Genomic DNA, 57671 nt, shown 5'->3' with positions numbered 1-57671 from the left:
CTGCCGCCGATCGCCTCCTGGGCCTGGAAGGTCAGCTCCGAGGTGCCGAACTCCAGGCCCGCGCCGAAGGCGAGGGACAGCGCGGCGGCCAGGCCCACGCCGAGCCACAGCGGCCCCAGCTTGTCCTTGTTCCCGGTCTTGACCAGGTAGGCGATGAGGATGCAGACGACCAGGCTGGCTTCCAGCCCCTCGCGCAGTCCGATCAGGTAGTTGCTGAACACGTCGGTTCCTCCCCGCGCCTATGCGAACAGCGTCCGGCCCCACCAGTCGTCCTTGTCGCGGACGCCCGGCGGGACGGCGAAGACGGCCGAACCCACGTGCTGGATGTATTCGTTGAGCGCGTCGTTCTTCGACAGGCTGCGCTGCACCGGCACGAACCCCTTGCGGACGTCGCGCTGGTAGGCCAGGAAGAACAGGCCCGCGTCGAGGCGGCCCAGCCCGTCCGTGCCGTCGGTGAAGGAGTAGCCGCGACGCAGGATCGTCGCGCCGTTGTTGCTGTCCGGGTGCGCCAGGCGCACGTGCGCCTCCGGCTTCATCGCCTTCAGGAACGGCTCGTCGCGCTCCTTGGACTTGCCGACCGGCGCGCCCTCGCCCTTGTCGCGGCCGAAGACGTCCTCCTGCTCCTGCAGGGAGGTGCGGTCCCAGGTCTCGATGTGCATGCGGATGCGGCGGGCCACCAGGTACGAGCCCCCGGCCATCCAGGCGCTGCCGTCGGCGGCGGTCGCCCACACGTGCTGGGCGAGCGCCTTCTCGTCGGTGCCCGAGACGTTCCGGGTGCCGTCCTTGAAGCCCATCATGTTGCGCGGGGTCTGCGCGTCGGGCGTGGTGGAGGAGGTCTTGCCGAAGCCGAGCTGCGACCAGCGCACCGCGATCTTGCCGAAGCCGATGCGGGCGAGGTTGCGGATGGCGTGCACCGCGACCTGCGGGTCGTCCGCGCAGGCCTGGACGCACAGGTCGCCGCCGGAGCGGGCCGGGTCCAGGTTGTCGCCGGGGAAGAGCTCCAGGTCCACCAGGGCGTCCGGGCGCTTGCCCTCCAGCCCGAAGCGGTCCTTGGCGAAGAGGCCGGGGCCGAAACCGATGGTCAGGGTCAGCCGGGACGGCTTGAGGCCGACGGCTTCGCCCGTGTCGTCCGGCGGCGCCTGCGCGAGGCCGCCGAAGGCGCCCTCGCCGACGGCCTGACCGGCGGTCATCAGGCGGGCCGCCTCGGTCCAGTCCTTGAGCAGCTTGATCAGCTCGGCGCGGTCCTTCGTCGTCACGTCGAAGGCGGCGAAGTGCAGCCGGTCCTGGACGGCGGTGGCGATGCCCGCCTGGTGCTCGCCGTGGAAGGGCACGGCCGCGCCCGCGGAGGCCGCGGGGACGGCGTCGGAGCCGCTGGTGAGGGCGGCGACCGTACCGCCGGCCGCGGCGGCGCCGAGCGCCAGCCCGGCCCCGCCCCAGCCGAGGACGGAGCGGCGCGAGGGAGCGGCTCCCTTGCCCGTGACGGGTGCGGCGGTGGCGTCGCCAGGAGCGTCGGAGCCGGGTGCCGGGTCGGGTGTCGTGTCGGACATCGGAGCCTCCCGCTTACTTCGTGACGGCGGCGGCGAGCTTGGAGAGCGGCTCGGCCAGCGCGTTGACGCCGTCCGAGAGCTCCTTGCGCTCGGGGGCGCCGACCTTGTCGTACGAGGTGAACTCGTAGCCGTTCTTGTCCGCGCGGTACTTGTCCAGCAGCGTGTTCAGCGCCACGAACTGGGTGTCCAGCTGCTTGGTGAGCGCCGGGTCGTTCTTGGCGGCCGCCGGCTTCAGCAGCTCGTAGGCCTTCTGCGCGCCCTCGACGTTGGCCTTGAAGTCGACCAGGTCGGTGTGGCTGTAGGTCTCTTCCTCGCCCGTCACCTTGCCGGTGGCGACCTCGTCGAGGAGCTCCTTGGCGCCGTTGGCCATCGAGGTCGGGGTGATCTCCGCGGTGCCGACGCGCTTCTGCCAGTCGGTGAGGTCGGTGATCAGCTGGTCGGCGAGCTTCTTCTCCTCGTCACCGATCTTGTTGTCGGCCCACAGGGCCTTCTCCAGACGGTGCCAACCGGTCCACGCCTGCCCGGCCTCCAGGCCGTCCTGGCGGGTGTCGGTCTTCGGGTCGATGTCACCGAAGGACTCCGCGACCGGCTCGGTGCGCTCCCAGCCGATGCGCGAGGGCGCGTACGCCTTCTTCGCGGCCTCGACGTCGCCCGCCTTGACCGCGTCCACGAAGACCTGGGTCTTGGGCAGGGTCTCGTCGGCCTGCGCCTGGACGTACTTGCGGTACTCGGCGACGGCCGCGTCCAGCTCGGGGCTGCGCTTCTCGCCGCCCTCACCGGTGACCTTGAGCTTCTGGCGGATGCCGTCGCCCTTCATGCCGGGCTTGCAGGCGACCTCGTAGTCGCCCGGCTTGATCTCGGCGGTGATGGACGCCTTGGTGCCCGGGCCGATGTTCTCCTTCTCGGTCACGATGCGGCCGTCCGGGAAGTAGACGTACAGCTCGGTGACCTTGGAGCCCTTGTTCTCCACCTCGAACTGGACCTTGCCCGCGGGGGTCTCCTTCTTGGAGACCTCGCAGGCGGTGTCCGAGGCCGCGACCTTGATCGCCCCGTCGCCCGCGTCGCTCTTCTGGGCGCAGCCCGTGACGGCGGTGAGCGCGGCCACGGCGGCGGCCGCGGTGAAGACGGTGAAGCGGGCTGCGGATCGCATGGAGGCTCCTGGCGAGGGCGAAGGCTGGGTGAGGCGGACCTAACTTAACCGAGGCTTACCTCACCGATACCCACTCGTCCAGTGATTCAGCTCTCACCTCCGCGCGGCGGACACGGAGCCGTCACGGCCCCGCCATGGCACCCCCAACGTCGAGTCAAGGGCAGGTCAAGACCGGCCGGAACGCACCGGCACCACCAGCGGCGCCCCGGTGCGCGGATGGGCCAGGACCTCCACCGGCTGCCGGTAGACACGGCTCAGCAGGCCGTCCTCGAAGACCTCGGCCGGAGGTCCGTCGACCGCGATGCGCCCTTCGTGGAGCACCGCCACCCGATCGGCGTAGGCGGCCGCCAGCCCGAGGTCGTGCAGGACGACGACCACCGCGTCGCCCGCGGCCGCCCGCTCCCGGCAGATCCGCAGCACCAGTTCCTGGTGGCGCAGGTCCAGGGCGGCCGTCGGCTCGTCGAGCAGGAGCAACGGCGCCGCCTGGGCCAGGACGCGGGCGAGGGCGACCCGGGCCCGCTCGCCGCCGGACAGGGCGGCGAAGGGCCGCGCGGCGAAGTCGGTGACCTCGGTGGCGGCCATGGCGTCGGCCACCAGCCGGTCGTCGGAGTCGGCGAAGGGGGTGCCGGCCCAGGGCGCGCGGCCCATCCGCACGACGTCCTCCACGGGGAAGGGGAAGGCCAGCGCGGCGGCCTGGGGCAGCACGGAGCGGCGCAGCGCCAGGTCGGGCGCGGGCCAGTCGCCGACCGCGCGGCCGTCGATCCGTACCGAACCGGAAGCGGCGGGCAGATCGGCGGCGAGCGCGGCCAGCAGCGTGGACTTCCCGGCGCCGTTGGGGCCGACCAGGGCCAACACCTCCCCGGCCCGGACGGTCAGGTCGATGCCCCGCAGCACCTCGTGCGCGCCGTGGCGCACCCGGAGCCCCGCGGCCTCGGCGAAGGCGCTGCCGGTGGCGGGCCGCCGCGGCACTTCGCGCCCCCGGCGCCCGAAGAGGCCGCCGAACCTACCGGCGCGGGCGCCGCCCGCCGCCGCGTCGGATGAACCGGCTCGGGCCGTTGCCGTGCTGGTCACGCCCAGCCTCCTTGCTTGCGGCGGGTGCGACGCAGCAGCCAGAAGAAGAACGGGCTGCCGATCAGGGCGGTGAGCACGCCGAGCGGCAGCTCGGCGGGCTGGGCGACGGTCCGGGCGGCCAGGTCGCCCGCGACCAGGACCACGGCGCCGGCGAGCGCGCTGCCGGGCACCAGGAAGCGGTGGCCGGGACCGTTGGCCATGCGCAGCAGGTGCGGGACGAGCAGGCCCACGAAGGTGATCACTCCGGCGACGGCGACGGCCGCGGCGGTGAGCAGCGCGACCACCAGGACCAGCGCGAGGCGCAGGCGTTCGACGTCGACGCCGAGGTGGCGGGCGGGGCGCTCGCCGAGCGAGAGGAGGTCGAGCTTGCGGGCGTAGAAGGGGGCGAGCAGCAGACCGGCCAGGGCGCACGGCAGGACGGCGAGCACCTTGGGCCAGGTGGCCTGGGCGAGGGAGCCGAGCTGCCAGAAGGTGATCTGGTTGACCTGGCCGCTGTCCGCGAAGAAGACGAACAGGCCGATCAGGGCGCCCGCGAAGGCGTTGACCGCGATGCCGGTCAGGATGAGGGTGACGACCTCGGTCTTCCCGCCGTTGCGGGAGAGCAGGTAGACGGCGGAGACGGTGGCCAGGCCCGCGGCGAAGGCGCAGACCGTGATCGTCCAGTTGCCGAGGAAGGTCAGCCCGAGGCCGATCGCGGCGACCGCGCCGACGGCGGCGCCCGCCGAGATCCCGATGACCCCCGGTTCGGCGAGCGGGTTGCCGAAGACGCCCTGCATCAGCGCGCCCGCGCAGCCCAGGCTGGCCCCGACGAGCAGGGCGAGCACGACGCGCGGCAGCCGTACGTTCCACAGCACGCTCTCGCCGACCCGGTCGAGGGGGGCGCCGCCGAGCCCGAGGTGGTGCCGGAGGGAGTCGAGCACGTCGCCGACCGGGATCCGGTAGGCCCCGGTCCCGGCGGAGACGAGCGCGAGCAGGACCAGGGCGACGGCCAGGGCGGTGGTCAGCAGCGCGGCGCGCCCGCGGCGTCCGGCCGGGGGAGGGGAAGGGGGAGTGGGCGGGGGCGCGGCCGCCGGTGCCGGGTCGGGGGACGCGGCGGCGGGGGCCGGGGACGCGGCAGCCGGGGCCGGGGCGTGGTCGGCGGGTTCGTCGTAGGACAGGGTCACGTCAGGCGGCCTTGCCGTAGAGCTGGGCGACGAGGGAGGTCAGGACCTGGTCCGTGCGCGGGCCGTAGTTCAGCAGGACCCCGTCGTCGACCGTGACCACGCGGCGGTCCATGCCCGCCGGGGTCTGGGCCACGCCCGGGATCTTGACCAGGCCGTCGAGGCCGCCGACCGAGTCCAGGCCCTTGGTCATGACGAGGATCGCGTCGGGCGCCGCGGCGGCCAGCGCCTCGCTGGTGATCGGGGTGAAGTCCTTGGTCAGGCCGGACTCCTTGCCCGCGTCCACCGCTCCCGCGGCCTCCAGCAGCGAGCCCGCGCCGGAGTCCGCGCCGCCCAGCAGGTACACGGAGGCGGTGCCGCGCAGGTAGAGGAAGGCGACCCGCGGCTTCTTGCCCGAGCCGCTCGCCGAGGCCGGAATCGCCTTGCGGGCGGCGTCGATCCGCTCGGCGGTGCGCTGGTTCAGCTGTGCGCCCGCGTCCTTGACGCCCAGTGCGGCGGCCACCGCCTCGATCCGCTTCGGTACGTCCGCCAGCGATTTGGCCGGTGCGACGACCAGCAGCGCGATGCCCGCGTCGCGGATCTGCTGGATCGCCTCGGCCGGGCCGGTCGTGGTCTCCGCGATCACCAGCGTCGGCCGCAGCGAGAGCACGCTCTCCGCGGACACGTCGTGGGCCCGCGTCACCACCGGCAGTTTCGCGGCCTGTTCGAAGGTGGCGGTGATGTCCCGGGCGACGACCCGGTCGCCCAGGCCGAGGGTCTGGACGATCTCGTTGAGGCTGCCGGTGAGCGGGATGATCCGGTCCGCCGACGTGACGGTGACGCTGGCGCCGTCGGCCGAGGGCACGGTCACGGGCAGGGCCGGGGACGGCGCGGGCGAGAGCGGCTCCACCCGGTCCGGCGCGGCGGGGGCATGGGCGGGAGCGCCCGCGGTCGTTGCCGTACCTCCGCAGCCCGTCACGGTCAGTCCGAGGGCCAGTACGGCGGCCAGGGCGACGGCGAGGCGGGGGAAGCGGGGTGACGCGGCGGGCGTAGGCACGAAGGCACCGTCCTGTCGTCCGACTGGAGTTCGAGTGGATCTGGCTGACCGGGGGGTTCCGCACCCGGCCGGATGTAGCTTAGGTTAGCCTAACCTGACTTGCCAGACCCTGGAGGGGACATTCATGTCCGCACGACCCGTCCGTACGCCCGCCGTCGCCCTGTTGGCGACGCTGCTGGCGGCCCTGGTGGGGGCGCTGCTCCCGACCACCGCGCAGGCCGCGAGCCGCACGGTTCAGGGAGGGCGGCTCGACTGGGGCATCAAATCGTCTTTCCAGAGTTATGTCACCGGCCCGGTCGCGAAAGGCAGTTTCCGGCTGAAGAACGGCGCGGCCACCGTCGGCGGCAGCCTCTTCCGTTTCCACTCCGCCACCGGTTCCTACGACCCGGACAGCGGTGAGTTCCGCGCGGCCTTCTCCGGCGGCGTCACCTTCCAGGGCCACCAGAAGCCCGACGGCGGCTACGAACTCGACCTGAGCGTCAGCAACCCCACCGTGAAGATCGCGGGCGGCGCCGGCACCCTCTACGTCGACGTGACCAGCAAGGCCAAGGACACCGGCGCGGTCAGCACCCAGTCCCAGGTCCCCTTCGCCACCCTCGGCCTCGGCGGGATCAACATGAAGGGCGGCGGCAGCCCGCTCGCCCTCACCAACGTCCCCGCCACCCTCACCAGCCAGGGCGCGCAGTCCTTCGCCGGCTACTACGCGGCCGGCGCCGCGCTCGACCCGGTCTCGCTCTCCGCCGACGTGCTCGCCGCCGCGGGCGGCGCCGCGCAGAGCCCGGGCGCACAGCCCAGCGCCGCGGCCCCCTCCGCCTCCGCCCCGCAGGGCGCCTTCGCCGACGCCGCCGTGGACTGGGGCGTGCGGCGCACCTTCCGCGAGTACGTCACCGGCTCGATCGGCCAGGGCAAGTGGACCCTCGCCGACGGTGCGCAGGACGGCGGCGCGCTCTTCCGCTTCCCGCAGGGCAAGGGCGCGTACGACGCCGCCAAGGGCACCCTGGACGCGGCCTTCGCGGGCAGCGTCCGCTTCACCGGGGCCCACCTCGACCTGACCCTCGGCAAGATGAGCGTCAAGATCGAGAACGGCAAGGGCGTCCTGAGCGCCGACGTCACCACCGCGGGCAGGACCGAGAATGCCGTCGCCCTCGCCGAGTTCGACGCCAAGGGGCTCAAGGCCGACGAGAAGAACGCCAAGCTCGCCGTCCTCACCGAGGCCCCCGCGACCCTGACCGAGGGCGGGTCCAAGGCCTTCAACTCGATGTACAAGGCGGGCACCGAGATGGACCCCGTCTCGCTCGCCGTCGCCCTCGACGCCACGGCGCAGCTGCCGGCCCTGCCCGACCTGGGCTCGACGGCCACGCCCACCCCGGCGGCCGCCGCCCCGCAGAGCGCCACCCCCGCTCCGGCGGCAGCCGCCGACAACGCCGCGTCCGCCTCCACCACCCTCGGCACGGGGACGTACGTCGCCCTCGGCGCGGCCGTCCTGGTCCTCGCCGGCGGCGCCGCCTTCCTGGTCGTCCGCAAGCGCCGTACGGACGCGGCCACCCCGGCGGACACCCCCGCAGCCGACTGACGCGCGCGCACCCCTTCCCGCGCTCCTTCCCCGCTTCCTTTCCTTTCCTTTCCTTCCCTGGAGTCCTCAGCCATGTCGTCCCCCCGCCGCCCGATCGCCGTCGCGGCCGCCGTCGTCACCGCCGCCGCGCTCGGCACCACCGCCTTCGTCCTGCCCGCGACGGCGGTGGGCTCCGCCCCCGCCGCCGGGCCCGCCGCGGCGAAGGCCGCGCCCATCCCGATCGTCAACGGCACGCTGACCTGGGGCGTGCTGGAGCGCTACCGCGCCTACGTCCTCGGCATGGCCAAGGGCGAGATCACCGTGGCGGACGGGGCCGTGAAGAACGCCGACAACACCTTCACCTTCGGCTCGGCCACCGGGCAGTACGACAAGGACGGGGGCCACGTCACCACCGCGGCCTTCAAGGGCAGCGTCACCTTCAAGTCCACGATCCACGGCTTCGAAGTGACCCTGAGCAACCTGCGCTTCGACACCGGTACGGGCGTCCTGACCGGCGACGTCAAGAAGAACGGCGTGGCGACCGCGGGCGTCCCGCTGGCCGCGGTGGGCTTCACCGGGCCGGTGATGGACAAGCTGACCACCAAGATCACCAAGGAGTTCGCGGACCAGCTCGGCTCGGGGACCTACGCGGACCTCGCGGGCGACCCGCTGACGTCGAAGCTGGAGTTCGCGAACCCGTCCACGTCTCCCTCGCCCTCGACCTCGACCTCCACGTCCCCCTCGCCCTCCACCTCGACGTCCGCCTCCGCTTCGGCCTCCGCCTCCGCTTCCACGTCGGCCGCCCCGTCCTCCTCCACCTCCGCGTCGCCCTCCCCGTCGGCGGACGGCCCGCAGCAGCTCCTGGGCGGCAAGCTCACCTGGGGCCTGAAGGAGTCCTTCCGCGGCTACGTCCTCAAGGGCAAGGGCACGGTCACCCCGGCGGACGGCGCGGTCAAGAACGGCGACACCTTCGACTTCACCGCGGGCAAGGGCACGCTTGATGCCAAGGGCCAGCGGCTCGAAGCCTCCTTCGCGGGCAACCTGCGCTTCCAGTTCACCGACCACCACATCGACATGACCTTCGCCAACCCGCGGATCGTCGCCACCGGCGACAAGGGCGTGCTGGTGCTGGACGTGAAGACGGCCACGCTGGACAAGAAGGCCGTCCCCTTCGCCACCCTCAGCCTCCCGAAGACCGACTACAAGACGGCGAACGGGGTGCTCGCCCTCAACGGCGTCCGCACCGCCCTGACGCAGGAGGGCTCCGATGCCTTCCTCGACGGCACCAAGTCCATGTACGCGAAGGGCGAGCGCTTCGACGACATCAACCTCGCCGTCACCGTCGACAAGGACGCCACCCTGCCCGGCGGTACGGGCGGCACCACCGGCGGCTCCGGCACCACGGGCGGTACGGGCACCACGGGCGGCACCGGCGGTACGGCGGGCGGCGGCGGCAGCGTCGGCGGCTCGGCGGGCGGCAACCTCGCCTCCACCGGCGCCGAAGTCCCCGCGGGCGCCCTGCTCGCCGCCTCCGGCGCGGTGATCGCGGCCGGTGCGGGCGCGGTGTTCGTGGCCCGTCGGCGCCGGACCCTGCGCGGCTGAGCGACCCCCGTGTTTGAATGCCCGCGTGAACGATCTCGACGTGCTCAAGGTGTTCTGCGCGGGCGACGGGCGGTTCGGCAACCTGCTGGGCGTCGTGCGTGACGGCAGGCGATGTCCCGACGACGCGTCCCGGCAGGCGCTGGCGGCCGAACTCGGCTACAGCGAAACGGTGTTCGTCGACGACCCCGAACGCGGGGTCGTCGACATCCGTACCCCCGGCACCCGGATGGCCTTCGCCGGACACCCCCTGGTCGGGGTGGCCTGGCTGCTGGACGTCGAGGAGCTGAGGCCGCCCGCGGGCGCCGTATGGGCCCGCGACGACGGGGAGTTCACCTGGATCACGGCCCGCGCCGAATGGGTCGAGGGCAAGCGGACCGAGCAGTACGCGAGCGCGGCCGAGGTCGAGGCGCTGCCCGCCCCGCCGCCGGGCGAGGGCTGGTTGTACGCGTGGGCCTGGGAGGACGAGCGGGCGGGCCGGATCCGGGCCCGCGGCTTCCCGCGCCGCCCCGACGGGGCGATCGTCGAGGACGAGGCGACGGGCTCGGCGGCGCTGCTGCTGACGGCCCAGCTGAACCGGGCCCTGAACATCACGCAGGGCGCGGGCTCCCAGATCCTCACCGCCCCGGGCCCCGACGGCACGATCGACATCGGCGGCCGGGTCCGCTTCGCGGACTGAGACGCCCTCGGAGGGCCAAGACCCCCGGGGGGATCGAGGCCCCCGGAGGGCCAAGGCCCCCGGAGGGGGCTAGGCGCTGAGCGGGAACTGGTCGCCCAGTTCGCGGAAGACCGCCCCGTTGAAGTCGAAGGCGCGCTTGCACTCGTCGATGATGCGCTGCTTCTCCAGGTCGTCCGCGGCGATCGCGTCCAGCAGCTCGCGGTAACCGCGCTTGAAGGCCGCCGGGTTGGATATGGCCTCGAAGACGTAGAACCGCACGCCGTCGCCCTTGCGCTCGAAGCCCCAGGTGCGCTCGGCCTTGTCGCGGATGATCTGGCCGCCGGAGAGGTCGCCGAGGTAGCGGGTGTAGTGGTGGGCGACGTACCCGCCGGGCCACTCGGCGGCGCAGGCGGCGACCCGGTCGGCGTACGCGCGGGTCGCCGGCAGGGCCACCACGCTCTCGCGCCAGTCCGGGCCGAGCAGGTGGGCGAGGTCGCGCTCGATCTCGGCGACGCGCATCAGCTCGGGCTGGATGAAGGGGCCCGCGACCGGGTCGTCCTTGAGGGACTCGGCCGCGTCCTCCAGCGCCCGGTACACGAACCAGAGCTGCTCGGTGTAGCGGGTGTAGGCGTCGACGCCGAGCCGGCCGCCGAGCAGGTCGCTCATGAACGACGACGTCTCGGCCTCCGTGTGCTGCTCGTGCGACGCGACGCGGATGACCGTAGAGAAGGCGTCCAAGACGGACCTCCAGAGACCGTGAGCGGGGAAGGGGTACGACCGATCTTCCTACTTAGGCTTACCTAAGTCAATCGGTTACCGACGTCCTGTCGGTAAAAAATGTACGCCTTCCCCGCCGCCCTGTCAGGGGTTCGTTCGACGTGGGTCGATTACGGCAGCGTGAGGATCTCCGCCCCGGTGTCCGTCACCACCAGCGTGTGCTCGAACTGGGCCGTGCGCTTGCGGTCCTTCGTGACGACCGTCCAGCCGTCCTTCCACATGTCGTACTCGTGGGTGCCCAGCGTCAGCATCGGTTCGATGGTGAAGGTCATGCCGGGCTCGATGACGGTGGTGGCGTGCGGGCTGTCGTAGTGCGGGACGATCAGGCCGGAGTGGAAGGACGAGTTGATGCCGTGCCCGGTGAAGTCGCGGACCACGCCGTAGCCGAAGCGCTTGGCGTACGACTCGATGACCCGGCCGATGACGTTGATCTGGCGGCCCGGCTTGACCGCCTTGATCGCGCGGTTCAGCGACTCGCGGGTGCGCTCGACCAGCAGGCGCGACTCCTCGTCGACGTCGCCGCACAGGTAGGTGGCGTTGTTGTCGCCGTGCACGCCGCCGATGTAGGCCGTGACGTCGAGGTTCACGATGTCGCCGTCACGCAGCACCGTGGAGTCCGGGATGCCGTGGCAGATGACCTCGTTGACGGAGGCGCAGAGGGACTTGGGGAAACCCCGGTAGCCCAGGGTCGACGGGTAGGCACCGTGGTCGCACATGTACGCGTGCGCGACCCGGTCCAGCGCGTCGGTGGTCACCCCGGGGGCGATGAGCTTGGCGGCCTCCTCCATCGCCTGCGCGGCGATGCGGCCGGCGATGCGCATCGCCTCGATGGTCTCGGCCGTCTGCACCTCCGGTCCGGTGTACGGAGTGGGCGCGGGCTTGCCCACGTACTCGGGCCGGCGGATGTTTCCGGGAACGGAAAGGGCGGGGGAGAGCTCGCCTGGAACGAGCAGCGACTGGCCAGACATGCGAACGAGTGTATCCAGCGGGGATCGGGCAGCATGGCGGCAGAGGAAGGAGCGTCGAATGGCTCTGTTCAAGAAGCGCCAGGTGGGCAAACCGGGCGAGTGGTACTACTGCCTCGTCCACAAGAAGGTCGAGGAGGGGCCGGAATGCCCGGCGAAGGACCGCTTCGGTCCCTACGCCACGCCCGAGGAGGCGAACCACGCGATGGAGACCGCGCAGGAGCGGAATCTGGAGTGGCAGAACGACCCCAAGTGGAACGACAAGACCCGGGAAGAGGGGCAGGGCGACAGCGCACCCTAGGAGCCGGGGCTACCAGCGGTTGGGCGGCGGGGCGGTCAGCTGGTCGGCCAGCCGCGCCAGCCGGTCCCGGAAGCGGTGCGGGGTGCGCTGGGTCGGGACGCCGTTCTCCCCGGCCGCCGCGCTGACCAGGTGCGACGCCGTGTCCAGGTCCAGCTCGGCGCCCTCGGGCACCGACAGGCCGTCGTGCGCCAAGGCGGCCAGCTCCCGGTCGCCGCCGTCGAGGGACAGCACGGTCGCCCCCGAGCGGCGCGCGTCGTGCACCCGCTCCAGCAGCCCCTCGCCGGGCCGCTCCGGCGCCACCACCAGCAGCGTGTGCCCGCGCCGGGCCGCGGCCAGCCGCCCCAGGCCCACCGACAGGTGCGGCGGCTCCCCGGGCAGCACCCGGTGGCGCACCAGCGTCGGCGCCAGCTCCGGCCGCCCCGACCAGGCCGCCTCGTCCACCAGGTGCGCGGCCAGGTGCCAGGGTTCGTAGCTCTCGGTCCCCACCAGCAGCAGGTTCCCGCCCGCCGGGACCACCGCCCGGCGCAGCGATCCCGCGAAGCGGCGGGCGGCCCCGGGCCACTGCGTACCGGCCAGCACCTCGCGCAGCAGGGCGACCCTGACGGCATCCATGGGCGGCATCCTGCACCACGGACGGCGCAAAGCAGGAGCGTTTGGCACCCGCTCACCCATTCGGCCTTGCGCTACCCGGCAGTACCCTCGCCCCCATGACTTCCACAGACAACACCCAGAAGCCCCCGGCGAAGGACCCCCACGACCTCCCCGACGTCTCGGGCCTGATCGTCGGCGTCCTCGGCGGTACCGGGGACCAGGGCCGCGGCCTCGCCTACCGGCTCGCCCGCGCGGGCCAGAAGGTGATCATCGGCTCGCGCGCCGCCGACCGCGCCGAGGCCGCCGCGGCGGAGCTCGGCCTCGGCGTGGAGGGCGCGGACAACGCCGAGTGCGCCCGGCGCAGCGACGTCGTGATCATCGCCGTGCCGTGGGACGGCCACGCCAAGACCCTGGAAGCGCTGCGCGAGGAGCTGACGGGCAAGCTCGTCGTCGACTGCGTCAACCCCCTCGGCTTCGACAAGCAGGGCGCCTACGCCCTCAAGCCCGAGGAGGGCAGCGCCGCCCAGCAGGCCGCGCTGCTGCTCCCCGGCTCGCGCGTCACCGCCGCCTTCCACCACCTGTCGGCCGTCCTGCTCCAGGACGAGTCGGTGGAGGAGATCGACACGGACGTGATGGTCCTCGGCGAGGTGCGCGCCGACACCGACATCGTCCAGGCCCTCGCCGCCCGCATCCCGGGGATGCGCGGGATCTTCGCGGGCCGGCTCCGCAACGCCCACCAGGTCGAGTCGCTGGTCGCCAACCTGATCTCGGTCAACCGCCGCTACAAGGCCCACGCGGGCCTGCGCGTCACCGACGTCTGAGCCGCGCTACGGGCCCCCGCCCCCCGCCGACCGGACGCGGCGGCGGAGGCCCGTACGCATCACCCGCCTCAGCCGCGGCGGCCCGTACGTCCCTCCACGGCGCCCAGGTGCGCCACGACGGCCTGGTGGAAGCGGGCCACGGCGTCGTCGACGCTGCGGATGAAGCCCGACTCCGTATTGCCCCGGGTGCTGCCCATCCCCTTGACCAGCGACAGCCGGAAGCCGGTGACGGCCGCGCCGTCCCGGGGCAGCAGGTCCCCCGGCTCGGGCCGCAGCCGCTCCAGGGTGCCGCGCGGCCCCGGACCCTCACCGTCGGTCAGGGTCTCCACGTGCAGGTCCGCCGGAGCCTCGGCGAGCAGCCTCAGCAGCCGCTTCGCACCCACCAGCGGATAGGCGGCCTCCGGCGCCGGCACCTCGACGGACGTGCGCACCTTGGCCGTGCGCAGGTCGGCGCTGACCGCGATGACCACGCTGGTCCCGTCGATCCGCAGCTCCGCCGACAGCCGTCCCTCCGCCGCGAGCCGCGCGGCCGCGGCGGCGCGCCGGGCCCCCGGATCGCTGCCCTTGCGGGCCCGCTGCACCGGCAGCGCCTTCTGGCCCAGCTCCCCGCCGAGGCGCAGGCAGACCTGGCGGATCAGCCGCTCCCAGCTGCCGACCACCTCGACGGCCCGCGGGTCGTCCGCGCCGAGGGTCTCGTCCTCGATGCCCTTGCGCACGGGCACCCAGGCGGGACCCATGTTCTGGAAGCCGTGGCAGCCGGAGTTGTCGTGCTGGAGGTACTCCAACAGCTCCTGGAGCAGCCAGGCGTGCGCGGCGTTGCCCACGCCCTCGTGCCGGATCAGCATCTGCGCCTGGTGGGCGACCTCGGCCCAGGAGAGGTGCCAGAGGCCGACCTTGTGCTTGCGCCGCCCGTCGATCTTGACGTCCACCATGGCGGCGCCTTCGAGGGCCACGTCGTTGGAGAGCGTGATCACGGCTTCGTAGCCGCGCCGCGCGGCGATGTCCATGTACTGCTGCACCTGCTCGGCCTTGAGCGGGTTGCCGTTGGTCTTGGTCTCCACGAGCGCGGTCCACAGCTTGCCCGCGCGCTCCACCCGGATCACCCCGTCCGGCCGCCGCGGGGTGTCCCCGTGCGGCAGCGACACCTCGGTGAAGGTCTCCATCCGCCCGGCGGGCGCGCCGAATCCGGCGGTCAACCTGCGGCCCAGCTCCGGCACCTGCGCCATGACGGACAGCAGCACCGAGGTGGCGCGCACCTCGCGCTCGCCGTCGCTCTTCAAGGAGGGGACGGGGAACAGCCGGGCCGGGCGCCAGGAGTCGTTCTCGGCGAGCGAGGTCTTGGGCACCCGCGGCAGCGTGATCTTCTTCTTGGTGGTGCGCGGGGCCCGGCCCCGGGTCTGCGCGGGCACGGCGCCGGCCGCCGCCGGGGCGACCGGGGCGTCCGGTGCGACCGGGTCGGTCGCCGGGAGGGCCGCGGCGGGCGCGGCCGTGGGGTCCGGCGCGGCCACGGGCGCGGCGGTCGGCGCCGCGGAGCCCGCCTCCGCGGCCTCCTCCGGGCTCGCGGGCTCGTCCGGTTCCTCGGGGAGCGCGTGCCCGAAGTCGTTGGTCAGCCCGGTCAGCCCGGTCTCGTAGCCCTGACCCACCGCGCGGAACTTCCACTCCTCGCCCCGCCGGTAGAGCTCGCCGAAGATGAAGGCCGTCTCCACGCCCGCGTCGTCGATGGAGAACCCGACCAGCGGCTCGCCCGAGCGGTCCGCGACCGTCATCCGCAGGTCGTCCAGGTCCCCGAAGCACGTCCCGCCGTACTGGCTGGCCGCGATCACGATCCGTGCGACGTCCGCCCGCACCGCCGTCAGGTCGACGCTGATGCGGTCCTCGTCGCCGTTGTCGGTCGGTGTCTTGCCCAGCAGTTGCACGCTGCCGTCCGCGGCGGCGGTGTGGTTGTAGAAGTAGAAGTCGTTCTCGTCGCGGACCTTGCCGTTCTCGTCCACGAGCAGCACCGACACGTCGGCGTCCCCCGCCCCCGAGGCACTGCTCCAGCCGAGGCTCACCACGACCGCCCCGACGTCCTCGCTCAGCGCCGTCAGACTGACGTTGGCGCCCTTGGAAATCTCCTGCATGTCCGTCCCCCCACTGGCCCGGTGTCGTCCGTCACGGGCCGAGCGGCCGGGCTGTCGTTCTGTTCGCGCGCTCCGAGAGGCGCGCTGGGCGCACCGTAAACCCCCCGTCGTGCGAAACGCTCGGGTTCGGACGAAAAAGGGCCGGATATGACTGCCCGGCACGATGGGGGACACTGGAGGGGTCGTCCGCCGTTCAGTGTTCCCGAGGAGTCCGGCCCATGCCCCGCCTTGCCGTGTTCGCCATCGTCGTCTGCGTCCTGTCGGTGGCCGCGGCCGTCGTCGCCTTCGTCGAGGGCAGCTTCCTCGGCATCGTCTGGGTGCTGCTGGCGGGCGTGACCTCGAACATGGCGTGGTTCTACCTGCGCAAGGAGCGGCTCAGCCGCCGAGCGGGCTGAACCCCCGGGACTGGCAGAGCGGACTGCCGTCCTGCCAGAAGGTGTACAGGTCGCGGCCGCAGTAGGTGTCCAGGTCGGACACGCCGAGCTTGGCGAGGACCGCGTTCACGAAGTCGAAGAAGAACGCGTTCACCCCGGGGATCCACAACAGGGCGAAGACCGCGAGCAGTCCGAAGGGCGCCAGCGGTTCGACCTCGCGGCGCACCTTGTACGAGAGCCACGGCTCGATCACCCCGTAGCCGTCCAGGCCCGGCACGGGCAGAAAGTTCAAGATCGCGGCCGAGACCTGGAGCAGCGCCAGGAAGCCGAGGGCGTAGCGGAAGGCCTGCGGCACCCCGTCCAACGCGTCCAGCCAGAACGGCGCCGTGCACACGACGGCGAAGAGCACGTTGGTCAGCGGCCCGGCCGCCGAGATCAGGCTGTGCTTCCAGCGCCCCTGGATCCGCCCGCGCTCGATGTACACGGCCCCGCCGGGCAGGCCCAGCCCGCCCAGGATCACGAAGATCACCGGCAGCACGATGCTCAGCATCGCGTGCGTGTACTTCAACGGGTTCAGCGTCAGGTACCCCTTGGCCCCGACCGACAGGTCCCCGCTGTGCAGGGCGGTACGGGCGTGCGCGTACTCGTGCAGGCACAGCGAGACGATCCACGCGGACGTGACGAAGAGGAACACCGCGAGCCCGGTACTGGTCGCGTAGTCGGTCCACACGGCCCAGCCGGTGACGCCCATGACCGCGGCGACCCCGAGGAAGACCGCACTGACCTGCCGCTCACCGTGACCGCTCTGATGCCCCATGGCCCGAAACCTATCCCAGGGGCCCCGGCCCACCGGCTCCGGGAACGGCCCACCGCGTAATCCCGGTGGGTTCGCGGCCCGCGCCGGTCACAATGGGCCGGTGCGTTACGCGATTCTCGGCAGTGCCCAGGCAGTCCGCGGCGACGGAACCCCCGTCGCCCTCGGCGGAGCCCGCTTGCGCGCGCTCCTGACCGCGCTCGCGCTGCGCCCCGGCCGGGCGGTCCCGGTCGAGGTGCTGGTGGACGAGGTCTGGGGCGACGAACCGCCCCAGGACGCCTCCGGCGCGCTGCAAGCCCTGGTCGGGCGGCTGCGCCGGGCCGCCGGGCACGGGGCCGTCGCCTCCGCCGAGGGCGGCTACCGGCTCACCGCCGAGCGCGACGACATCGACCTCTACCGCTTCGAGCGGCTCGCCCGCACCGCCGCGCAGCGCCTGGAGGCGGGCGATCCGGGCCGGGCCGCCGAGCTCTACGAGGAGGCCCTGGGCCTGTGGCGCGGGCCCGCCCTCGCGGACCTGCCGGACCCGACCGCCGAGGCCGCGCGCTGGGAGACCGTACGACTGGACGCGCGCCGGGGCCGCCTCGGCGCGGCCCTCGCCCTGGGCGAGGCGGAGCGGGTCCTGCCCGAGCTGACCGCCCTGTGCGCCGACCTGCCCCTGGACGAACCCCTCCAGGTGCTGCGGATCCGGGCGCTGCGCGACGCGGGCCGACCGGCCGAGGCCCTGGTCGCCTACGACGGCGTGCGCCGCGAGCTGGCCGACCGGCTCGGCGCGGACCCGGGACCCGCCCTGCGCGCCCTGCACACGGAACTGCTGGCCCCGCGGCCGACCGCCGGGCGGCCCCCCGCGGCGGCGGCCCCCGCCCCCGTGCCGCCCGCCGCCCCCGCCCCGGCGCCCGCGACCGGCCCCGACGGGAACCTGCGCGCCCGGCTCACCACCTTCGTCGGGCGCGAGGACGACATCCGCGTCATCGGCGAGGACCTCGCCCGCGCCCGGCTGGTCACCCTCCTCGGCCCCGGCGGCGCGGGCAAGACCCGGCTCTCCCAGGAGGCCGCCGAGGCGCACCCCGCCGCCGAGTGGCCCGACGGGGTCTGGCTGGTCGAGCTGGCCCCGGTCGACGACCCCGAGGACGTGGCCGAAGCCGCCCTCGCGGCCCTCGGCGCCCGCGAGACCAAGCTGCGCGGCGCCGCCGCCGAGGAGATGCGCGTCCTCACCGGACAGACCGGCGACCACCCCTTGGTCCGGCTGACCGAACACTGCTCCCGGCGGCGCCTGCTGCTCCTCCTGGACAACTGCGAGCACGTCATCGGGGCGGCCGCCGAGCTGGCGGAGCGGCTGCTCACGCACTGCCCCGGCGTGCGGATCCTGGCCACCAGCCGCGAACCCCTCGGCGTGCCGGGGGAGTTGCTGCGCCCGGTGGAACCGCTGCCGGACCCGATGGCGGTGCGCCTCTTCGCGGAGCGCGGCGCCGCCGCCCGGCCGGGGTTCACCGTGACCGACGACCCGGCCGCCGCCGCCGAGATCTGTCGGCGCCTGGACGGGCTGCCGTTGGCGATCGAGTTGGCAGCGGCGCGGCTGCGGTTGTTGACCCCGCGGCAGATCGCGGACCGGTTGGACAACCGGTTCCGGTTGCTGACCAGCGGGAGCCGTACGGTGCTGCCGCGCCAGCAGACGCTGCGGGCGGTGGTCGACTGGTCCTGGGAGCTGCTCGACGCCGACGAACGCACGGTGCTGCGCCGCCTGTCGGTCTTCGCCGGCGGCTGCGACCTGACCGCCGCCGAAGCCGTCTGCGCCCTGCGCGAGCCCGACGCCCAGTCCGGGGGCGATCTCACCGACATCGCGGACGTGGCCGACGTACTCGGCTCGCTCGTCGACAAGTCCCTCGTCGTCGCCGCCCCGGGACCCGAGGGCGACATGCGCTACCGGCTGCTGGAGACCGTCGGCGAGTACGCCGCCGAGCGGCTCGCCGAGGACCCCGCGGACCAGGAGGCCACCTGCCGCCGCCACCTCGTCCACTACCGCGAACTCGCCCGCACCACCGACCCGCTGCTGCGCGACCGCCGCCAGCGGGCGGCCGCGCAGCGCTTCGCCACCGAGTACGAGAACCTGCGCACCGCCCTGCGCCGCGCCGTCGCCGCCCGCGACGCGGACGAGGTGATGTGCCTGGTCCACTCCCTCGTCTGGTACTGGCACATGCGCGACCTGCGCGCCGAGATGCGCCACTGGGCGAACGCCGCCGCGCCCCTGGGCCCGAACCCCTTCCAGGAGCCGGTCGTCCCCGCGCGGCCCGTGTACGAACAGATCGTGGACACGCCCCCGCCCTACACCGGGGAACTGCGCACCGAGGGGTGGCGCGGCATCGGGCTGCTCCAGCTGGCCGCCCGCGACCAGGCCACGGGGAGCTGGACCTCGGAGGCGGTCCGCGCCGAGGTCGCGGGGATGGCGGCCGCCTACCGGCCCGGCCTGCCGCAGACCTGCCGGATGCCCGGATCGATGTACGTCTTCGCCGCCATGATCAGCGGGAATCCGGGGCTGATCCGTCTGATCGCCGACGCGACGGTGGACGCGTGCCGCGCGCTCGGCTACCGCTGGGAGCTGGGCTCCGCCCTCCAACTGCGCGCCAACGTGCTGGCCAACCGCGCGGACTGGGCCGACATCGCCGTCCGTGACGCCGAGGAGAGCCTCGCCATCTTCCAGGAGCTGGGCGACGACTGGGGCTGCGCGGAAGCCCTCTCGGCCCGCGCCGAATCCCACGAGAAGCGCGGCGACTACGCCCTGGCCGGGGAGGACTACGAGGCCGCCATCGCGCACGCGGAGCGCCTCGGCGCCAAGGGCCAGGTCTCGGTGCTGCGGATCCGGGTCGCGGGCGTCCTCATGGAGAGCGGCGGCGCCGAGCGGGCCGAGGAGATCCTCACCGAGGCGCTCGACGCCCCGCGGCCCTTCGACAACGAGGCCCTGCCCGTCGCCCGGATGTTCCTCGCGACCCGCTTCGGCGCGACCGGCCGGATCCCCGAGGCCCGCGCCCAGCTGGACGTGTTGCGCGGGGAGTTCGCCAACGGGGCCTACGCCATCTTCGAGGGCTTCCTGCTCGGCATCGCGTCCTGGCTGGACAACCAGGAGGGGAAGTACGAGGAGGCCCTGGTGGGGCTCAGGGCCGCGCTGACCACGGCCCGCGAACCGCTCGCCGAAATGGTCGCGCCGCAGATGCCCGCCGTGTACCTGATCAGCGCGGCGGAGTCGCACGCCGGGCTCGGCGGCGCGGAGCACGCCCGCACCGCGGTCCGGCTGATGGGCGCCTACCGGGCACTGGTCCCGACGGAGCACGTGCCCGTCACCACCGAACGCGAGAGCGCCGCGCGGGTCACCGAACGGGCCGGGGCGGAGCTGGAGCGGGCCGCTTTCGAGGCGGCGCACGCCGAAGGCGGCGGCCTCTCCCTGGAGGAGGCCACCGCCCTCGTCTGACCCGTGGCGGGCCCGGGACGCGATCCGTTCCCGCCCGGATCGGTCCGTCAGGTCTTGTTGCGGAACTTGCGCACCGCGATCGGCATGGTGACCACGGTGATGCCGATCGACCAGGCCAGCGTGATCCACACCGAGTTGCCGATCGGCGTGCCGTTGATCAGGGCGCGGGCCGCGTCGGCCAGGTTGGACAGCGGGTTGTAGTCCGTGAAGGACTGCAGCCAGCCGGGCATCGTGGTCGGCGGGGCGAAGATCGAGCTGCCGAACTGGAGCGGCATCAGGACCAGCATCGCCATGCCCTGCACGGCCTGGGCGGTCTTCATCGTGAGACCGAGCAGGATGAAGATCCACATCAGCGAGGCGCCGAAGACGGCCGCCAGGCCGATGGACGCCAGCAGCTCCAGGACCGAGGTCTTGATGGACAGGCCCAGCATGAAACCGACGGCCAGCAGGATCGCGATGGCGACCATCATGCGGCCGACCTCGACCACGATCTTCGCGATGAGCACCGAGGAGCGGGCGATGGGCATGGACCGGAAGCGGTCCATCACGCCCTTCTTGAAGTCGTCGTTGACGCCGGTGCCGACGCCCATCGCGATGTTCATGCCCATCATGGCCATCAGGCCCGGGACGACGTAGTTGACGTACTCCTGCTGGTTGCCCTTGCCGGAGATCGCGCCGCCGAAGACGAAGACGAACAGCAGCGTGAAGATGATCGGCATCAGCAGGACGTCGAACATCGACTCGGGGTCCTGCTTGATCTGCAGGACGTTGCGGCGCGCCAGCGCGCCGATGTGGCGCAGGTGGGCGCGCAGGCCCAGGCGGCCCTCGTCGCTCACGGACGTCGGCCCGGAGACCGGGGCGGAGCGGGTGGGGGCGGGCTTCGTGGTGACGGTGCTCATGCCGCTACCTCCTCGGTCTGGTGGGCGTCTGCGGGAGCGGCCTTGTGGCCGGTGATGGAGAGGAAGACCTCGTCCAGGCTGGGCAGGTAGGTGCCCAGGTCGGCGATGGCGTAGCCGCGGGCGGCCAGCAGGCCCACCACCGCGGTCAGCTGCTCGTCGCTCAGGATCGGGACCAGCAGGACGCCCTCGTCCGGCACGGCCTGGCTGCCGGCGACGCCGTCCAGGCCGGTCTCGGCCAGCGAGCGGGCCATCCCCGGCAGGTCGGCCGGGTCCGTGGGGCGGATCCTCAGGGTGCGACCGCCGACACGGGCCTTCAGCTCGTCGACCTTGCCGTTGGCGATGACCTTGCCGTGGTCGATGACCGTCAGCTCGCTGGCGAGCTGCTCGGCCTCCTCCATGTACTGGGTGGTGAGCAGGACCGTCGCGCCCTCGGCGACCATCCGCTGCACCTCGTCCCACACCTCGTTGCGGGTACGGGGGTCCAGACCGGTGGTCGGCTCGTCCAGGTAGAGCACCGCCGGGCTGCCGATCATGGAGGCGGCGAGGTCCAGGCGCCGCCGCATGCCGCCGGAGTAGTGCATGGCGGCCTTCTTGGCCGCCTCGGTCAGCGAGAACCGCTCCAGCAGCTCGTCCGCGCGGCGGCGGGCGTCCTTGCGGGGCAGGTCCAGCAGCCGCCCGATCATGTAGAGGTTCTCCCGGCCGGAGAGCTTCTCGTCGACCGAGGCGTACTGGCCGGTGAGGCCGATGGTGCGGCGCAGCTGCCGGGGCTGGCGGACCACGTCGAAGCCCGCGACGACGGCGGTGCCGGCGTCCGGGGTGATCAGGGTGGAGAGGCAGCGGACCAGGGTGGTCTTCCCGGCGCCGTTCGGGCCGAGGACCCCGAGGACCGTGCCCTCGCGGACGTCCAGGTCCACGCCGTCCAGTGCTTTGGTCTCGCCGTAGTGCTTGACCAGTCCCCGCACCTCTACCGCGTGGGTGCCGTGTGCCCCACGGCCGGGGGTGATGTCGTTTCGCGTCATGTCCTCATGGGACCAGAGGGCACTGACAAAGCGCCGACAGCCGGCCGACAGCACCCGTCGGCCGGCTGTCGGTGGGTCGCCGACGGACGTCGGTCAGTGGACGCTGTGCTCTTCCAGCGGGAACGCCGCGCCGACCACGTCCTCGGCGAAGGCCTTCGCCGCGTCCGTCATCGTCGCCCGCAGGTTCGCGTACTGCTTCACGAACTTCGGCATCTTTCCGCCGGTCAGGCCCATCATGTCGGTCCACACCAGGACCTGCGCGTCGCACTGCGCGCCCGCCCCGATGCCGACGGTCGGGATGTGCAGGGACCGGGTCACCTCGGCCGCCAGCTCGGCCGGCACCAGCTCCAGCACCACCGCGAAGGCACCCGCGTCCTGCGCCGCCTTCGCGTCCCGCAGCAGCTGGTGCGCGGCCTCGTCGCCGCGCCCCTGCACCCGGTACCCCATGGCGTTGACGGACTGCGGGGTCAGCCCCAGGTGGGACATGACCGGGATGCCGGACTGCACGATCAGCTCGGTCTGGGCCAGCGAGCGCTGGCCGCCCTCCAGCTTGACCGCGCCGACACCGGCCTCCTTGACCAGGCGCGTGGCGCTGCGCAGCGCCTGGACCGGGCCTTCCTGGTACGAGCCGAACGGCAGGTCGCCGACGACCAGGGCCCGGCCGGTGCCCCGTACGACGGCCGCCGACAGCAGGGTCATCTCGTCCATGGTCACCGGGACGGTGGTCTCGTAGCCGAGGTGACAGTTGCCCATGGAGTCACCGACGAGGATCACCGGGATCCCGGCCTCGTCGAAGACGGACGCGGTCATCGCGTCGTAAGCGGTGAGCATGGGCCACTTCTCGCCGCGCTCCTTGGCGAGGCCCAGGTCACGGACGGTGATGCGGCGGCTGCCCTTGCCCCCGTACAGGGTCGGGGCGGCGGCTTCGCGGGCAGGCGAAACGGCATGCGTCATTGCAACTGCTCCTTGTGTCATCTCGAGGCGCCCTCACGGCGTCCCCGGACTCACCCACCATGGTGGCACCACCGCGCCCCGGGGCGGTAGTGCTCCGCCGCCCGGTACGTCACACCCTCCCCGGCTCGCGGCGGCGCCCCAGCCACCCGCGAGGCGCGCCCGAGCCAATGTGCGCGTTTCGTGACAAGCGGAACCTTGTCCGCACGACCGTTCGTCCTCCGGGTCGTACGGGCCGGTGAGGACGGCACGGATGGCTCCGCACATCGCCTAGGGTCAAGGGGCGGGGACGGAGCGCGAGCACGGCAGTGAGGGCATGGCATGGCACAGGCGTACGTGACGGATACGGGGAACGGCGGTCCGGAGCCCGAGCCCGCCGGATCCGGCCTCCGTGGCCGACTGGCCGCCCTGCGCAAGGATCCGGGGATCTGGCGGCGCGGCATCGTCACCGCCGTGTTCGCCGTACTGATCGCGCTGGTGATGGTCTTCCACGCCACGCTGCCCAATGACGTGGGCAACCTCGGCAGTCTCATCGAGACCTTCCTGCCGTGGCTGGCGGTGCCCATCGCCCTGCTGCTGGTCATCGGCCTCGCCCGCAAGTCGGCGACGGCCCTGATCGCGCTGCTGCTCCCGTCCGTGATCTGGGTGCACCTCTTCGGCGGCCTGGTCACCGACAAGTCCGGCGCGGGCGGCAACCTGATGGTCGCCACCCACAACGTCGACGCCGACAACCTCGACCCGCGCGGCACCGCCGCCGCGATGGCGAAGTCGGGGGCCGACGTACTGGCGCTGACCGAGCTCAAGGCGGGCGCCGTCCCGCTGTACGAGGAGGCGCTGGCGGGCACGTACAAGTACCACGCGGTCGAGGGCACCGTCGGCGTGTGGAGCAAGTACCCGCTCTCCTCCAGCAAGCCCGTCGACATCAAGCTCGGCTGGACCCGCGCCATGCGCACCACCGTGGACACCCCCTACGGCCAGGTCGCCGCCTACATCGCGCACCTGCCCTCGGTCCGGGTGAAGCTGAACGCGGGCTTCACCGCCAACCAGCGCGACAACAGCGCCGGGGCCCTGGGCGCCGCGCTCGCCGGCGAACCGCTGAAGAAGGTCCTGCTGCTCGGCGACCTCAACGGCACGATGAACGACCGCGCCCTGTCCGAGGTCACCTCGCAGATGCGCTCCACGCAGGGCGCGGCGGGCGACGGCTTCGGCTTCAGCTGGCCGGCCCAGTTCCCGATGGCCAGGATCGACCAGATCATGGTCCGCGGCATCACGCCCGAGGCCTCCTGGACGCTGGGGCGCACCGGCAGCGACCACCTGCCGATCGCCGCGCGGCTCACCGTCCGGCCGTGACGCCGGGCTCCCGGTGCGGGCGCCCGGCGCACCCGCACCGGGGGAGCGGGCTCAGCCCCGCTCGCGCCAGCCGTTGGTGATCGGCAGCCGGCGGTCCTTGCCGAAGCCCTTCGCGGAGATCTTGGTGCCCGGCGGGTACTGGCGGCGCTTGTACTCCGCGGTGTCGACCATGCGCAGGGTCCTGGCGACCAGCGCCCGGTCGTAGCCGGCCGCGACGATCTCCTCCAGGCCCTGGTCCCGGTCGACGTACAGCGCCAGGATCCCGTCGAGCACCGGGTAGTCGGGCAGCGAGTCCGTGTCCACCTGGCCCGGGCGCAGTTCGGCGCTCGGCGGCTTCTCGATCGAGGAGACCGGGATCGGCGGGGTCTCGCCGCGCTCGGCGGCCGCCCGGTTGCGGTACCGGGCGAGCCGGAAGACGTCGCTCTTGTAGACGTCCTTGATCGGGCCGTAGGCGCCGACGGAGTCGCCGTAGAGGGTCGAGTAGCCGACGGCCAGCTCCGACTTGTTGCCCGGGGCCAGCACGAGGTGGCCCTCCTGGTTGGACACCGCCATCAGCGTCGTGCCGCGCAGCCGGGACTGGAGGTTCTCCTCGGCCAGGCCGGTCAGGCCCAGCGCGCCCATGTACGCGTCGAACATCGGCTCGATCGAGACGGTCCGCAGGTGCAGGCCGGTGCGTTCGGCCAGGTCGGCCGCGTCGCCCTTGGAGTGCTCCGAGGAGTACTTCGACGGCATCGAGATGCCGTGGACGTTCTGCGCGCCGATCGCGTCGCAGGCGATCGCGGCGACGAGCGCGGAGTCGATGCCGCCGGAGAGCCCGATCAGGACCGAGCGGAAGCCGTTCTTGCGGACGTAGGCGCGCAGGCCCACGACCAGGGCGTCGTAGACCTCCTCGTCGTCGTCGAGCCGCTCGGCGTACCCGCCGGTGACCACGGCGTCGTACGGCTCCACCGGCTCCTCGGACAGGACGACCCGGTCGATCCGCAGCCCGTCCTCCACCACGCCCTCGACGGGCGTCGGGGAGGCGGCGGGCAGCTCCAGGTCGACCAGTACGCAGCCCTCGGAGAACTGCGGGGCCCGCGCGATCACCTCGCCGTCCGCGTCGACGACGATGGAGTCGCCGTCGAAGACCAGCTCGTCCTGGCCGCCGATCATCGCCAGGTAGGCGAGGGTGCAGCCGGCCTCCCGGGCGCGCTTCTGGACCAGTTCGAGGCGCAGGTCGTCCTTGTTGCGCTCGTAGGGCGAGGCGTTGACGGAGACGAGCAGCCCCGCCCCGGCGGCGCGGGTGGCCGGGACCCGGCCGCCCTCCTGCCAGAGGTCCTCGCAGATGGCCAGGGCCACGTCCACGCCGCGCACCCGGATCACCGGCTGGGTGTCGCCCGGCACGAAGTACCGGAACTCGTCGAAGACCCCGTAGTTGGGCAGGTGGTGCTTGGCGAAGCGGAGGGCGACCTTCCCGCCGTGCAGGACGGCGGCCGCGTTCTCCGGGGAACCGGCGGGCCGGCCGAGCCGCGCCGTGGCCTTCTCGGTCCGGTCGAGGTAGCCGACGATCACCGGCAGGTCGCCGAAGCCCTCGGCCGCGAGCCGCTGCGCGAGGGCGACGAGCGCGGTGCGCGAGGCCTCGACGAAGGAACCGCGCAGCGCGAGGTCCTCGACGGGGTAGCCGGTCAGCGCCATCTCGGGGAACGCCACCAGGTGGGCGCCCTGCTCGGCGGCGTGCCGGGTCCAATGGACGACGGAGTCGGCGTTGGCGACGATGTTGCCGACGTGCGCGTCGATCTGATTCAGAGCGAGACGAAGTTGGGGCACGGCCCCACTCTAATCTCTAATCGTCGTTCTGACGCGATGTCCCTGACGCGGTGTCCCGGAAAGCCCTTCGGGACACCGCGTCGGACCGGATCGGTCCGACGCGGACCGACACGGTCCGGGGGCTCAGCCGAGCGTGCCGCTCCAGATGGCGCCGTCGTACTTGCCGATGCCGGGCGCGATCTCGAACTGGATGCCCTTGGTGCCCTCGGGCAGACCGAAGGCGAAGACGCCGGTGGCCGACTGGCCCGGCAGCAGCGAACCGGAGAACGGCCGCTCCACCTTGAAGTCGTACATCCGCTTCGACTCCAGCCCCTTGTCGTCGCGCGCGGAGGGCAGCGCGGCGCGCAGCTCGACCTTCTCCTTGGAGTTGTTGGTGATGGTGACGGTCACCTTCGCCGCGAACTTCGGGCGGTCCGGGTCGTACTTGTTGGGCTCCGGCGTGTATCCGGCGGCCTCCTTGACCGCGACCTCGACCCCGTCGGGGTAGGTGAAGGCCTGGCCGAAGGGCAGCGCGGAGGTCTTGCCCGGGATGTCGGTCCTGGGGCTCGGGCTCGGGCTCTCGTCCCCGAACTCGTCCTCGTCGTCCCAGGAGTCGCGGTGCGACGGCGGCAGGCCCTCGTTGACCTGCTTGTCGATGCTCTTGACGATCTGGCTGGTGAAGTACGTCCCGGCGCCCGCCGCGACCAGACCGAGCACGCCGAGCACCGTGCCGGCTATGGCCATGGTCTTGCGCGGGGCGCCCTTGGACGCCTGGACCATGCCCGCGATGCCGAGGCCGATGGCGACCAGCGCCAGCAGCGCGCCGCCCCAGAAGAAGAAGGGGATGAAGCCGATCGGCACGCTCAGCACGCCGCAGACCAGGGCCGCCACGGCCATGCCGTTGTTCTGCGGGGCGCCGGAGGCGCCCGGGTAGGGCATGTTGGTGTAGACGCCGCCGTGCGGGCCCCAGGGGTTCGCGGGCGGCTGCGGCTGACCGTACGGCTGTGCGCCGCCGGGCGCGCCCGGCGCGCCGGCGGACGGCGGGCCGAAGGGCGACGGCGACGGCGGCGCGAAGGGGGAGGGCGCGGGCGCGGTCGGCGGGGTGGTCGGCGCGGTGGCCGGAGCCGCCGGGGCGGCGGCCTGCGCGGGCACGGCCGGGGTCCCGATCTCGGTCGCCGCGTGGTGCACCGACGGGGCCGCGGGAGCCGCGGGGGTCGTGGGCGCCGGGGTGCCCTCGGCCACCGTCGGCGGGCCGGACGGCGCGGCCGCGGGCGGCGTGTCGGCGGGCGGCGCGCCGACGGGCGGCGTGTCGGCGGACGGCTTCGAGGGCTTGCTCAGGTCCAACGAAAATCCTCATGTAGGGGTGCGGCGCGGTGATCTTCCACCCTGCCACGCCCCGCACCCCCGACCAACCGGATTGCCGGCTCCCGGATCAGGCCCCGGGAGCCGGCCCCCGGGCCGTCAGCGCCGGTACCCCAGCACCGTCATCATCCCGGCCTCCGCGTGGTAGACGTTGTGGCAATGCAGCATCCACAGCCCCGGGTTGTCGGCGTCGAAGTCGGCGGTGAGGGCGGCCCCCGGCAGGATCACCGCGGTGTCCTTGCGGGCGCCGCCCGGCTGCCCGCCGAGGGCGAAGGTGTGCCCGTGCAGGTGCAGCGGGTGCCACATCGTTGTGGAGTTGTTGAACTCCAGCCGGACCCGTTCGCCCGCCTTCACCGGGTGCCGCTGGTCCGCCGTGTAGGGCTTCCCGTCGAAGGCCCAGTCGTACGCCGCCATCCCGCCCGTCAGCTCGACGCGCAGGGTGCGGTCGGGCGCGCGGGCGGCGAGCGCCACGGCCCCGGCGGCCCGCAACCGGTCCGCGGTCAGGGGCGCGGCGGCCAGCTCGGCGGGCCGGGTCGCGGCGGTGGGCGCCGTCCCGCTCCCGGTGCGCAGCAGCGCGAGCGCCGAGGCGCCGTCCCCCTTGCCCTCGGCCAGCGCGGTCAGCGGGAAGACGCCGTCCCCGGCCGTGACGAGGACGTCGTAGCGCTCGCCCATGCCGAGCAGCAGCGAGCCGGTCCGCGCGTGTTCCACGGGGAAGCCGTCGGTGTGCGTGACCGTCAGTTCGTGGCCGCCGAGGGCGAGCCGGAAGGCGGTGTCCCCGCCCGCGTTGATGATCCGCAGCCGGATCCGCTCGCCGGGGCGGGCCGTGAAGACGGAAGGGTCCCGCGCCGTGCGCCCGTTGACCAGGTAGTGCGGGTAGGCGACGTCGCCGGTGTCCTTGCCGAGCACGGCGCTGCCCCCGCCGCCCATCAGCATGCGCGAGGGCCCGGAGGGCGCGGAGCCGGAGGCGGCGGGGGCGGGGGAGCCGGGCGTCACGGCGCCCATGTCGTGGCCGCCGTGGCCCGCCGCCGGGCCCATGCCCCGGCGGAGTTCGGTGAGCACGGCGTCCGGGGTGGAGCCGTCGATCCCGTCCAGCCAGTCGTCCAGGACCACCACCCACTCCTTGTCGTAGGACAGGGGCTCCTTCGGGTCCTCGACGATCAGCGGGGCGTACAGCCCGCGGTCCTGCTGGACCCCGGAGTGCGGGTGGAACCAGTACGTCCCCGGGTGCGGCACGGCGAAGCGGTACGTGAACGACGCGCCCGGGGCGATGTCCCGCTGGGTGAGCCCCGGCACCCCGTCCATGTCGTTGCGCAGCGCCAGGCCGTGCCAGTGCAGGGAGGTGGCCTGCGGCAGGTGGTTGGCCAGGGTCAGGGCGAGGGTGCCGCCCGCGGTGACCCGCACCTCCTGGCCGGGCAGTCGGTCGCCGTAGGCCCAGGAGCGCGCGGTCAGGCCCGCCCCGAGGTCCAGCGGGCCCGCGGTGGCGGTCAGTTTCACCTCGCTGATCGGGCCGGTGGCCTTGCGGGCCGCCTCCGCGGCCCGGACCTCGGGGCCGGCGGGGTCGACGTAACCGCCGGGGGCGGAAGGGGCGGATCCGCCGCCCATGGAGCCGCCGCCCATGGATCCGTGGTCCATGGATCCGTGGTCCGTGCCCGAGCCGCCGGAGCAGGCGGCGAGCAGGGCGGATCCGGCGACGGCGGCGGAGGCCCCGAGCACGGACCGCCGGGTGGGGAGGGTGGGGCGGGGCGTGCTGCTGGTGGTTGCGGGAGAGCGCATGGAAGTGCACCTCGTGGGTGTGGTGACGCGTGGGTGGATGGGCGACGACCGCCGTCGCTCCCGCGGGCGTGCGGGGGCCACGGCGCGGCCCGTCCTATACGCGCAGCACCACCAGTCGGGCGAGGAGTTCCCGGCCCGTGGGCGGATCGGGCCCGCCGTGCGCCCGCACCCCGCGGGCCTCCGGCCGAGCGGTGGCCGCGGCCCCGGTCCGCGCCAGCGCGAGCACGCTGGCGAGGCTGATCCCGGCGAGCAGCACGGCCAGGCACACCGACATGGGGTCCATCGCCATCCCGCCGTCCGGCCCCTGCACCCGCGTCCCCGCCGCGTCGGCGGGTGCGGGCGCGGCCGGGGCGGGCGCGGCCGGGGCGGGCAGGACACCGTCGGGCGCGGAGTGGTCGGGCACGGCGTGGGCGGCGGGTGCGGGCGCCCCGTGGGCAACGGCGTGGGCGGTCGCTGCGTCCTGTCCGACAGGGGAGTCGTCCGGGTGGCCCAGCGTGTGCATGGTGACGATGCCCAGCAGCAGCGCGGCGAGCAGCAGCACCCGGGACCACCGGGCGGCTCGCGGCGTGCGGCGGGCAGCGGACGTCATGCGCGGCAGCTTACCCCGGGTGGGTATCCGATGATCCGATTGACCCGGCTGACCCGGCCCTGCTTAGGATTGGTCCCACTATGTCCACAAACGGTACGCGGCGCGTCGCCGCCCTCATCGGCCTGGGCGCCGCCGCCTACACCGCCTGGGTGCTCGAAGTCGTGCTGTCCACCGGCCTGAACCCCATCGAGACCTACGTCAGCGAACTCGCCGCCCAGGACCAGCCGCTCGGCGGCCTCTTCCGGGCCACCGACTTCACCGCGGGCCTGCTGGCCTTCGCGGGCGGCCTGTTCGCCCTCCTGCGGCTGCGCACCGACGCCGGATCCCGGCGGCCCTGGGCGGTCATCGGCTGGGCGGGCGTCACCCTCTTCGGCGCCGCCACCGCCGCCGACGCCTGGCTGCCGCTCAGCTGCACCCCGACCGTCGATCCCGAATGCGCCGCCCGGGAGACCGCCGGCCTGGTCCCCGCGACCCACCAGGCCCACGCCATCAGCAGCAGCCTGGCCATGACCGGGGCCCTCGTCGGCATAGTCGCACTGACCGTCGCCGCGCGCCGGTACGGCTGGTGGGCCCCGCTCGCCCGCTACGGCCCGGCGCTCGTGACGCTGGAGCTCCTCGCCACCGCGTGGACCCTGAGCGCGATCGCCCTCTTCACCGCCGGGCGCGGGACCTGGGCCCTGGGCGCGGGCCAGCGGCTCCAGGTGCTGTTCGTCGCGCTCTGGCTCGGCCTGCTCGCGTACTCCGTCCACAAGGAGCGCCGCACGTGACGGGCGCCCGGGGGACCGGCCGCGGGGCGTACGAGGGCTTCGTGCGGTCCGGCGACGGCGTGCCGCTGCACGTGGTGGTCGAGGGCGGCGGACCGGTCTGCGTGCTCGCCGCCGGGCTCGGGCTCGGCTGGTTCGACTGGGACCCGGTGGCCGCGCTGCTGGCCCCGCACCGCACCGTCGTCCGCTTCGACCGCCCCGGCCACGGTCTCAGCGCCCCCGCCGCCGAGCCGCCGACCGCCGCGGGCGAGGCCCGCCGGATCGCGGCGCTGCTCGACGCGCTCGGCCCGGTCGGCAGGGCCCCCGCCACCGTGGTCGGCCACTCCATCGCGGGCTTCCACGCCGAGGCCTTCGCCCGCCTGTACCCGGCCCGGGCCGCCGCACTGGTGCTGCTCGACAGCAGCGTCGAGGAGGAACCCCCGCGGCCGCTGCTCCCGGCCGCCGTGCGCGGCGGCGCCGCGCGGGCGCTCGGGCGGGCCGTCACCGCCGCCGGACTGCCCGCCGCCGTCGGGCCGCTGCTGCGCCGGGCCGGGGTACGGGCCTCGCGGACCGGCGGCGCCGACCCGGCCGCGCGGGAGCTCGTACGCCGCTGCTACCGCACCGGCCGGGTCTGGCGCGGGACCCTGCTGGAGAACTCCCGCTACCCGGACGTGGCCGCCGAGGTGCTGGCCCTGCGCGCGGCGCACCCGCTGCACGCGCCCGTCACCGTGCTCGCCGGCTACGACGGCTCCGCGCGCCCGGGCGCGCTGCACTGGCTCGGCCGCCAGGCGGACCTCGCCGACCGGCTGGGCGCCCGCTTCGAGGTGGCCGACCCCTCGGGGCACATGGTCATGCTGGACCGCCCGGACCAGGTGGCCCGGACGATCCTGGACGCGGCCCAGGCCCGCGTGGCGCCCGGCGGTCGGCCCCGGGCGTAGGGGGCGTCCCGGCAGGGCCCGCGGGGGCCCCGCTCACGGGCGCGGTGCGGCTCCGCGCTTGGCCAGCATGTCCGCCATCAAGGTCAGCTCCGACTGCTGCGCCTCGGCCATCCCCTGGGCCAGCTTCTGCTCGGCAGGGGTCCGGCAGAGCTTCGCGCAGCCCAGCGCCATCGCGACCCCGCCCTTGTGGTGGTCGGTCATCAGCTGGAGGTAGAGGACCTCGGCGTCCCGCCCCTGGGCGGCGCCGAGCCGCACCAGCTCCTCCTTGGTGGCCATCCCGGGCATCAGCGCGCCCGGCTTGGTCGTGGCGCCGGAGTGCCCCGCCATGCCGTCCGTGCCCGCCGTGCCCTGCGCGTCGCCCATGCCGCCCATGCCGCCCATGTCGTGGGCGCCGGCCCCGTCGCCGGCGTTCATCCAGGACATCGGCGGGTCGGCGGGCGTCACCTTCGGCAGCCCCCACAGGTCCAGCCAGCCCAGCAGCATCCCGCGCTGGTTCGCCTGGGTGTTGGCGATGTCGTAGGCGAGGCTGCGGGTCGCCTCGTCCTGGGTGCGGTCGCGCACGATGAACGACATCTCCACCGCCTGCTGGTGGTGCACCGCCATGTCCCGGGCGAACCCCGCGTCCGGGGAGGACACCGCGGGCACCCGCCCGGGGCCGTCCGCCGCGTCCGCGGTGCCTCCGCTCACCGCCGCGATCATCGTCGCCGCCGCCGCGAAGAGCAGCGCCAGTACCACCGCGCTGCCCGCCGCCCAGTAGGTACGGCTCACTTCTGGTCCAGGCCGCTCGTGCAGGCCGCACCGGGCTCCGGGGTCTGCGTGCCCTGGACGTAGGTGCTGAAGAACGTGTCCACGCGCGGGTCCGTCGCCTTGTCCACGCTGAGCTGCTTGCCCCAGGCGCTGAGCATGATCGCGCCGGACTGGGTCTTGTCCGGGCTCATCAGCGTGTACGGGGTCTTGCCCACCTTCGCCGCGAGCGCGTCGACGTCCGCCTTGGCGGCCTTGTCGTTGTAGGTGACCCAGACCGCGCCGTGCTCCAGCGAGTGGACCGCGTTCACCTCGGGGATCGGGTTCTTGTAGACGTCGCCGTTGCAGTTCATCCAGCGCGGGTTGTGGTCACCGCCGACCGGGGGGTTCATCGGGTACGACACCGGTGTGTCGACGTGCGTGCGCCCGAGCTTCTTGGCGTCCCAGCTCGCCACGCCGGTCACCGCGTCCGTGGTGAAGCCGGGAGGGGCGTCCTTCTTGTCCATCTGGTTCTTCAGCACGTACCCGCCGAAGCCGACGAGCCCGGCGACGAGGACCGTGGACCCCGCGACGACGAGGATCTTGTTGCGCCGGTCACGGGACTTCTCCGCCCGGCGCATGTCGGCTATGCGCGCCTTGCGGGACTGGTCCGGGGTGCTGCTGGACTTGCTCGCCATGTCAGTCCTTCTGCGGGGAGGGGCGTGCTGGGGGGACCCCTTTGGGCGCAGGGTAATGCTCATGACCGCTCCAAGGTCAGTCCGGGGGTGCCACGAGCTTGCCGGGGTGCGTAATCTGGCGGAAACCACCGCTCGCGATACTGGGTACGCCCGACCGTGCCCCACGGCCGCTGGATGTGGTGCACAGGCCGTCTGAACTGCGAGGATGAAGGCATGGACAAGCAGCAGGAATTCGTCCTCCGGACGCTCGAGGAGCGCGATATCCGCTTCGTGCGCCTGTGGTTCACCGACGTACTGGGCTTCCTGAAGTCCGTAGCGGTCGCGCCCGCAGAGCTGGAGCAGGCCTTCGACGAGGGCATCGGCTTCGACGGCTCGGCGATCGAGGGCTTCGCCCGGGTCTACGAGTCGGACATGATCGCGAAGCCGGATCCGAGCACGTTCCAGATACTGCCGTGGCGGGCGGAGGCCCCCGGTACCGCGCGGATGTTCTGCGACATCCTGATGCCCGACGGCTCCCCCTCCTACGCGGACCCGCGCTACGTCCTCAAGCGCATCCTGAACAAGACCTCCGACCTGGGCTTCACCTTCTACACCCACCCGGAGATCGAGTTCTTCCTGCTCAAGGACAAGCCGCTGGACGGCACGCGGCCCACCCCCGCGGACAACTCGGGCTACTTCGACCACACCCCGCAGAACGTCGGCATGGACTTCCGCCGCCAGGCGATCACCATGCTCGAATCCATGGGCATCTCGGTGGAGTTCAGCCACCACGAGGGCGCGCCGGGCCAGCAGGAGATCGACCTGCGCTACGCCGACGCCCTCTCGACGGCCGACAACATCATGACCTTCCGCCTGGTGATGAAGCAGGTCGCCCTCGAACAGGGCGTCCAGGCCACCTTCATGCCGAAGCCGTTCTCGGAGTACCCCGGCTCGGGCATGCACACCCACCTCTCCCTCTTCGAGGGCGACCGCAACGCCTTCTACGAGTCGGGCGCCGAGTACCAACTCTCCAAGGTGGGCCGCTCCTTCATCGCGGGCCTGCTGCGCCACGCCGCCGAGACGGCCGCGGTCACCAACCAGTGGGTCAACTCCTACAAGCGCATCTGGGGCGGCTCCTCGCGCACCGCGGGCTCCGGCGGCGAGGCGCCCTCGTACATCTGCTGGGGCCACAACAACCGCTCGGCCCTGATCCGCGTCCCGATGTACAAGCCGGGCAAGACCGGCTCCTCGCGCATCGAGGTCCGCTCGATCGACTCCGGCGCGAACCCCTACCTGACGTACGCGGTCCTCCTGGCCGCGGGCCTCAAGGGCATCGAGGAGGGCTACGAACTCCCGGCCGGCGCCGACGACGACGTCTGGGCCCTCTCCGACGCGGAACGCCGCGCGATGGGCATCGAACCCCTCCCGCAGAACCTGGGCGAGGCCATCTCCCTGATGGAGCGCAGCGAACTCGTCGCGGAAACCCTGGGCGAGCACGTCTTCGACTTCTTCCTGCGCAACAAGAAGCAGGAGTGGGAGGAATACCGCAGCGAGGTCACGGCCTTCGAACTCCGCAAGATGATGCCGGTGCTGTAACCGCAGGTCAGCAGCACTGTCAGAATTTTCTGACACTCAGGGCCGGTGGTCGATGACCACCGGCCCTGTAGACCTCGTCCACGACCTCCAGCGTGCGCTCGTGCCGCAACGCGTGCATTCCGTGCTCGCGCGCGGCCTGGCGGCGCTCTGCGGGCCGCGGCTCCGGGATGATGCCGGCCTGCACGAGGGCGAACTTCCACACGGGGTGACGTCCACGGGTGCGAAGTCCTCGCTGTGCGTCTTGGGTGCGTGCGCCACGCGATCGGGGAGCGGGATGCCCGTTGACCACCCTCACCTGAAAGGTGACGTACAGCCACCCGCTCTCGTGGTTCACCGCGTCCACGCCGAGTCCGAAGATCTCGCGCTGGCGCACAGGCCCGCACGGGGTACGAGAAGGGCGGGAAGTCCCTTCGCGTCATGGTCACGACCCTGCCGAGCGACCGGCACGTGATGCGCTACTCCGTACTGGCGGACTGATGCTGACCTCCGCCCCGCACGCGAGGAACAGGGCATGGCTGTCCACACCGCAGTCCCTCTCGCCGCCGAAGCTCCCGGCGTTTCTGAGCGCATCTGGTACGCGTCCTACGGCTCCAACATGCACATGGACCGACTGAGCACCTACATCTCAGGCGGGACGCCCGCTGGGGCGACCCGCACGTACCCCGGCTGCCGGGACCACCGGGCGCCGGAACGGTCGATCGCCGTCGAGCTGGAGGGATGCCTGTACTTCGCGACCGAGTCCCCGGTGTGGACAGGAGGCAGGGGCTTCTACGACCCGACGGCACCCGGCCGCATGCGAGGGCGCGCTCACCTCGTGACGGTGAGCCAGATGTCCGACATCGCCGCGCAGGAGATGTACAAGGAGCCGGGGACAGACCTGGACCTGACCACCGTCCTGCGCCTGGGCCGGGCTGAGTTGGGGCCGGGGCGCTACGAGACGTTGATCTGCCCGGGGGCGATCGAGGGGGTCCCCTTGTTGACGTTCACCGCGCCATGGACGCTCCAGGACATCGAGCCACTCATGCCGTCCGCCGCGTACCTGCGGTACCTCGCCGGTGGCCTGCTGGAGTCTGGACCATGGGAAGAGCGGGACATCGCCGATTACCTCACCTCTTGCCCTGGAGCAGCAGGGAACTGGACGCCGACACAGGTGTTGGAGCTACTGAGAGGCGGCACCAGTTACTAGCGTCGCCCACCTCAAACTGGCGACCCCTGCGCCAATTGGCACCAGAAAGACGAAATGCCGGAATCAGAGAAAGTTGCCCAGGGAAGGGGCGCGGCGCCGTAGCCTTGCAGGTCAGTAAGCCTGCTCCCTGCGCCCGCGGGGATGAACCCTGCCGACCCGCCCGCGCCCGGGCCACCAGGGACTGCTCCCCGCACCCGCGGGGATGAACCCAACTGGAACCGTCACCTCTTGGACGTGGCCAGCTGCTCCCCGCGCCCGCGGGGATGAACCCAACGTCGCGGCGGTCCAGGAGATGCAGCGCCTGGGCTGCTCCCCGCGCCCGCGGGGATGAACCCTGCTCCGCTACCTTCTCCGGGGCGCTCAGGTCCTGCTCCCCGCGCGCGCGGGGATGAACCCACCTCCAACCGGGTGGCCTCGGCGAGGGCGTCCTGCTCCCCGCGCCCGCGGGGATGAACCCGCGGTCGTTTCGGGCTTCAACACGGCGGTCGACTGCTCCCCGCGCCCGCGGGGATGAACCCGCCGTGTACGAGGTCGAGGCCCTGATCCTCTACTGCTCCCCGCACGCGCGGGGATGGTCCCTCGGGAGGGGGGTCGCCGAGGCGTTGGGGGTGCAGTATCGGCAGCTCACGGCCGTTCATTTCCTGCACTTCGGGAACTTCTTGGCCGAGAAGGTGGATTCGCAGAAGCTTCGGAACGACACCTTGAGCGAGATGTGCAAGTCCCTCGCGGGGGCCCTGAAAGCGCCGGAGGGCGGGCCCGGCCCCCCGTAGGGTGCGGGCCCGCCCTGCGGCGGGGTGGGGCGGGGTCAGGACTTGGCCAGGGTGACCAGCTTGGTCTTGGTGGCCGTGACGACCTTGCCGCCGTCCGGGTCGTAGGCGCGGGTGGCCAGGTCGAGGGCCACCGTGCCCTTGACGAAGGGGACGGGGGTGTCCCCGAGGGTCCAGGCCGTGGCCTTCCAGGGGACCTGCTTGCCCGGGGTGCACGCGACCTCGATGGAGCCCACGATGCCGCTGGTGGTGGTGTGCTTCAGCTGCTGGACCGCCGTGCCGCTGATGTACAGGGTGACGGGCTTGGAGCAGGTGACCGTGCCGTGCACGGTGGCGCGGGCGGTCGGGGTGGTGGCCGTGCCGTCGGCGGCGATGGCCAGGTTCAGGGCCAGGCGGGCCGGGACGGGCGTCGCGGTGATGTTGAGCTCGCCGTGCAGGACATTGCGGTCGTCGCAGTCCTGGTTGTAGTAGACGTGCAGCTCCTTCACCGTGCGCCCCGGACCCCACTCCAGCTTCTTGATGCCGAAGGCGCCGGTGAGGGAGGCGCAGCCGCCGCGGTAGCCGTTGGCGAACACGCTCGGTACGGCGGGACGCGGCCCAGTCTCCGGGAAGCGGACCGCGTCGGCGTAGTCGCCCACGGCCAGTTCCTGGCCCGCGGGCGCCGCCAGGTCGAAGGTCCACGGGTCGCCCGACCGGTTGATGGTCACCGAGATCGAGCCGTGGTCGGCGGAGGCGGTCGCGCCGAAGACGTCGCCGTCCGTCGAGGCGTACCAGCGGGCCTGGTCGTCGCCGCCCTCGCCCGGGTCGCCGGACCACATGAACGTGCTGTTCCCGACCGGTGCGGCCTCGGCGACGGCGCCGCCGAGCAGGCCGGCCGCGGCCGGCAGGACCATGGCGAGCAGGGCGGCCGTGCGGACCAGGCCGCGTCCGGGCATGCGTATCTTCACTGTTCGGTTCCCCCCGAGTGGTGTGACGTCACGATGATCTTTGCCTGTTGGTTCAGGACATGGCAAGACGCAACATCAGGGGATTTCGGGGGACTTCGGGGACAGGGGTCAGGGGCGGGTGACCGCCGGGCGCCAGATCGTGCGCGAGACGCGGCTCAGGCTCAGGTCGGCGATGTCCGGGAGCGTGGTGGTGACGTGCAGTTCCGCGTCCAGGCCCAGGACCGCCGTGGTCGTGGCGCCGGCCGCGTCCAGGATGCTGGACGGCGCGCCCGCGTACAGCATCTGGGACTCCGTCCAGGCGGGCGCCGAACCGAGGGCGGTCGTGCTGATGGTGCCCGTGTCGGCGCGGCCCGTCAGCAGTCGGCCCGCGACGCTCACCGCGCCGTACCCGGCCCGCCCGCCCGCCTCCGCCACGTGCGAGACGACCGGCTTCGGCCCGCCCACCGTGACCAGCGCGCTGCGCACGGTGCCCGAGTCGGGGCGGCGGAAGTACAGCCGTACGCCGTCCCCTTCGGCGACGGCCGACACCGGGCCCGTGGTGGCCGGGAGGTCCGTGGCGAGGGGGCCCTGGAGGGGTCCGCCCGGGGTCTGCTGGGTCCAGGCCAGGACCGACTTGGAGGTGGCGGCGTACACGTGGCGGCGCCCGGCCGCGTCGGTCATGGCCACCGGGTCGCCCTGGAGGTCCTCGCCGCCGAGCTTCTGCCACGGGCCGAAGGCGCCGCCGGGGGTCTGCTGCTCGCGGGCGCGCAGGGTGTGCTGCGCGTCGCGCACGTACACGGCCAGGCGGCCGTCGGCGCCCACGGTGACGGCCGGACCGCCGAGGTCCGAGGTGCCGGACGCGTCGGAGCCCTCGGGGGTGCCGAGCACCTGCCACGGGCCGAACGGGCCGTCGGGCGCGCCCTGGACGGCGTACACGACCTCGCGCCGGTAGTCCTGCGGCTGCGCGCCCGCCGTGGTGCGGGTGCCGAGAACGCCGATCCGGCCGTCGGGGAAGCGGACGGCGGTGGCGCCCGGGTCCATGCCGGGACCGGGCAGCAGCTCGGGGCCGGCCCACTGGGCCTGCGGGCCGGTGCGGGTCCAGTACGCCATGCGGCCGTCGAGGACGGAGAAGGCCCAGAGGCGGCCGGCGACGCCGTCGGTCAGCCAGGAGGTGTCCTCGCCGCGGGAGTAGCGGATGCTCTGTGCCCAGTTGTGGCCGGTGGGGCGGGGGGCGACCTTGCGGTCGCCGCAGCCGTAGGGGCTGCCGCAGTAGTCGGTGCGGTCCAGCCAGGCGTAGGTCTTGAGGAAGTTGACCTTCGCCTCGACCGTCTCGGGGTCGAGGGAGTGGGGCAGGGCGCTGTTGGCGTAGCCGAGGTAGTTCTGCACCGAGAAGTGCGGGCGGGCGGTGACCTCCGCGTAGCGTTCGGTGGCCGCCTGGACGAAGCGGGCGCCGTACATGTGGTCCTGGTGGTCGGTTATCTTCCCGTCCTTGGCGTACCGGCCCGGCGTCGGATCCTGCATCCGTATCGTCGTCGGCTGGTATTGCTCCAGGATGCCGGTTATCGCCCGTATCGTCTGGTCCTTGGTGTAGGTGAAGGTCTGCTTCACCGGGCTGCCGGAGGTCAGCAGCGAGGGCAGTGCGGCGACTTGGCCGTTCCACAGGCCGCGCAGGCTCTCGGGGCGGTCGTCGGCGATGGTGCGGGCCTCGGTCAGCTGCATCCACACCAGGTTGATCTGGGGCTTGGCGACCAGGACGTCCTGCTCGGCCCAGCCGCCCCCGGCGGTGGGGATCACGGTGCGCTTCCAGGCGCTGGTGCGGTCGCCGGTGGCCATCTGGGCGTAGGCGGAGCGGATGCCGTTCTGCCGGGCCTCGGCGTAGTGGGCCCGGTCGGCCGGCTGCGCCGGATCGTTGAAGGACGGCCCGACGGCCTCGTTCTTGCCGTCGGCCTCGCCGGAGGTGAGGTAGGCGGTGGTGACCTTGCGCCCGGAGAGCAGCGAGCGGCTCAGATCCGGGTTCATGAAGAAGAGGTCGTCGTCGGGGTGGGCGACGATCTGCAGCACCGAGCCGCCCGTGGTGCTCGGCGGTACGGACACGGCCTGGCGGACCTGACCCGGCCCCTGCGCGCCCGGACCGGAACCCGCGATGAAGCCCTCGCCGTGGGCGACCGCGAGCACGCCGGTGGCACCGGCGGTGAGCACGGTGAGCAGGGTCGCCAGGCGTACGCGGCGGGAAACGGGCATCGGTCACGCCTTGGGGTCGTTCGGGTGCGGAAGAACCGCCGTGCAGTCAGAAAGAGGTCAATGCGGCGAACTTGGTTCACCGTTTCGACCGATGACTCCACTGCTTCCGGGCGTGACCGATTTTGATTGTGCACCGTGGGCGGGTACGGGACGGTAAATGACCGGATTGTGGACGTACCGAACCCGACCTCTAGGTCCCCGCTCGTGCCGAATTGGCCTAATTTAGCCGGTGGGCAACGTCACTGCCCCGGGCCGGTCGGCGTCACGGCCCCGCGCTCCCCGGGCCGTGGTCCGTCGTCCGTGGGCCGACCGGCTGCCAGGGTGCCAGCCGCGCCGTGGGGGAGTCCGCCGCCGAGCTCAGGTAGAGCCGCGCGTCGAGTCCCAGGACGGCCAGGCCGATCACGTTCCGGCCGGTCGGGGCGCTCGCGGGGGAGCCGACGAACATCAGCGCCGAGCGCTGCCACGCCGGGCCCGCGCCGATGGCCGACCCCAACGCGCCGCCCACCGAGCGGCCCGCCACCAGGTGCCCGGTCGCCGTCACCGCGCCGAAGCCCTGCGGGCCGCCCAGCTCCGTGACCGCGGACACCTCGAACCCGCCGGGCGCCGGGGGCGCGGCGCCGGGGGTACCCGCCACCGCGGCCCTCGCCGTCACCAGAGCCGTGCGCACGTCGCCCGAGCCCGGCTTGCGGAACCACAGCCGCACCCCGCCGTCCCGGGCCGCCGCCGTCAGCGGCAGCGTGGTCGCGGGCAGCCCGGTGGGCGTGGCCGGGCCGGGCGCCGCGCCCGCCGTCGGCGCCACCCAGGCGAGCACCGTCGACGGGGTGCTCGCGAACACCATCCGGCGGCCCGCCGCGTCGGTGGCCGTGGCGGGGTTGCCGTGCAGGTCGCGGCCGCCGAGCCGGTCCCAGGGGCCCCAGGAGCCGTCCGCGCCCCGGGTGCGGCCGCGCAGGGTGTACGCGCCGTCGCGGACGTACACCGCCAGGCGCCCCGCACCGTCCACCGAGACCGCGGGGGCGCTGATGTCGGAGGTCCAGTCCGCGTCGTCGGCCTCGGGGGTGCCGAGCGGGTCCCACGCGCCGAACTCCACCGACCCCGCGGACTTCTGGACGGCGTACACGACGTCGCGCCGGTAGTCCTGCGGGCGGGCGCCGAAGGAGGTGCGGGTGCCGAAGACGGCGATCCGACCGTCCGGGAGGGTCGTCGTCGACACGCCCGGGTCCATGCCGGTGCCCGGCAGCAGCCGGGGCCCGTCCCAGGCGCCGAGCAGTCCGTCGCGGTGCCAGAGGGCCACCTGCCCGTCCAGGACGCGGAAGGCCCACAGCCCGGCGTGCGCGTCGGGCGCCAGCCAGGAGGTGCTGTTGCCGCGGGCGTAGTGGATGGACTCGGTCCAGTGGTTGCCCGAGGGGTGGTCGGCGACCTTGAGGTCGCCGCAGCCCGCCGCGCTGCCGCAGCGGTTCGCGCGGTCGAGCCAGGCGTAGGTGTCCAGGCTGTCCAGCTTCTCCCGGGCCTCCCGCGCGTCCAGGGCGGCGGGCAGGGAGCCGTTGAAGTAGCCGAGGTAGTTCTGCACCGCGAAGTGCGGGCGGTCCTTCACCTCGGCCGCGTACCGGGCGAGGGCGCGCTGCACGAACCGGGCCCCGTAGAAGTGGTCCTGGTGGTCGGTGTACCGCTTGTCGTCCGGGTAGCGGCCGGGGGTCGGGTCCTGGGCGCGCACGGTGGTCGGCCGGTACGTCGCCAGCACGCCCGCGAGCGTCCGGACGACCTGCTCCCCGGTGTACGCGAACGCCCCGCGCACCGGGGTGCCGGAGGACAGCATCGACTCCAGGCGGGCGACCCGGCCGTCCCACAGGCCGTGCAGGCTGTCGGGCCGGTCGGCGTAGACGTTGCCCGCCTCGCGCAGTTGGAGCCACAGCAGGTGTACGGAGGGCTCGGCGACCAGGACGTCCAGCTCGGCGCGGCCGCCCCCGGCCGTGGGTACGGACGTACGCCGCCAGGCGCTGGTGCGGTCGCCGGTGGCCATCTGGGCGTAGGCGGCGCGGATGCCGTTCTGGCGGGCCTCGGCGTAGGCGGCCTTGTCGGCGGGCGGGGCGCCGCCGCCCGGCTTCTCCGCGTCGCCGTTGATCCCGTCGGCCTCGCCGGAGGTGAGGTAGGCGGTGGTGACCGGGTGTCCGGTGGCGATGGAGTTCCGCAGGTCCGGGTTCATGAAGTACAGGTCGTCGTCGGGGTGGGCGACGATCTGCAGCACGCTGCCGGGGTCCGGGGGATCGGGCAGGGCGTCCGGGACCTCCCTGGAGGCGCCGGCGGGGTCGGAGAGCCGCCCGAGCGCGTCGCCGCCGCGGGCGAGGACGAAGCCGCCGGCGACGAGCGCGGCGACCACGGCCAGCGCGGCGACGGCCCGGCCGCGGTGCGTGCGGCGGGTGCGGTGCCGGAGGGGCTCGCGCCCGCCGCCCACGCCACCCGCGCCGCGCCTGCCACCCGCGCCGCCCGCGCCGCCCACGCCGTGTGTGCCCGGCCGCCCGTGGTCGCCCGGTGTCCCGTCCGCGCCCGGTCTCCCGTGCGCGCCAGGCTTCCCGTCCGCGCCCGGCCGCCCGTGCCGCCCGTGGCGGCCCCGCGTTGCGCGCCCCTCGCCCGGTATCGGGGAAGGGGCGTCACGGGGGTCGGGCTCGTGCATCGGGGGGCCTCCGCGGGGGGACGCGCGAGGGGGTGCCGCGGGCCGGCCCCCATAACGGTCCATCGGTTCTTAAATCCGGCAATTCGCCTCATGATACTCATCGGTGAGCCGCCGCCCCGATCCGGCTAAGGTCGACCGAGGCAGAGCCAGGGCAGACTCTGCGTCGTGGCAGGAGCGGGAGGCGACGGGATGACGGTTCCCGGACGCAGGAGCAGCACCTTCATCCGGCTGGTGCGCAGCGGGTTCACGGATCCCTCGGCCGCCGCCCGGCTGCTGGACGACCCGGCGCTCGCCGCCGTCCGCACCGACCCCGTGCTCCTCGACGCCCTCGGCGCGACCGCCGATCCCGACCTCGCCCTGCTCGGCCTCGTCCGGCTCGCCGAGGCGCAGGCGCCCGAGGACCTCCCGCTGCTCCTCGACACGCTCGTCAGCGCCAAGCCGCTGCGCGACCGGCTGCTCGGCGTGCTCGGCGCCTCCGAGGCCCTCGCCGACCACCTCGCCCGCCACCCCCACGACTGGCGGGCCCTGGTCACCTACGAGTCGGCGGACCTGCACCCCGGCCTCGCCGAGTTCGAGCGCGGCCTCGCCGACGCCGCCGACCCGGTCGCGCTGCGCGTCTCCTACCGCCGCTGCCTGCTCTCCATCGCCGCCCGCGACGTCTGCGGCACCACCGACGTCGCCCAGGCCGCCGCGGAACTCGCCGACCTCGCCACCGCCACCCTGCGCGCCGCCCTGCGCATCGCGACCGCCGCCGCCCCCGAGGACGCCGCCCAGTGCCGGCTCGCGGTCATCGCGATGGGCAAGTGCGGCGGCCACGAGCTGAACTACGTGTCCGACGTCGACGTCATCTTCGTCGGCGACACCGCCCCAGGAGCCGACGAGGGCAAGGCCGTCCAGGCCGCCACCCGGCTCGCCTCCCACCTCATGCGGATCTGCTCCGAGACCACCGTCGAGGGGACCATCTGGCCCGTCGACGCCAACCTCCGCCCCGAGGGCAGAAACGGTCCGCTCGTCCGCACCCTCGCCTCCCACCTGGCCTACTACCAGCGCTGGGCCAAGACCTGGGAGTTCCAGGCCCTGCTCAAGGCGCGCGCCGTCGCCGGTGACCCCGACCTCGGGGCGCAGTACATCGACGCCATAACGCCGATGGTCTGGCAGGCCGCCGAGCGCGAGAACTTCGTGGCCGACGTCCAGAAGATGCGCCGCCGCGTCGTCGACAACATCCCCGCGGCCCAGGTCGAGCGCGAGCTGAAGCTCGGCCCCGGCGGCCTGCGCGACGTCGAGTTCGCCGTCCAGCTCCTCCAGCTCGTCCACGGCCGCAGCGACGCCACCCTGCACTCCGGCACCACCCTCGACGCCCTCCAGGCCCTCGCCGCCGGCGGCTACGTCGGCCGCACCGACGCCGCCCAGCTCGGGGACGCGTACCGCTTCCTGCGCGCCATGGAACACCGCATCCAGCTCTACCGCCTGCGCCGCACGCACCTCGTCCCCGAGGACGAGCGCGACCTGCGCCGCCTCGGCCGCTCGATGGGCCTGCGCACCGAACCCGTCGCCGAGCTCCACAAGGCCTGGCGCCGGCACGCCTCCGTGGTCCGCCGGCTGCACGAGAAGCTCTTCTACCGGCCGCTGCTGGACGCCGTCGCCCAGCTCGCCCCCGGCGAGACCCGGCTCTCCCCGCGCGCCGCCGGACAGCGCCTCGAGGCGCTCGGGTACGCCGACCCGGCCTCCGCCCTGCGCCACCTGGAGGCCCTGTCCTCCGGGGTCAGCCGCAAGGCCGCCATCCAACGGACCCTGCTCCCGGTGCTGCTGGGCTGGTTCGCGGACTCCGCCGACCCGGACGCGGGCCTGCTCGGCTTCCGCAAGGTCTCCGACGCCCTCGGCAAGACCCCCTGGTACCTGCGGCTGCTGCGCGACGAGGGCGCCGCCGCCGAGAACCTGGCCCGCGTGCTGTCCGCCGGGCGGCTCGCCCCCGACCTGCTGATGCGGGCCCCCGAAGCGGTGGCCCTGCTCGGCGATCCCGGCGGCCTCGAACCCCGTACGCACGACGCCCTCGCCCAGGAGGTGCTGGCCGCCGTCAACCGCGCCGACAACCCCGAGGTCGGGGTCGCGGCCGCCCGCGGGGTGCGCCGGCGCGAACTCTTCCGCACCACCGCGGCCGACATCATCGGCTCCTACGGCACGGAGGAGAGCCCGGCCGAGGAGGATCCCGGCGCCCTCGTCGACCGCGTCGGCAACGCCGTCTCCGACCTCACCGCCGCCACGATCGCGGGCGCCCTGCGCGCCGCCGTGCGCGGCCAGTGGGGCGACACCCTGCCCACCAAGTTCGCCGTCATCGGCGTCGGCCGCTTCGGCGGCCACGAGCTGGGCTACGGATCCGACGCCGACGTCCTCTTCGTCCACGAACCCCGCGAGGGCGTCGACGAACAGGAGGCCGCGAAGGCCGCGCAGACCGTCGTCGCCGAGATGCGCAGACTGCTCCAGCTGCCGACGGCCGACCCGCCGCTGCTCATCGACGCCGATCTGCGGCCCGAGGGGCGCTCCGGGCCGCTCGTGCGGACCCTGCCCTCCTACGCCGCCTACTACCGGCGCTGGGCCCTGACCTGGGAGAGCCAGGCGCTTCTGCGGGCGGAGCCGGTCGCGGGGGACCCGGAGCTCGGGGCGCGCTTCATCGACCTGATCGACCCGCTGCGCTACCCGGTCGAAGGGCTCGGGGAGGACGCGGTGCGGGAGATCCGGCGGCTCAAGGCGCGGATGGAGTCGGAGCGGCTGCCGCGCGGGGCGGACCCGACCCTGCACACGAAGCTGGGCCGGGGCGGGCTGAGCGACGTCGAGTGGACGGTCCAGCTGATCCAGATGCGGCACGCCTGGGCGGAACCGGGGCTGCGGACCACCCGGACCCGGCAGGCGCTGGCCGCGGCGCACGCGGCGGGCCTGATCCCGACCGAGGAGGCGCAGATCCTGGACGAGGCGTGGGTGCTGGCGACGCGGGTGCGCAACGCGGTGATGCTGGTGCGCGGGCGGGCCGGGGACACCTTCCCCTCCGACGCCCGGGAGCTGGCGGCGGTGGGGCGCTACCTCGGCTACGGGCCGGGCAAGGTGGGCGAGATGCTGGACGACTACCGCCGCACCACCCGCCGCGCCCGCGCGGTCGTCGACGACCTCTTCTACGGGGCGTAGCGGGCGCCCCGACCCCGGGACGGCGGGGCGAGATGGACAGGGGCGCGTCCTGTGACCTCGGTCTCTTTCGAGCCCCCCGGTGCTCTCCCCACCGCCTGTGAGTAAGGGGCGGGGGCACCGCGCACACCGTACGAACACGGAGCGTGACGGGCGGGGCTCCTCGGGCTCCCCCATTAGTGGGGGGTGTGGCGGCGCGGCGGTGGGGTGCGGGAGTCCGGGGGCGTGAAGCCCGCCGCTCCGTGCGCGGGGCGGCGCCCGCGCCCGCCGGGTGCCGGGGCGATCCCGGGGTACCAACCCGGGATTGCCGCCCCGACGTGCTGCGCTAGACCGGCCAGGGTTCAACGGCAGCGACAGCAATGTAACGGATTTTACTGGCTAGTAACTCCCGCATTCTCGGGATTTGAGGCGCCGACGATCCGCAACCCATTAATTCTGGGGCGTATGAAACGCCAATAATGATCGATCATCGTGAAGCTTTGGGTAAGGGTTGCACCCTTAAATAGCAGCGTCATGGGCACCGTCGGGCTGAGTTATCGTCTTTGGTTACTACAGGGCCATGTTCTTTCGTCGGCCGACCAATCCGGCGCGGCTCTGTATATCGCTAGACCGGCCACTGTTCGACGAAAGAGAGATTCATGGGAAGCTTCCTGCTCGCGGCCGTCCTGATCTTCGGAATCACGGCCGCCCTGCTCGCCTTCGTCGTCAAGGCGCTGTCCTCCACGCCCGCCCGGATCGCCGTCGTCGTGGGTGCCATCGTGGGGGTGCTGGTCGCCTTCCCGCCCGTCGTCGAGGCGCTCAAGAGCGAGAGGGCGACGCCGTCTCCCACGGCCCCGGCCCCGGTCGAGAGGGGGGTGCGGTGATGGCGTTCTGGAAGCCCAACGAACCGCTCCAACTCGGCTCGACGTTCCACGACATCAACGTCTCCACCGGCAGGATCGTGCGCCGACCGGGTTCGGCGAAGCGCCTGAGTTCGGTCTTCGACCTCAACCCGTTCCTGCGCGAGCTCCCGAAGGACCTGCGCAACAACCTGCGGGAGACGATGCGCACCTCCCGCGCCTACGGTCGGGGCACCGAACTGCGCGGCGTGGGCGTGGGCGGCACCGTCCACATCGTGCTCAGCGGGTGCGTGCGCGAGTGCACGACGCCCCCCGCCTCCACCGTGCGGATCCTGGGCGCGGGGGCGGTCCTGGGGTGCACCGAGGTCTTCGACGAGCGGATCCCGGCACCCCTCACCACCTGCCTGACCGAGACCTGGACCCTGTGCCTGCCGCTGGAGCGCCTGCGCGCGATGGCGGAGGCCAACTCCGTGCTGCTCAAGGCGATCGGGGTGTCCGTCACCGACCGGATGGAGGCGAGCGAGCGCATCTACAACCGTCTCGCCTACAAGTCGGAGCAGCGCCTCGCCGGGCTGCTCGCCCACCTCCTCATGCACTGCGCGGTGCCCGGGAAGCGCTACGACTTCATGATCGAGGGGCCCTCGCAGCACGACCTGGCCGCGGCGCTCAGCCTGAGCATCGGCTCGGTCGAGGGGGCCATGGCGTCGCTGCGCAAAAGCAACATCGTGATCACCGGATACCGCACGTACGAGTTCCCGTCCGTCCGCCGGCTGCTCGAGGCCAGCCAGATCAAGTTCCCGCCCGGCTCCCTCGCCGGAACCCTCACGTCTTTCCAGGCGCCGTAGTCGCGAGGGTGAGAAATAGATATATGCGCGGGGTCGGGATCAAGCCGACCCCGCGCATTTCCGTGCGCCCTCCCGCGGGTGGAAGTCGGGCGCCGGTACGAGGCCCTTCATATTAATGCTACATGGCAAAAAAATCCCATTTCGGTCATTGTGTTGAAATGCGGTGGAGATACCTCGCGGTAGAAGTCGACCGGGCTGCGCGGCGGGCCCCGATATGAGGTACCCCAGTGACAGGAGGGTTTCGGGGGGCGGGTGTGGGTAGGTACGGGCGGGTGCCGCCGAGGGGGCGTGCCCGGTGTTGCGCAGGAGGAGAAGCCATGGCCCCGTCCGACCGTTACCTCAAGGCCTGGGACGGTTTCTGGGAGGAGAGTTCCGGCGCCGAGGGCGAGGCCTTCTGGGACGCACCGGCCGCGTTGACCGCCGAGCGGGACCTCGGCCTGCTGGAGCCCTACGCCGACCCCCGGCTGCCCATCGCGGACCTCGGCTGCGGCAACGGCACCCAGACCCGCTTCCTCGCGACCCGCTTCGCCGCCGCCATCGGCGTGGACTTCGCCGAGGCCGCCGTGGCCCACGCCCGCCGCGCCGACCCGGCCCGGCTGGCCTCGTACGAGCGGCTCGACCTCACCGACGCCGAGGCCGCCCGCGCCCTGCACGACCGCCTCGGCGACACCCACGTCTACCTGCGGGCCGTCCTGCACCAGAGCGACCCCGAGGACCGCCCGGCCGTGGCCGCCTCCGTGGCCGCCCTGCTCGGGGACGCCGGCCGGGCGCTGGTGCTGGAGCCGACCGACCGGGCCGAGACGGTCCTGCACACCCTGGGACCGACCCCGAAGCTGCTGCGCGTCAGGCAGCACGACCTGCGCCCCGGCCGCGTGGTCGACGGCGAGGTCGCGGAGCTGCTGCGCGGGGCCGGGCTGCGGATCCTGGAGCAGGGCCCGACCGTGCTCGCCATGAGCGAGGTACGGGAGGACGGGACCCCCGTCGAACTCCCGGCCCGGTGGTTCGTCGCGGTCAAGGGGTGAAGGGCGTTCCGTTCCGGAGGAGGCGGTTGCCCGGGCTTGGTTCGCGATCGGGTGCCGCCACTCCTAAATGTCCTATAAGTGGCAGATAGTCGCAGTGTTGGTGAGGATCTCCCTGAGCCGCCCCGTGTGAGGGCGGGTGGGGAGGGATCCGGGTGGGTGTACTGCGTGATCATCCCGAGCTGGCCCTCTTCCTGTGCCTGGCACTGGGCTACCTCGTGGGCAAGCTGCGGGTCGGGCCGGTCGTCCTCGGCGGCATCTGCGGGACGCTGATCGTCTCGCTGTTGCTGGGCGCGTGGACCGGGACCGAGGTCGACGGCGACGTGAAGACCGTGTTCTTCGCCATGTTCATCTTCGCGCTCGGCTACCTGGCCGGTCCCCAGTTCTTCGCGAACCTGAACCGGCGCAGTCTGCGGTTCCTGGCCCTGTGCCTGATCGAGCTCGTATCGGTCCTGGCCATCGCCTGGCTGCTCGCGGAGACCTTCGACCTCGATGTGGGCACCGCGTCCGGCATCCTGGCCGGCGCCGCCACCGAGTCCGCCGTGGTCGGCACCGCGACGGAGGCGATCGGGAAGCTCCCCGGACTGTCGCCCGATCAGATCTCCGCCTACCAGGGCCACGTGGCGACCGCGTACACCGTCTGCTACCTCTTCGGCCTCATCACCATCGTCATCTACACCAGCCAGATCATGCCGATGCTGCTCCGCATCGACCTCCGCGAGGCCTCCCGCGTCCTGTGGGAGAGGATGCGCGGCACCGCCGGAGGCCTGGGGGAGGACGAGCGCGAGGCCCTGCCCGGACTGGTGGGCCGCAGCTACCTCGTCACCCGTGCGGACGGGCGCACCGTGGGGGACCTGGAGGCGTCGTTCGAGGGCCGGATCACCGTGGAGGCCGTCCGCCGCGGCTCGAAGGACCTCACCCCCGTTCCGGGCCTGGTCCTGATCCTCTCGGACCTGGTGCTGCTGGTCGGCCGCCGCGCGCTCATGATCGAGGCGGGCCGGGTCATCGGACCGGAGACCCCCGGGATCCCCGGTGTGGACACCCCCTTGGGCAGTGCCCAGGTCGCGGTGACCGACGCGGGCGCGGACGGCAAGACCATCCGTGCCATCCAGGCCGCGAACCCCGGCTTCGTCGACAACGGCGTCTACGTCACCGAGGTCCTGCGCGGCGAGCAGCACCTGCCCGCGAGCCCGGACACCGTGCTGGTGCGCGGGGACGTGGTGACGATGGTCGGCGCGCGGGCGGGGCTGAGGCGGCTCGTGGACAAGATCGGGACCGAGGCCCGCAACGACGCCACCGACTTCATCTACCTCGGCCTCGGCATCGCGGCCGGCTCGCTCCTGGGCCAGGTCGTCGTCCGCTTCGGCGACGCACCGCTCTCGCTGGGCACGGGCGGCGGCTGTCTGGTGTCGGGACTGCTGTTCGGCTGGTTCCGCTCCCGCCGGCAGACCTTCGGCGCGTTCCCGCCCCAGGCCGCCACCACCATCAAGGACATGGGGCTCGCGGTGTTCATCGCCTGCACCGGACTGACCGCGGGTCCCCAGGCGTGGCCGCTGCTCAAGCAGTACGGAGCCCTGCTGCCCATCGCCGGGATCGTCATGGTCCTGATCCCCGCCACCCTCTCCCTCCTGATCGGCCGCACGCTCCTCAAGATCGAAAGCCCCCTGCTCATCGGGGCGATCGCCGGCCAGCAGTGCTCCACCCCCGCGATCACCGCCGTCACCCAGAGCGCCCAGAGCTCGGTCCCGATGCTCGGCTACACGATCACCTACGCCCTCTCGAACTTCCTGCTCCCCCTGACCGGCCCGATCCTCGTCGGCATCCTCGGTGCCTGAACCCACCTCCCCCCAGCCCGCCTGCCCCGTGTTCCCGCCCGCCCCCGCAGACAGGTCCGGTTCATGATCGATTTCCTAGACCGCAACATCTTCACCCCCCATCCCGAACTGCTGGTCTTCATCACCGTCGCGCTCGGCTTCCTGGTCGGCAAGATCCGCTACAAGGCCATCGCGCTCGGCTCCGTGACCGGCTGCCTGATCATGGGGCTGGTCGTCGGCGCACAACTCGGCATCGAGATCGAGGCGACGGTGAAGAACCTGTTCTTCACGATGTTCCTCTTCGCCCTCGGCTACCGCGTCGGCCCGCAGTTCTTCCGGGGACTGAAGAAGGACGGAATCCCGCAGGTCGTCAACGCGATCGTCGTCTGCGTGACCGGCCTGCTGGTCTGCTGGGGCTTCGCCGCGTTCCTCGGTTACGGCCCCGGTCTCTCGGCCGGACTGCTCGGCGGGGCGCTGACCCAGTCCGCCGTCATCGGTGTCGCGGGCGACGCCATCTCCAGCCTGCCCGGGCTCTCACCCGACCAGGTCAAGGAGCAGTCCAACCTGGTCGCCATCGGCTACGCCGTCACCTACCCCCTCGGTACGATCCTCGCGGCGCTGCTCCTGGCCTCGATCCTGCCCCGCCTCTACAAGCGGGACCTCGCCGCCGAGTCCGCCGCCCTGGCCACCGAAATGGACGCTGGGCAGGACAACCCCGACCTCCACGAGGGTTACTACGAGATCGTCCTGCGCGCCTACACCATCCAGCGCCCCGAACTCGTCGGCCGCACCATCGAGGACTTCGAACAGCAGCAGAAGGCCCTCGGCCGACGCGTCTACATCACCCGCGTCCGCCGCGACGGCACGATCCTGGACCACACCCAGAACACCGTCCTCGCCGAAGGCGACGTCATCGCCGTCTCCGCGCTGCGCGGCTCCCTCGTCGAGTTCGACGCCCGTTCCCACATCGGTGCCGAAGCCGACGACGTCGAGCTGCTGGGCTACCAGACCCAGACCCTCCACGTGGTGGCCTCCGAGAAGGCCCAGCTCGGCAAGACCATCGCCGAACTGCGCGCCGAGCCCTTCATGGTCGGCGTGTTCGTCGACAAGCTCTACCGCTCGGGCGCCGAGTTCCCCTACCGGCTCTCCACCGAGCTGGAACGCGGCGACACCGTGATCCTGTCCGGCCCGAAGCGGCTGGTGGACCCCGCCGGCAAGGCCATCGGCAAGCCCGTTCCCACGTCCTTCGCCACCGACATGATCTGGGTCGGACTCGGCATCTTCCTCGGCGGCTGCATCGGCATCCCCGCGTTGAAGGCGGGCGGCATCCCGATCTCCCTGTCCACCTCCGGCGGCGCACTCATCATGGGCCTGGTCTTCGGCTGGATCCGCGGCAAGTACCCCACCTTCGGCAACGTTCCCCCGGGTGCCCAGTGGTTCATGGACACCTTCGGACTCTGCCTCTTCGTCGCCGTCGTCGGGATCAACGCCGGGCCGTCCTTCACCTCCGGCCTCTCGCAGGCCGGCTGGGGGCTGCTGGTCTTCGGCGCCATCGCCACCGTCATCCCGCTCCTGGTGGGCTTCTTCGTGGGCCATCACATCCAGAAGATCCGTTTCCCCATCCTGATGGGCGTCCTTGCCGGCGGACAGACGACGACGGCCGCGATCGGCGCGATCAACGAATCCTCCAAGAGCCAGATCCCGACCCTGGGCTACACCGTCCCCTACGCCATCGCCAACGTCCTGCTCACCATCTGGGGCGCCGTGATCGTCCTCCTCCACCACTGACACCGGCACGGTCCGGCCGACTCCTCCGTCCCCGGTCCCGGCCCCGCCGCAGCGGGCCGTGACCCCCTCCGCCCGTCCTGTCCCGTCCTGAGCAAGGAGCGTTCCGTGAAGACCACCTTTACCCGCGAGGAGATCCAGTCCTTCGCCCAGCTCTCCCCGTTCGAGCTGAAGGACAAGTTCATCGAGATCGCGACCGCCGTCCAGGAGGACGAGCCCGGCCAGAAGGGCACCACCGCCCGGGCCATGCTCAACGCGGGCCGCGGCAATCCGAACTGGATCGCCACCGGCCCCCGCGAGGCGTTCTACGCGCTCGGCTACTTCGCGCTGGACGAGTCGAGGCGGGTGTGGACCGCGGACAACCTCGGCGGGATGCCGGAGAAGAAGGGCATCGCCGGCCGCTTCGACTCCTGGACGCGCCGCCACCCCGAACTTCCCGGTGTCGAACTGCTGGAGAAGTGCGTCGCCCATGCGATCGAACGCTTCGGTTTCGATGCCGACGCCTACATCCACGAGCTGACGGACGCGATCACCGGTGACAACTACCCCGTCCCCGACCGGATGCTGGTGCACGCCGAGAAGGTCGTACGGGGCTACGTCGGCGACGAGATGTTCGATCGCCAACCGCCGGCCGACAACCTGTCGCTCTTCGCGACCGAGGGCGGCACCGCCGCCATGTGCTACATCTTCGACTCCCTCATGAAGAACGGCATCCTCCACAAGGGCGACAAGATCGCCCTCATGGTGCCGGTGTTCACCCCGTACCTGGAGATCCCCGAACTCGACACCTTCGAGTTCGACGTGGTCCACGTCCAGGCCAGCCTCTTCGCCGAGACGGGTGTGCGGGAATGGCGCTACCCCGAGGAGGAGGTCGCCAAGCTGGCCGACCCGTCCGTGAAGATGGTCTGCATCGTCAACCCGTCCAACCCGCCGTCGTTGGCGCTCAGCCAGCGGGTCGCGGGCCAGATCAAGAACATCGTCGACACCAGCAACCCGAACCTGCTGATCGTCACCGACGACGTCTACGGCACCTTCGTGCCGAACTTCCGCTCCATCGCCGCCGACATCCCCCGCAACACCCTGCTCGTGTACTCGTACTCCAAGCACTACGGCTGCACCGGCTGGCGCCTCGGAGTCATCGGCCTGCACGACGACAACGTCATCGACGAGATGATCGCGAACTTCCCGCAGGACCAGAAGGACCGCCTCGCCAAGCGCTACGGCACCCTCACCCTGGAGCCCGAGAAGATCCGCTTCATCGACCGCCTCGTCGCCGACTCCCGCTCGGTGGCCCTCAACCACACCGCCGGGCTCTCCCTGCCCCAGCAGGTCATGATGAGCCTCTTCTCCCTCTTCGACATGCTCGAAGAAGGCCAGGCCTACAAGGAGAAGCTCCGCGAGATCGTCCACCGGCGCCTGGACCTCCTCCTGGAGGGCGCCCAGATGAAGATCAGCGAAGACGCCGGCCGCGCCGCCTACTACATCGAACTCGACCTGCTGGCCGAGGCCGAGCGGGTCCACGGCAAGGACTTCGCGGACTTCCTGGAGAAGAACTACGAGCCGGTGGACTCCCTGTTCCGCCTCGCGGAGCAGACGTCCGTGGTCCTCCTCAACGGCGGCGGCTTCGAGGGCCCCGAATGGTCCGTGCGCGTCTCCCTGGCCAACCTCGACGACCTGGACTACCTCAAGATCGGCCACCACCTGCGGGCCATCTTCAACCAGTACGCCGATGAATGGCACGCCAGCAAGAGCTGAACGGGCATCCCTGCCCCACCCGGGGAGCGCCGGTCCCGCGGGACACCGCGAGGCCGGCGCTCCCCCCGCGATCCACGGCGGCCCACGGGGCCACCACGTGCTTCTCTTCCTGCCCGGAGGCAGCCCTGTGAACGCCCCCCGACCGACCGCGCAGACCGAGCGGACCACCGCGTACCGCTACCCCGAACGCGTCACCTACGACCGCGAGGACGCCTACGCGATCCTCGACGAGGCCCTCTGCGTCCATGTCGGCTTCACCACCGAGGACGGCCCCTTCGTGATCCCCTCCCTCCACACGCGCGAGGGGAACCAGCTGATCCTGCACGGCTCGGCCCACGGACGCTTCGTCAAGACCGTCTCCTCGGGCGCACCGGTCTGCGTGACGGCGACGCTCATCGACGGTCTGATCCTCGGACGGGCCGCCTCCCACCACTCGGCCGCCTACCGCTCCGTCATGGTCTTCGGCACCGCCACACCCGTGGAAGACGCCGCCGAGCGGGCCGAATACCTCGCCCGGGTCGTCGAGAGCGTCGTACCCGGCCGACTCAGCGCCTCGAACGCGGCCCGACGCCCCTCCGTCGAGGAGGCCGCGTACACGGCGATCATGACCATGCCCATCGACGAGTTCTCCATCAAGGTCCGCGCCGGTTTCGCCCGCGACGAGCCGAAGGACGACGGGGTCGAGGCCTGGGCGGGGACCATCCCCCTCACCACCACACCCGGCACCCCGGTCCCCGACACCCTCACCGGAACCCGCTTCCCGGCCCCCGTCTACGACCCGGCCATCCACCGCTTCCGCCAGAACTGACGCCGCGAGCCGAGGGGCCCTTCCGGCGGGAGCCGGGAGGGCCCCCGCGACGTCGCCTAGGCGCGCGAGCGGATCCGGCGTGCCCGGCGCAGCAGTGCGGCCGAGGCCGGGTGCGGTCCGGTGTGCAGGGGGTGGCGCGGCAGCCGGTGCGGCAGCGACCCGTACCAGGCCCGCGAGACGGTGTAGCCGAAGGCCAGGCAGAGCGCGCCGCCCGCCGCGTCGAGCCAGAAGTGGTTCGCGGTCGCGACGATGACGACGAGCGTCGCCGTCGGGTACAGCAGGCCCAGGATCCGCGCCCAGGGCGCCGAGGCGACGGCGAAGACGGTCAGCCCGCACCAGAGCGACCACCCGATGTGCATGGAGGGCATCGCCGCGTACTGGTTCGACATGTGCTTGAGGTCGCCGGAGGCCATGGAGCCCCAGGTCCGGTGCTTGAGCACGGTGTCGATGAACTGCGTGCCGTTCATCAGCCGGGGCGGCGCCAGCGGGAAGAGGTAGTAGCCGACCAGCGCCACACCGGTGGTGGCGAAGAGGATCAGCCGCGCGGCGGCGTATCGCCCCGGATGGAAACGGTAGATCCAGACCAGTACGCCGATGGTCACGATGAAGTGCAAGGTGGCGTAGTAGTAGTTCATGCCCACGATCAGCCACGTCACCGAATCGACGGCGTGGTTGACGCTCCGCTCCACCGCGATGCCGAGCGTGTTCTCGACGCTCCAGATCCAGTCGGCGTTCGCGAGCGCGGCCGTCTTCTCCTCGGGCACCGAGTTGCGGATCAGCGAGTACGTCCAGTAGCTCAGCGCGATCAGCAGGATCTCGAACCAGATCCTGGGGCGCCGCGGAGCGCGCAGCCGGGCCAGGAGGCCGTCCGCGCGGGCGTGCCGGTCGGTGGGGCTCCCGCCCCCGGACACGGCGGGTGACGAGACGTCCGTCCTGGTATCCAGTGTCTTCACACTCACTTCACCCATGGGGAAAGAGTCTGTCAGATCGCGTACCTGCCCCGATCATCCCCCGGTACGGTCTTCCCCGCACGGGATCCGCCCTAGGGACGATCGCGCGAGGAGAAAGCGCAGGTCAGGGGCTATCGGCGGGTGGGGCCGGAGGCGGTGGACCCGCGCACTACCAGCTCCGGCAGGAAGACGAACTCGCTGTGCGGCGCAGGGGTCCCGCCGATCTCCTCCAGCAGGGTCCGCACGGCGGCCTGCCCCATCGCCTGGACCGGCTGCCGGATGGTGGTCAGCGGCGGATCGGTGAACGCTATGAGCGGCGAGTCGTCGAAGCCGACCACCGAGACGTCCTGCGGCACCCGCAGCCCCTGCTGCCGGGCGGCCCGTACGGCGCCGAGCGCCATCATGTCGCTGGCGCAGACGACGGCCGTGCAGCCCCGGGAGATGAGCGCGGCGGCCGCGGCCTGTCCGCCCTCCAGGGTGTACAGCGAGTGCTGGATCAGCTCCTCCGTCGCGGCCTCGTCCAGCCCGAGCCGCTCGCGCATGCCGAGGCGGAAGCCCTCGATCTTGCGGAGCACCGGCACGAACCGCTTCGGCCCGACGGCCAGCCCGATCCGGGTGTGGCCGAGCGCGGTCAGGTGGGTCACCGCGAGCTGCATGGCGGCCCGGTCGTCGGGCGAGACGAAGGGGGCCTGCACCTTGTCGGAGAAGCCGTTGATCAGGACGTACGGGACGCCCTGACCGCGAAGCTGGTCGTAGCGGCCCATGTCGGCGGTGGTGTCCGCGTGCAGGCCGGAGACGAAGATGATGCCCGAGACCCCGCGGTCCACGAGCATCTCCGTCAGCTCGTCCTCGGTCGATCCGCCGGGCGTCTGGGTGGCCAGCACCGGCGTGTACCCCTGCCGGGTGAGGGCCTGACCGATGACCTGCGCGAGCGCGGGGAAGATGGGGTTGTCCAGCTCGGGCGTTATCAGCCCGACGAGTCCCGCACTGCGTTGACGCAGCCGCACGGGACGCTCGTACCCGAGGACGTCGAGCGCGGCCAGCACGGATTCGCGGGTGGCCGCGGCCACACCGGGCTTGCCATTGAGGACCCGGCTGACTGTGGCTTCGCTGACCCCCGCCTGAGCTGCGATGTCGGCAAGCCGCGCGGTCATGGGAGTGGACTGTACCGGTCGCACGTCACATTGCCCACCACGTGCACGTATCGGGGGGAAGCAGGACGCTGCGCCCGTCCGTCTCCACCGGAGAGCTGGACAGTACGGGCCTTCCGGGAGCCGGGAGCTCCACCCGGGAAGGGCCCGTGTTGAGCGTGCAGACGAAGCCGGGGCGGGCGAAGACGAGCACTCCCGGCGGCCCCGGCAGCCACCGCATCCCGGTCGGGCCGGGATCCACCCGATCGGGATCCGCCTGCCCGTCCGGGTCGGCGGCGGGGTCGGCGGCGGAGGCCGCGGCGGGGTCGGCGGGGTACGGACGGCCGGCCTCCGGTGCGCCGAGGCCCGGCATGGCCCGGCGCAGCTCGATGGCGGCCCGGTAGAGCTCCAGGGTGGAGTGCGGGTCGCCGGTCTGCGCGGCCACGCTCAGCCCCGCCCACTCCTGCGGCTGCGGCAGCCAGCTGCCACCCGGACCGAAGCCGTACGGAGCCTCCTCGCCCGACCACGGGATCGGCACCCGACACCCGTCCCGCAACCCGTCCTGACCCGCACCCCGCGTGAACGCCGGGTCCTGACGCACCTCGGCGGGAAGGTCGATCACCTCCGGAAGCCCCAACTCCTCACCCTGGTACACGTACGCCGACCCCGGCAGCGCCAGCATCAACAGCGCCGCCGCCCGCGCCCGCGCCAGGCCCCGCGCGCCACCGCCGTACCGCGTCACGTGCCGCACCACGTCGTGGTTCGACAGCACCCACGTCGTCGGAGCGCCGACCGCGGTGGTGGCGGCCAGGGACTCGTCGATGACCGTCCGCATCGCCTCCGCGTCCCAGGGGCACTTGAGGAAGCGGAAGTTGAAGGCCTGGTGCAGCTCGTCGGGGCGGACGTACAGGGCGAGCCGCTCGGAGGTCGGCGCCCAGGCCTCGGCGACCCCGATGCGCTGGCCGTCGTACGCATCGAGCAGGCGGCGCCAGGAGCGGTGGATCTCGTGCACCCCGTCCTGGTCGAAGAAGGGGAGCGGCTCGCTGCCGATCAGGGTGGCCTGCGCCCCGCGCCCGAGGTCCGGCAGCCCGGCCGCCTTGACCATGCCGTGCGCGACGTCGACGCGGAAGCCGTCGACCCCCAGGTCGAGCCAGAACCGCAGGACGGAGTCGAACTCCGCCCGCACCTCGGGGTGCTCCCAGTCCAGATCGGGCTGCTCGGGGGCGAAGAGGTGCAGGTACCACTCGCCGCCGGAGCCGTCCGCCCCCTCCGCGACCCGCGTCCACGCCGGGCCGCCGAAGATCGACTCCCAGTCGTTCGGCGGCAGCTCCCCGCCCGCCCCGCGCCCCGGCCGGAAGTGGAA

The 57671-nt window shown here is 72.6% G+C and carries 47 protein-coding genes and 1 CRISPR repeat array (1 of these 48 running past the window's edge); of the genes, 20 read left to right on the top strand and 27 right to left on the bottom strand.

The window, feature by feature from the left end; translation table 11 throughout:
- From efeU to ACFWAR_RS24050, 6 genes are all read right to left on the bottom strand, one after another.
- On the bottom strand, positions 1–221 hold the start of the coding sequence (efeU, locus tag ACFWAR_RS24075) for an iron uptake transporter permease EfeU (RefSeq protein ID WP_385780640.1). 619 nt of this gene lie to the left of the window's left edge; the window shows 221 of its 840 coding nt (coding positions 1–221); it begins with the start codon at positions 219–221; the stop codon falls past the left edge of the window.
- 18 nt (positions 222–239) lie between these two features.
- Positions 240–1547, bottom strand: a complete 1308-nt coding sequence (gene efeB, locus ACFWAR_RS24070) for an iron uptake transporter deferrochelatase/peroxidase subunit (RefSeq protein WP_385780637.1) — start codon at positions 1545–1547, stop codon at positions 240–242.
- A gap of 13 nt (positions 1548–1560) precedes the next feature.
- Complete coding sequence (gene efeO / locus ACFWAR_RS24065) at positions 1561–2697, bottom strand: iron uptake system protein EfeO (protein ID WP_385780634.1); 1137 nt, start codon at positions 2695–2697, stop codon at positions 1561–1563.
- A 165-nt stretch (positions 2698–2862) separates the two neighbouring features.
- Positions 2863–3666, bottom strand: coding sequence for a heme ABC transporter ATP-binding protein (locus ACFWAR_RS24060; RefSeq protein ID WP_385780688.1), 804 nt, complete (start codon positions 3664–3666; stop codon positions 2863–2865).
- A gap of 98 nt (positions 3667–3764) precedes the next feature.
- Positions 3765–4931 (bottom strand): FecCD family ABC transporter permease, encoded by a 1167-nt coding sequence (locus ACFWAR_RS24055; protein ID WP_385780631.1) that lies wholly within the window; start codon positions 4929–4931, stop codon positions 3765–3767.
- 1 nt (position 4932) lies between these two features.
- Positions 4933–5964 carry a hemin ABC transporter substrate-binding protein gene (locus ACFWAR_RS24050; protein WP_385780628.1) on the bottom strand — a complete coding sequence of 344 codons (1032 nt, stop codon included), beginning with the start codon at positions 5962–5964 and terminating at the stop codon, positions 4933–4935.
- A gap of 124 nt (positions 5965–6088) precedes the next feature.
- Here ACFWAR_RS24050 and ACFWAR_RS24045 point away from each other — a divergent pair, with 124 nt between their 5' ends.
- The 3 genes from ACFWAR_RS24045 to ACFWAR_RS24035 all read left to right on the top strand — a co-directional run bounded on the left by ACFWAR_RS24045 (position 6089) and on the right by ACFWAR_RS24035 (position 9794).
- A complete protein-coding gene (locus ACFWAR_RS24045) occupies positions 6089–7537 on the top strand; it encodes an HtaA domain-containing protein (RefSeq protein WP_385780625.1) in 1449 nt (482 codons plus the stop codon).
- Positions 7538–7609: 72 nt separating this feature from the next.
- Positions 7610–9118: an HtaA domain-containing protein gene (locus ACFWAR_RS24040; RefSeq protein WP_385780622.1), complete on the top strand. Its 1509-nt coding sequence runs from the start codon at positions 7610–7612 to the stop codon at positions 9116–9118.
- A gap of 25 nt (positions 9119–9143) precedes the next feature.
- Entirely contained in the window at positions 9144–9794 is a 651-nt protein-coding gene (locus ACFWAR_RS24035) for a PhzF family phenazine biosynthesis protein (protein ID WP_385780619.1), read from the top strand.
- 69 nt (positions 9795–9863) lie between these two features.
- Here ACFWAR_RS24035 and ACFWAR_RS24030 read toward each other — a convergent pair whose 3' ends face one another.
- Together ACFWAR_RS24030 and map are read right to left on the bottom strand one after the other, a co-directional pair.
- The gene (locus ACFWAR_RS24030; RefSeq protein WP_385780617.1) at positions 9864–10511 is read right to left on the bottom strand and encodes a heme oxygenase (biliverdin-producing); all 648 of its coding nucleotides are present in this window, start codon (positions 10509–10511) and stop codon (positions 9864–9866) included.
- A 149-nt stretch (positions 10512–10660) separates the two neighbouring features.
- Entirely contained in the window at positions 10661–11518 is an 858-nt protein-coding gene (gene map / locus ACFWAR_RS24025) for a type I methionyl aminopeptidase (protein WP_385780614.1), read from the bottom strand.
- Positions 11519–11576: 58 nt separating this feature from the next.
- On the opposite strand from map, the gene ACFWAR_RS24020 reads away from it, so the two are divergent.
- Complete coding sequence (locus tag ACFWAR_RS24020) at positions 11577–11816, top strand: hypothetical protein (RefSeq protein WP_385780611.1); 240 nt, start codon at positions 11577–11579, stop codon at positions 11814–11816.
- A gap of 9 nt (positions 11817–11825) precedes the next feature.
- On the opposite strand, the gene ACFWAR_RS24015 is transcribed toward ACFWAR_RS24020, so the two are convergent.
- Positions 11826–12428, bottom strand: coding sequence for a hypothetical protein (locus ACFWAR_RS24015; protein ID WP_385780608.1), 603 nt, complete (start codon positions 12426–12428; stop codon positions 11826–11828).
- Positions 12429–12523: 95 nt separating this feature from the next.
- On the opposite strand from ACFWAR_RS24015, the gene npdG reads away from it, so the two are divergent.
- The gene (gene npdG / locus ACFWAR_RS24010) at positions 12524–13228 is read left to right on the top strand and encodes an NADPH-dependent F420 reductase (RefSeq protein ID WP_385780605.1); all 705 of its coding nucleotides are present in this window, start codon (positions 12524–12526) and stop codon (positions 13226–13228) included.
- 68 nt (positions 13229–13296) lie between these two features.
- On the opposite strand, the gene ACFWAR_RS24005 is transcribed toward npdG, so the two are convergent.
- Positions 13297–15348 (bottom strand): TerD family protein, encoded by a 2052-nt coding sequence (locus ACFWAR_RS24005; RefSeq protein ID WP_385780603.1) that lies wholly within the window; start codon positions 15346–15348, stop codon positions 13297–13299.
- A gap of 218 nt (positions 15349–15566) precedes the next feature.
- Between ACFWAR_RS24005 and ACFWAR_RS24000 the strand changes: the two genes are divergently transcribed.
- Positions 15567–15743 (top strand): hypothetical protein, encoded by a 177-nt coding sequence (locus tag ACFWAR_RS24000; RefSeq protein ID WP_354383542.1) that lies wholly within the window; start codon positions 15567–15569, stop codon positions 15741–15743.
- On the opposite strand, the gene ACFWAR_RS23995 is transcribed toward ACFWAR_RS24000, so the two are convergent.
- Positions 15724–16539, bottom strand: a complete 816-nt coding sequence (locus ACFWAR_RS23995) for a site-2 protease family protein (protein ID WP_385780601.1) — start codon at positions 16537–16539, stop codon at positions 15724–15726. The two genes, ACFWAR_RS24000 and ACFWAR_RS23995, sit on opposite strands and share 20 nt — an antisense overlap.
- 100 nt (positions 16540–16639) lie before the next feature.
- Here ACFWAR_RS23995 and ACFWAR_RS23990 point away from each other — a divergent pair, with 100 nt between their 5' ends.
- Positions 16640–19996, top strand: a complete 3357-nt coding sequence (locus ACFWAR_RS23990; protein WP_385780598.1) for a BTAD domain-containing putative transcriptional regulator — start codon at positions 16640–16642, stop codon at positions 19994–19996.
- A gap of 47 nt (positions 19997–20043) precedes the next feature.
- Here ACFWAR_RS23990 and ACFWAR_RS23985 read toward each other — a convergent pair whose 3' ends face one another.
- The 3 genes from ACFWAR_RS23985 to panB form a co-directional block, all read right to left on the bottom strand.
- Complete coding sequence (locus tag ACFWAR_RS23985) at positions 20044–20895, bottom strand: ABC transporter permease (RefSeq protein ID WP_385780595.1); 852 nt, start codon at positions 20893–20895, stop codon at positions 20044–20046.
- The gene (locus tag ACFWAR_RS23980) at positions 20892–21914 is read right to left on the bottom strand and encodes an ATP-binding cassette domain-containing protein (RefSeq protein ID WP_385780592.1); all 1023 of its coding nucleotides are present in this window, start codon (positions 21912–21914) and stop codon (positions 20892–20894) included. Before ACFWAR_RS23980 ends, ACFWAR_RS23985 begins: the two co-directional genes overlap by 4 nt.
- 93 nt (positions 21915–22007) lie before the next feature.
- The gene (gene panB / locus ACFWAR_RS23975; RefSeq protein WP_385780589.1) at positions 22008–22868 is read right to left on the bottom strand and encodes a 3-methyl-2-oxobutanoate hydroxymethyltransferase; all 861 of its coding nucleotides are present in this window, start codon (positions 22866–22868) and stop codon (positions 22008–22010) included.
- A 318-nt stretch (positions 22869–23186) separates the two neighbouring features.
- Here panB and ACFWAR_RS23970 point away from each other — a divergent pair, with 318 nt between their 5' ends.
- Positions 23187–24215, top strand: a complete 1029-nt coding sequence (locus ACFWAR_RS23970; RefSeq protein ID WP_385780586.1) for an endonuclease/exonuclease/phosphatase family protein — start codon at positions 23187–23189, stop codon at positions 24213–24215.
- A 51-nt stretch (positions 24216–24266) separates the two neighbouring features.
- Here the strand turns inward: ACFWAR_RS23970 and ACFWAR_RS23965 are convergent, their stop codons facing one another.
- The 4 genes from ACFWAR_RS23965 to ACFWAR_RS23950 all read right to left on the bottom strand — a co-directional run bounded on the left by ACFWAR_RS23965 (position 24267) and on the right by ACFWAR_RS23950 (position 29724).
- Positions 24267–26021 carry an NAD+ synthase gene (locus ACFWAR_RS23965; protein WP_385780583.1) on the bottom strand — a complete coding sequence of 585 codons (1755 nt, stop codon included), beginning with the start codon at positions 26019–26021 and terminating at the stop codon, positions 24267–24269.
- 123 nt (positions 26022–26144) lie between these two features.
- Entirely contained in the window at positions 26145–27344 is a 1200-nt protein-coding gene (locus ACFWAR_RS23960) for a DUF4190 domain-containing protein (protein WP_385780580.1), read from the bottom strand.
- 117 nt (positions 27345–27461) lie between these two features.
- The gene (locus ACFWAR_RS23955) at positions 27462–29135 is read right to left on the bottom strand and encodes a multicopper oxidase family protein (RefSeq protein WP_385780577.1); all 1674 of its coding nucleotides are present in this window, start codon (positions 29133–29135) and stop codon (positions 27462–27464) included.
- A 94-nt stretch (positions 29136–29229) separates the two neighbouring features.
- Positions 29230–29724, bottom strand: a complete 495-nt coding sequence (locus ACFWAR_RS23950; RefSeq protein ID WP_385780575.1) for a hypothetical protein — start codon at positions 29722–29724, stop codon at positions 29230–29232.
- An 80-nt stretch (positions 29725–29804) separates the two neighbouring features.
- Between ACFWAR_RS23950 and ACFWAR_RS23945 the strand changes: the two genes are divergently transcribed.
- Together ACFWAR_RS23945 and ACFWAR_RS23940 are read left to right on the top strand one after the other, a co-directional pair.
- Entirely contained in the window at positions 29805–30491 is a 687-nt protein-coding gene (locus ACFWAR_RS23945) for a DUF998 domain-containing protein (RefSeq protein ID WP_385780573.1), read from the top strand.
- Positions 30488–31405 carry an alpha/beta fold hydrolase gene (locus ACFWAR_RS23940; RefSeq protein WP_385780571.1) on the top strand — a complete coding sequence of 306 codons (918 nt, stop codon included), beginning with the start codon at positions 30488–30490 and terminating at the stop codon, positions 31403–31405. The genes ACFWAR_RS23945 and ACFWAR_RS23940 overlap by 4 nt, the downstream gene beginning before the upstream one ends.
- 33 nt (positions 31406–31438) lie before the next feature.
- On the opposite strand, the gene ACFWAR_RS23935 is transcribed toward ACFWAR_RS23940, so the two are convergent.
- Positions 31439–32104 carry a DUF305 domain-containing protein gene (locus tag ACFWAR_RS23935; protein ID WP_385780685.1) on the bottom strand — a complete coding sequence of 222 codons (666 nt, stop codon included), beginning with the start codon at positions 32102–32104 and terminating at the stop codon, positions 31439–31441.
- A 65-nt stretch (positions 32105–32169) separates the two neighbouring features.
- A complete protein-coding gene (locus ACFWAR_RS23930; RefSeq protein WP_385780568.1) occupies positions 32170–32826 on the bottom strand; it encodes a DUF3105 domain-containing protein in 657 nt (218 codons plus the stop codon).
- Between the two features lie 213 nt (positions 32827–33039).
- Between ACFWAR_RS23930 and glnA the strand changes: the two genes are divergently transcribed.
- Entirely contained in the window at positions 33040–34401 is a 1362-nt protein-coding gene (gene glnA, locus ACFWAR_RS23925) for a type I glutamate--ammonia ligase (protein WP_330330117.1), read from the top strand.
- Between the two features lie 19 nt (positions 34402–34420).
- Here glnA and ACFWAR_RS23920 read toward each other — a convergent pair whose 3' ends face one another.
- Positions 34421–34774: a hypothetical protein gene (locus ACFWAR_RS23920; protein ID WP_385780564.1), complete on the bottom strand. Its 354-nt coding sequence runs from the start codon at positions 34772–34774 to the stop codon at positions 34421–34423.
- A 138-nt stretch (positions 34775–34912) separates the two neighbouring features.
- On the opposite strand from ACFWAR_RS23920, the gene ACFWAR_RS23915 reads away from it, so the two are divergent.
- Positions 34913–35587, top strand: a complete 675-nt coding sequence (locus ACFWAR_RS23915) for a histone deacetylase (protein ID WP_385780561.1) — start codon at positions 34913–34915, stop codon at positions 35585–35587.
- 120 nt (positions 35588–35707) lie between these two features.
- A CRISPR array of direct repeats spans positions 35708–36166; the repeat unit is 17 nt; unit sequence CCCGCGGGGATGAACCC.
- A 226-nt stretch (positions 36167–36392) separates the two neighbouring features.
- Here the strand turns inward: ACFWAR_RS23915 and ACFWAR_RS23910 are convergent.
- The 3 genes from ACFWAR_RS23910 to ACFWAR_RS23900 all read right to left on the bottom strand — a co-directional run bounded on the left by ACFWAR_RS23910 (position 36393) and on the right by ACFWAR_RS23900 (position 41970).
- Entirely contained in the window at positions 36393–37289 is an 897-nt protein-coding gene (locus tag ACFWAR_RS23910) for a hypothetical protein (protein WP_385780559.1), read from the bottom strand.
- A gap of 120 nt (positions 37290–37409) precedes the next feature.
- The gene (locus ACFWAR_RS23905; RefSeq protein ID WP_385780556.1) at positions 37410–39521 is read right to left on the bottom strand and encodes a PIG-L family deacetylase; all 2112 of its coding nucleotides are present in this window, start codon (positions 39519–39521) and stop codon (positions 37410–37412) included.
- Positions 39522–39783: 262 nt separating this feature from the next.
- Positions 39784–41970 carry a PIG-L family deacetylase gene (locus ACFWAR_RS23900; RefSeq protein WP_385780553.1) on the bottom strand — a complete coding sequence of 729 codons (2187 nt, stop codon included), beginning with the start codon at positions 41968–41970 and terminating at the stop codon, positions 39784–39786.
- Between the two features lie 408 nt (positions 41971–42378).
- Here ACFWAR_RS23900 and ACFWAR_RS23895 point away from each other — a divergent pair, with 408 nt between their 5' ends.
- From ACFWAR_RS23895 to ACFWAR_RS23860, 8 genes are all read left to right on the top strand, one after another.
- Positions 42379–45366 carry a bifunctional [glutamine synthetase] adenylyltransferase/[glutamine synthetase]-adenylyl-L-tyrosine phosphorylase gene (locus tag ACFWAR_RS23895; RefSeq protein WP_385780682.1) on the top strand — a complete coding sequence of 996 codons (2988 nt, stop codon included), beginning with the start codon at positions 42379–42381 and terminating at the stop codon, positions 45364–45366.
- 635 nt (positions 45367–46001) lie between these two features.
- Positions 46002–46226, top strand: coding sequence for a hypothetical protein (locus ACFWAR_RS23890; RefSeq protein WP_385780550.1), 225 nt, complete (start codon positions 46002–46004; stop codon positions 46224–46226).
- The gene (locus ACFWAR_RS23885; protein ID WP_385780548.1) at positions 46226–47047 is read left to right on the top strand and encodes a Crp/Fnr family transcriptional regulator; all 822 of its coding nucleotides are present in this window, start codon (positions 46226–46228) and stop codon (positions 47045–47047) included. Before ACFWAR_RS23890 ends, ACFWAR_RS23885 begins: the two co-directional genes overlap by 1 nt.
- A 317-nt stretch (positions 47048–47364) precedes the next feature.
- A complete protein-coding gene (locus ACFWAR_RS23880; RefSeq protein WP_385780545.1) occupies positions 47365–48069 on the top strand; it encodes a class I SAM-dependent methyltransferase in 705 nt (234 codons plus the stop codon).
- Between the two features lie 152 nt (positions 48070–48221).
- A complete protein-coding gene (gene aspT, locus ACFWAR_RS23875) occupies positions 48222–49901 on the top strand; it encodes an aspartate-alanine antiporter (RefSeq protein ID WP_385780542.1) in 1680 nt (559 codons plus the stop codon).
- Positions 49902–49964: 63 nt separating this feature from the next.
- Complete coding sequence (gene aspT, locus ACFWAR_RS23870) at positions 49965–51668, top strand: aspartate-alanine antiporter (protein ID WP_385780539.1); 1704 nt, start codon at positions 49965–49967, stop codon at positions 51666–51668.
- A 105-nt stretch (positions 51669–51773) separates the two neighbouring features.
- Entirely contained in the window at positions 51774–53420 is a 1647-nt protein-coding gene (locus tag ACFWAR_RS23865; protein WP_385780536.1) for a bifunctional aspartate transaminase/aspartate 4-decarboxylase, read from the top strand.
- A 127-nt stretch (positions 53421–53547) separates the two neighbouring features.
- The gene (locus ACFWAR_RS23860) at positions 53548–54228 is read left to right on the top strand and encodes a pyridoxamine 5'-phosphate oxidase family protein (protein WP_385780533.1); all 681 of its coding nucleotides are present in this window, start codon (positions 53548–53550) and stop codon (positions 54226–54228) included.
- Between the two features lie 56 nt (positions 54229–54284).
- Here the strand turns inward: ACFWAR_RS23860 and ACFWAR_RS23855 are convergent, their stop codons facing one another.
- The 3 genes from ACFWAR_RS23855 to ACFWAR_RS23845 form a co-directional block, all read right to left on the bottom strand.
- Positions 54285–55196 carry a phosphatase PAP2 family protein gene (locus ACFWAR_RS23855; RefSeq protein ID WP_385780530.1) on the bottom strand — a complete coding sequence of 304 codons (912 nt, stop codon included), beginning with the start codon at positions 55194–55196 and terminating at the stop codon, positions 54285–54287.
- A 113-nt stretch (positions 55197–55309) separates the two neighbouring features.
- Positions 55310–56332 carry a LacI family DNA-binding transcriptional regulator gene (locus ACFWAR_RS23850; RefSeq protein ID WP_385780527.1) on the bottom strand — a complete coding sequence of 341 codons (1023 nt, stop codon included), beginning with the start codon at positions 56330–56332 and terminating at the stop codon, positions 55310–55312.
- Between the two features lie 25 nt (positions 56333–56357).
- A partial coding sequence (locus ACFWAR_RS23845) for an alpha-amylase family glycosyl hydrolase (protein ID WP_385780525.1) occupies positions 56358–57671 on the bottom strand: 1314 nt, incomplete at its 5' end.

The sequence above is a fragment of the Streptomyces sp. NPDC059917 genome (genome assembly GCF_042730635.1).
In the GTDB taxonomy this organism is placed as follows: Bacteria; Actinomycetota; Actinomycetes; order Streptomycetales; family Streptomycetaceae; genus Streptomyces.
Note: the sequence above shows the minus strand (reverse complement) of the source record. Positions and strands in the feature narration are given on the sequence as shown.

Coding starts and splice junctions, on each gene's coding strand:
- ACFWAR_RS23915 (WP_385780561.1), top strand. CDS start 34,913: ATGGCTGTCCACACCGCAGTCCCTCTCGCCGCCGAAGCTCCCGGCGTT.
- ACFWAR_RS23880 (WP_385780545.1), top strand. CDS start 47,365: ATGGCCCCGTCCGACCGTTACCTCAAGGCCTGGGACGGTTTCTGGGAG.
- ACFWAR_RS23950 (WP_385780575.1), bottom strand. CDS start 29,724: ATGACGTCCGCTGCCCGCCGCACGCCGCGAGCCGCCCGGTGGTCCCGG.
- ACFWAR_RS24005 (WP_385780603.1), bottom strand. CDS start 15,348: ATGCAGGAGATTTCCAAGGGCGCCAACGTCAGTCTGACGGCGCTGAGC.
- ACFWAR_RS23995 (WP_385780601.1), bottom strand. CDS start 16,539: ATGGGGCATCAGAGCGGTCACGGTGAGCGGCAGGTCAGTGCGGTCTTC.
- ACFWAR_RS23980 (WP_385780592.1), bottom strand. CDS start 21,914: ATGACGCGAAACGACATCACCCCCGGCCGTGGGGCACACGGCACCCAC.
- panB (WP_385780589.1), bottom strand. CDS start 22,868: ATGACGCATGCCGTTTCGCCTGCCCGCGAAGCCGCCGCCCCGACCCTG.
- ACFWAR_RS23885 (WP_385780548.1), top strand. CDS start 46,226: ATGGCGTTCTGGAAGCCCAACGAACCGCTCCAACTCGGCTCGACGTTC.
- ACFWAR_RS23955 (WP_385780577.1), bottom strand. CDS start 29,135: ATGCGCTCTCCCGCAACCACCAGCAGCACGCCCCGCCCCACCCTCCCC.
- ACFWAR_RS23935 (WP_385780685.1), bottom strand. CDS start 32,104: ATGATCGCGGCGGTGAGCGGAGGCACCGCGGACGCGGCGGACGGCCCC.
- ACFWAR_RS23945 (WP_385780573.1), top strand. CDS start 29,805: ATGTCCACAAACGGTACGCGGCGCGTCGCCGCCCTCATCGGCCTGGGC.
- map (WP_385780614.1), bottom strand. CDS start 11,518: ATGTCTGGCCAGTCGCTGCTCGTTCCAGGCGAGCTCTCCCCCGCCCTT.
- ACFWAR_RS24000 (WP_354383542.1), top strand. CDS start 15,567: ATGCCCCGCCTTGCCGTGTTCGCCATCGTCGTCTGCGTCCTGTCGGTG.
- ACFWAR_RS23855 (WP_385780530.1), bottom strand. CDS start 55,196: ATGGGTGAAGTGAGTGTGAAGACACTGGATACCAGGACGGACGTCTCG.
- ACFWAR_RS24020 (WP_385780611.1), top strand. CDS start 11,577: ATGGCTCTGTTCAAGAAGCGCCAGGTGGGCAAACCGGGCGAGTGGTAC.
- ACFWAR_RS23905 (WP_385780556.1), bottom strand. CDS start 39,521: ATGCCCGTTTCCCGCCGCGTACGCCTGGCGACCCTGCTCACCGTGCTC.
- ACFWAR_RS23985 (WP_385780595.1), bottom strand. CDS start 20,895: ATGAGCACCGTCACCACGAAGCCCGCCCCCACCCGCTCCGCCCCGGTC.
- efeO (WP_385780634.1), bottom strand. CDS start 2,697: ATGCGATCCGCAGCCCGCTTCACCGTCTTCACCGCGGCCGCCGCCGTG.
- ACFWAR_RS23970 (WP_385780586.1), top strand. CDS start 23,187: ATGGCACAGGCGTACGTGACGGATACGGGGAACGGCGGTCCGGAGCCC.
- efeB (WP_385780637.1), bottom strand. CDS start 1,547: ATGTCCGACACGACACCCGACCCGGCACCCGGCTCCGACGCTCCTGGC.
- aspT (WP_385780539.1), top strand. CDS start 49,965: ATGATCGATTTCCTAGACCGCAACATCTTCACCCCCCATCCCGAACTG.
- ACFWAR_RS24045 (WP_385780625.1), top strand. CDS start 6,089: ATGTCCGCACGACCCGTCCGTACGCCCGCCGTCGCCCTGTTGGCGACG.
- ACFWAR_RS23850 (WP_385780527.1), bottom strand. CDS start 56,332: ATGACCGCGCGGCTTGCCGACATCGCAGCTCAGGCGGGGGTCAGCGAA.
- glnA (WP_330330117.1), top strand. CDS start 33,040: ATGGACAAGCAGCAGGAATTCGTCCTCCGGACGCTCGAGGAGCGCGAT.
- ACFWAR_RS23890 (WP_385780550.1), top strand. CDS start 46,002: ATGGGAAGCTTCCTGCTCGCGGCCGTCCTGATCTTCGGAATCACGGCC.
- ACFWAR_RS24040 (WP_385780622.1), top strand. CDS start 7,610: ATGTCGTCCCCCCGCCGCCCGATCGCCGTCGCGGCCGCCGTCGTCACC.
- npdG (WP_385780605.1), top strand. CDS start 12,524: ATGACTTCCACAGACAACACCCAGAAGCCCCCGGCGAAGGACCCCCAC.
- ACFWAR_RS23910 (WP_385780559.1), bottom strand. CDS start 37,289: ATGCCCGGACGCGGCCTGGTCCGCACGGCCGCCCTGCTCGCCATGGTC.
- ACFWAR_RS23895 (WP_385780682.1), top strand. CDS start 42,379: ATGACGGTTCCCGGACGCAGGAGCAGCACCTTCATCCGGCTGGTGCGC.
- ACFWAR_RS23930 (WP_385780568.1), bottom strand. CDS start 32,826: ATGGCGAGCAAGTCCAGCAGCACCCCGGACCAGTCCCGCAAGGCGCGC.
- ACFWAR_RS24015 (WP_385780608.1), bottom strand. CDS start 12,428: ATGGATGCCGTCAGGGTCGCCCTGCTGCGCGAGGTGCTGGCCGGTACG.